Genomic DNA, 57,671 nt, shown 5'->3' with positions numbered 1-57,671 from the left:
CGCCTTCCGCCTGGCTGAAATGGTTACCATAAGCGATTTGGCTGCTTACATGGGCTTTGCGGGCAGCAGATAAAAAACCTTGTTCGCGCTCACGTGAAATACCTAACTCCGGCATTGCACCAATCAAACCCAACGATCTTGCGCCAGTATCCGTTAATTTTTTTGTTAGGGTGAATGCCCCGTCCAAATCTTCACTGACCACACTGGCAAAGTATTCATCATTTAACGCCCGGTCAATGGCGATCACCGGTGTTCCAGATTGTTGAATGACGGGATAGAAATCATTATCAGCTGGCAGGGCAGAGGCAACAATCAGCGCATCTATTTTTCGGCCGACCAAGGTGTGTACAACCTGTTTTTCAGTTTCTGGGTTATCGTCAGAGCAACTGATGATAAGTTGATAACCTACCTGACGGGCATCACGCTCTAACAATTTAGCGATTTTTGCATAACTGGTGTTTTCAAGATCCGGGATCACCAAGCCAAACGAACGGCTTGTCCCTGCGCGCAATGCACTGGCTGCATGGTCAGGACGGTAGTTATATTTCTCGACGATCGCCATCACCTTCTGTTGTGTGCGTTCGCTGATCCGGTATTTGGCGGACTTACCATTAATCACATAGCTGGCAGTGGTCCGTGATACGCCAGCAAGACGGGCTATTTCATCCAGTTTCATTTTTTGCCATTACCCATATTTGTGCGCGTGATCATAAAAAGCGCAAAGGATTTTCTCGATTTTTTGCATTATAAGCTGAATGGATTCAGCATTAACAGCTGAAAGGTTTCAGCTATCGCTAAAATTGTGCGTTAAATCTGTTTTTTTGATGTAAAGCTGAAACGATTCAGTTTCATTGTTGCTGACTTCAGCAAAGTAACTTGATACCTAGCGAGAATTAGGTGTTGGAGTGTGTACGATCTTTTATGCGCTAAAGTCAAAAGTCAGTAAGTTTGAATTGTCCGCAGTCAACGAGACGAAAGGCGGGGATGAGTGGGTTAAGCCCACTGAATTTCGAGGTAATCACTATGTTGGAACTCACGCAACACGACATTCATCTTGGTAAGCAAGCCACAGACAAGCAAGAAGCTATTCAACATATAGCTAACGATTTGGTACAGAAAGGCTTGGTATCTGATGGTTATGCTTCCGGGATGTTGGAGCGAGAACAACAAAACTCGACCTATTTAGGTAACGGCATTGCCATTCCCCATGGCACAACAGATACCCGGGATTTGGTAAGAAAAACCGGGGTGCAGATCCACCATTTCCCGGCAGGTGTAAACTGGGGAGATGGCAATACTGTGTATTTAGCGATTGGTATTGCGGCGAAGTCTGATGAGCACCTTGGGATCTTAAAACAATTGACACATGTGCTCTCGGCTGACGGGGTAGAGGACGCCTTGAAGTCGGCAACGTCTGCGGAAGATGTACTTGGCGTGCTAACAGGAAAAAACCAGAAGGGCCTGTTGTTTGATGCCAGTGTCATTACCTTGCATTTCCCGGCAACAGATTTGATCTCATTAGCTGCAGTTTGCGCAGGAAAACTGAAAAATGCCGGTGCGGTGGAGCCGCCATTTGTTGCTGATATTGTCTCAAAAACACCCGTGCATCTGGGGCAGGGCTTGTGGGTGAATGCCTCTTCGGTTGCTGTGAACCAGACTGCTATCGCGTTTATTACGTCAGACTCCCCATTTGAGAGTGAGGGCCAACCCGTGAAGGGCTTGCTGACGGTGGCGGCCGCCAGTGGTGAATATGCTGACATCCTCAAAACTGTCAGCGGGCTGGTTTTCGACGGCAAGGTAAATGAGTTATTTGGCGGTTCAGAAGAAGCGGTGATTAGCACACTGACGAGCGTACGTCAGGCAGGTTTGACCAAGGTATTCAAAATCAAAAACGCACATGGTCTACATGCCCGCCCCGGCGCAATGTTAGTCAATACTGCGAAGAAGTTCGACGCCCAAATTTGGGTGTCAAACATCAGTGCTGGCGGAAAGCCCGTCAATGCCAAGAGCTTGATGAAGGTGATTGCCCTTGGTGTAAAGCAAGGCCATGAACTTGAGTTCACGGCAGATGGTGTGGATGCACAAGCGGCTCTCGATGCCATCGGTGAGGCTATTGATGCGGGTTTGGGTGAGGGCTGAGCCATGACGAACAAAGGTGTTGTCACTGTTACATTGAATCCGGCGTTGGATATGACAGGCACAATGGATGAGCTGCAGGCTGGGTCGGTAAACCTTATTCAATCATCGAATCTCAACCCCGGAGGAAAGGGGATAAACGTTGCGAAAGTTCTGGCGGAACTGGGAGCGAAAGTGACGGTTACTGGATTTCTTGGTGAGGAAAATCAGGAGCTGTTTGAGCATCTGTTTGAATCGAAAGGGATAATGGATAGGTTTATCCGTGTATCCGGCGCGTCGCGAATCAACGTGAAGTTGGTGGAAGGAAGTGGTCGTGTGACAGATCTCAATTTCCCAGGTGTTACGGTGAGTGCGGAAAATATCGCTGCAATGGAAGACACACTGATGGCCCTGGCTGAATCGAACGATGTGTTTGTGATTGCTGGCAGCCTGCCCAAAGGTATTTCCCCGCAAACGCTGGCTTCATGGATTCAGCGCCTAAAAGAGAAAGGAAAAAAAGTGGCTTTTGACAGCAGTAATGCCGCATTGGCTGAAGGGCTGAAAGCATCGCCTTGGTTGGTTAAGCCCAATGATGAAGAGCTATCACTCTGGGCTGGTGAACCACTAAATACTGAGCAAGCCCTTCGTAAAGCAGGGGAGAAACTGGCAGCAACCGGCATTGAAAACGTGGTGATTTCCCGCGGTGCTGACGGTGTGCTCTGGCTGAGAGAAGGAAAATGGTACGCCAGCCAACCGCCCCAAATGCAGGTTGTCAGTACAGTAGGTGCCGGGGATACCCTTGTTGCTGGCATGTGCTGGTCCGAGTTGAACAACTGGGATCGAGAGCGTGCCCTAACGTTTTCGACAGCGCTTTCTGCACTTGCGGTGACACAGGTGAATGTCGGTGTTGAGAATATCGCCCACGTGGAATCGCTCCAAGCTGAAATTAACGTGACACAACTTAACGAAAAATAAAGGAACAGGGGTAGAGAGATGAAAGCTATCATCGTGACATCGTGCCCAAGTGGTATCGCGAACACTATTATCGCCGCAGGCCTGCTTGAAAAAGCATCTGCAGCACTTCAATGGACAGTGACGGTTGAGTGTCAGACCACCGTTAAGGCAACAGAGAAACTGACGCAATCTGCCATTGAGGCGGCGGAACTGATTATTGCGGTTGGCCCTGTTTCAGACATGGCCCGTTTCACCGGTAAAAAGGTTTATCAGGCTGAACTGTCAGCGTGTTACAGCGATGCAAAGCAGTTGCTGGAACACGCTGCAATGAACGCCTCAGTCTATACCCATCAAGAGAAAAGCGGTGCAACGGACAGGCAAACGGTTGGCGAGCCCAAACGTATTGTTGGAATCACGGCCTGCCCAACCGGCGTGGCCCATACCTTTATGGCTGCGGAAGCGATTGAAGAAGAAGCAAAAGCGCAAGGTATGTGGGTGAAAATTGAAACCCGCGGCTCTGTTGGTGCGAAAAACCAACTGACAGACGAGGAAATTGCGGCAGCGGATCTGGTGTTTATCGGAGCGGATATTGAAGTGGATATGTCCCGCTTTGATGGCAAACGCGTTTACCGTACCAGCACAGGTGCCGCGCTTAAGAAAACCAAAGAAGAGCTGGCCAAAGCGTTCGATCAGGCAGACATCTACAAGCATGGTGGTGCCAAATCTGACAATGCTGCTACCGCGAAAAAAGAGCGTACAGGTGCATACAAACACTTGATGACCGGTGTATCACACATGCTCCCCTTGGTGGTTGCCGGTGGCCTTTGTATCGCTTTATCTTTTGTTTTCGGTATTGAAGCTTTCAAAGAAGAGGGCACGCTGGCTGCTGCACTGATGGAAATTGGTGGTGGGAGTGCTTTTGCCTTGATGGTGCCTGTTCTTGCCGGTTTTATTGCTTTTTCGATTGCAGATCGTCCTGGCTTGGCGCCGGGTCTTATCGGCGGTATGTTGGCCAGTTCAACGGGAGCAGGGTTTCTGGGTGGGATTGTTGCCGGTTTCCTGGCTGGGTACAGTGCAAAACTGATCGCGGATAACGTTAAGCTGCCAGATTCTATGGCTGCACTTAAACCCATCCTTATTATCCCACTGCTTGCAAGCCTGGTGACTGGTTTGGTCATGATCTTTGTTGTGGGTGGTCCAGTCGCTGGCATCATGAGTAGCCTGACGGCGTTCCTGAATAGCATGGGTTCAACTAACGCAGTGTTGTTAGGTGTGGTGCTGGGAGCCATGATGTGTTTTGACTTGGGCGGACCGGTAAACAAAGCAGCGTATACATTTGGTGTCGGTCTATTGGCGTCACAAACTTATACGCCAATGGCGGCGGTTATGGCTGCAGGTATGGTGCCTGCAATGGGGATGGGGCTGGCGACATTATTGGCACGTAGAAAATTCAATCCACAGGAGCGCGAAGCCGGTAAAGCTTCTTTTGTTCTTGGTCTGTGTTTTATCTCCGAAGGTGCGATTCCATTCGCAGCACGTGACCCAATGCGAGTTATTCCGTCATGTATGGTAGGCGGTGCGTTGACCGGTGCACTGTCTATGCTGATCGGCGCGAAACTGATGGCACCACACGGCGGTATCTTTGTACTCTTTATCCCGAATGCGATTACGCCTGTGTTGTTGTATTTGGGGGCGATTAGTGCAGGTACGTTGGTGACGGGTTTTGTGTATGCAGCATTGAAGCAGTCTGAGGGTGTACAAGCCGTTTCCCAGCAGGCGTAATAGATTAAACAGTGTTCAGCAAGCCAGCCTTCGCGCTGGCTTGTTTGCATAGGGCCCCATTAAAGACGCGATACGTGATGTTGATACAGGTTTAGGTCGCTTTGTTCTTGCATAAAGGCGATGTGTAATTCGACTTCCAAGAGAATCGGGGGGGATTGGTTGAATCGAGGCGGTTGGTTACCAGCCGCCATGGTAAGTTAAATCCCCAAGTCGTCCATCAGGGAGTCCGCTTCAGTCGCTTTTGGGTGCTTGCTTTTTCTGCCGTCTTTGGGCTCTTCCAGGTTTTTGGCTATTGCGGCTTCAAGAATGTCATCAGGGTTTAGGTCATCGCCTTCTTCGAATTCTTCCAGTTGGATAAATTCAGTCCGTTCCATGGAAAGTTCGAGGTAGAAGATATGGTTGTCTTCGGTACTGAAGCTGACACGCCGCGCCTGTGGGCGTTCGATGTTGCTGTCTACGGTGACGTTGATGTTCTTATTGATAGCCATCATTTTGGGTTGGTTCTGAGTGATATTGGTTTGTAACGAACGCTTCACTTTACCGGTGAAATCGCCGACGATTTGGTTCATCAACTCACCCAATACATCTGACACTTCATCGGATGTGTGCAAGGTTGCCAGCTCTTCCTTGGGGATCCCCATGTGCGACATGTACTTTTGGTAGACTTCCATTGCTGCTTTCGCTTCAAAGTTAATGACGACAAGGCCAGAGAAACCACCATCAAATAATACGAAACACCCAATATCTGGCTTCAGACTGGTTTTCGAGATCTTTTGCACCATTGCTGAGTGGTGGACCTGCGAATCTGTCGCTTTAGTAAGAACGGCAGTAACTGACTGGCATAGTTTCAAAAGAATATCTTCAGAAGTGACGATTTTTGTTTTTCTCATGATGGATACACTCGTGCTGATGTTGAATTAATCTTTACAAGTGTGGCACTAAAAACCGCACTCTGCTGAATTCTCGTCATGCTTTACTTGTCAGTGGAGCCCGTGCCAAGTGATTGTAATAAATCAGTATGCTTACGATGCACTGCGGCAAGTGTTGCCTGAAGTAAAGGGCCTAACTCATCGATAAGAGCCAGTGTGTTTTCATTCTTGTTGGCGGCACATTGTTCTATCTGCATGCAAAGATCGGAGAGTTCACGTGCGCCTATGCTCCGTGAGGAGGTCTTAAGTTTATGGGATAGCGTTTTAACGTCGTTGAATTCAAAAGGGGCTTTGATGGCGGCCAGACTTTTCAATTCGGGTTCACAATGTTTGATAAACTCGCCCAGTATTTCAGCATAGGTTTCTGTGTCATCCCAAAACAGCTTCTTCAACACATCAGGGTCCAGTTCAACAGACGGGGAGGGGGTTTGTTCTGTATTCAGAATTGCCTTATTGTCTCTGGGAGAGGGCTCTTGGGATGGTGGGTTTTGCTCAAACCTGGGTTCGCAATAAGGCTTGCTTTGCGAGCACCATTTGGACAGCATTTTCTGGATAACATCAATCTCTACGGGTTTGGCGATAAAGTCGTTCATGCCGATTTCTATACACCGCTCCGCCTCGCCAACAAGGGCATTGGCGGTTAATGCCACAATTGGCACGAACTCAGAGCGCTCCTTTTGCACTTCCCGTATTGCCCGGGTCAGTTCATAGCCATCCATATTGGGCATGTGGCAGTCAGTAATAACCAGAGTGAAAGGTTGCTTGCGATACGCTCTGAGAGCATCTAATCCGTCGGCAGTCATTACGACGTTGTAGCCAAGATAGGTGAGCTGCTTTTCAATTACCGCTTGATTGGTGATATTGTCTTCCGCCACCAGAATGACCCCTTGGTTTTCACCAACGCGCTCGATGAATGCGTCCTTCGCGCGGGTATCCAGCGCTGGGTAGTCGGGGCTTTCAAGTCCTACACATATCCTGAGGCCACTCAACAGGCTTGATAGCTTGAGTGGCGAAGAGAAAACCGCGAAAACATCAATGCCGCCGTAACGGCGCACAGGCAAGCTCATGTCTAATTCAAGGAAGCGGATATCTGCGGAGCGGGGAAGAACGGCGGGCATCAGCTGCTTGGCTTGGTGGTAGCTACGGCAAAGGATCACATATTTGATATCGTCCCGTTCAAATGCAAATCGATGAAGCGTATCAATCGCAACGCTTTCTGAGGCGATATTCATCGCTTGCAGATAGTTGTTGATACTGACTTTTAATGCTCCATTTTCCAGGGTATTCAAGCAGATGATGTGGCGCAAGGTGTTGGCAGATTGGCGTAGTAGATCGATATTACATGCGTCCGGGGCACTATTTTCTTCAGGCACCCGCAAGTGAAGGTTGACTGTAAAGGTTGAACCTATACCTTCTTCACTGTTTGCTGTAATGGTGCCACCCATCAGTGACGCAATATTACGACTGATGGCAAGGCCGAGACCGGAGCCTCCATAACGTCGGGTCGTTGAGTATTCAGCTTGCATAAATGGTCTGAAAATTGATTCCAGTTTGTCTTGGCTAATGCCAATACCATTATCCCGGATCTCGATTGAAATTTTTGCGTTGCCGTCTTTTGCGATATCAGCAGTGATCCATACTTGCACCTCACCGCGATGCGACTGGCCGCCTGAAAACTTAATGCCGTTACCGATAATATTGAAGAGGATTTGTTTAATTCGCGTTGGATCACCGCAAAGTGAGCTGGGGACATCAGGTGACACAAACAGTGTCAACGAGACATTTTTCTCCACCGCTTCCGTTGCCAGGTTATCCATCACCTGCTCTGCAATCTGTCGAAGAGAGAGTGTGACGTTATCGATGCGCATTTTACCAGCCTCAATACGGGAAAAATCGAGTATGTCATTAATAATAGACAGTAAAGACAACGCAGATTCTCTAACCGTGTTGGCGATGCTCATTTGAGACATATCGAGTTTGGAGCGCAAAAGAATATCAATCATGCCGATCACACCGTTCATTGGCGTGCGGATTTCATGGCTCATCGCTGCCAGAAACTGGGCCTTGGCTTTCGATGCTGACTCGGCCAGTTCTTTTTGGTAAAGCAATTGCTCTCTCGCTTGGTTACGGGAAATGATATGGTCTCGAAATGAGCTCAGTGCATGAGAAATTTGGCCGACTTCATCAGTACGATCTTTATACAGAATAGGGATTTCTGGGTTACCGTCTGCAAGATTTCTCATGGCCTCTGCAAGACGGGCAATAGGCTGGGTAACTCGTTTGTTGATATAAACGGTAACGATAACACTGACCAAGGCCATCATCGCGAACAAAGAAAAGAACGAAATCTGATTGTTTTTCAGAACGTGGCGTAGATTGGTCATGGAATTCGCCGCGCTAAAGCTGGTCTCACGGGAAAATTCTGTCAATGCGGTATCAAGGGCTTTATATTCATTAATGTTTATCGACTTAAGCGATGTAATGGCATCCAGCTTTCTGCGTGGGTCATATTGGTTAAACACCTGTTTGATGCGTTCAAACATGACAGTGCCAAGGTGTTCAATTGTATCGAGTTGGCGAATGAGGGTTGGATTATCAGTATTTTTACGCAAGTAGTCGATGTGTTGCCTAAAGAACGTTTTGTTGGCCTCGAAACGCTTACGCTGCATCAATTCGCCGCTAAGATAAAAAAACAATGCAGACGTGATGTCATCAACTTCATCCTTTATCAGCCAGACGTAATGCTGGAAGTCTTGTGATGAGAGCCTTCCTGAGTCATTGTCGCTGGCGTCGAGCCAAGCGATGGCAGCGTATAGTTCGCCCAACATAGAGGATGAAATAATGCGTTTCTCATTTAATGCCCACTTTTCGCTGCCAGGGTCATATCTGCCAATCACATTGTTTTCGATCTTGCCTGAAAAGTCCTGATAGATGCCTGTGATGTTTTTGAGATGAAGGGCGTTTTCCCCATGAATTTTTTTAAGTTCGTTCAGGGATATTTCAAACTGTTTTTTGTTTCTGTAATAGCTTTCCAGCGATGTACTTTCTCCCAGTGCATAGCTAAGCATACTGCGGTTCATTTCCCCGGCATAACGGAGCATTGAAACAGACAGCAGGGCGCTGGGAATTTCAAGGCGACTGGTATTTTGGGTATCTGTGTTAGCGGTATCGTGCATCACGTAAGTGGATACTGCCAGGATCATGGCACACAGTGTCATCATTGCCATGATCAACCCAACGTTACCCACGATACTTTTAGAAAACGGGAACGGGTGAGTGCTTTGGTTCCGTTCGTCTGACATCAATCTTCCTTTATATAAATCTGTGCACATGATAAGCCCTGGTTGTGCACGACCGCTTCACGCTTCTCCTGGAAGCGCTGCAAATCTTTTTGAAACAGATGGTTAAAATTAACGGGCAACAATGAAAATAAACAGGTATGCCTCGAATTGGGCTACCATAAACAAGAGAAATTATACTGTAGCCTTTCATATCTCAATTAAGAGACATAATGATCAAATAAGTGACATTATTCGTAATAATTGAGATTTTATCGCAATAATATTGCAATTGTGGGGTAAAGCACTGGAGGTGCAAATGGTCGTTGACTCAGATGGATATGCGGCGCTGATTGAGTACTTTATTGATAATCTTGAGCAGTTTTCAGAGCCTGGAGAAAAGGTGGGATCCGAAACCATTGACGATCTGGTACATGAATTGGTTTCCAGTGAGATAATGGCAATTTGCGATCAAAATAAGAAAATGCCACAGGCTCTGCGTTTTGAGGTGATGCGTGAAGCGGACAAAATTGTCGCGGATCTTGGAGAGATCCTGAGCTCCGTTTGGCGCCAAAAGCCGACATATGCGCAAATTGGTATTCTGGAAGAGTTTATTGGACTGGTTAAAAACCTGTTTGATGCCGTGATGTCTGAAGATGCCTAGGCTGCCTGATACTCCAACAAACAGTTGCGCCAGGTAACCCCAAGATTACAATGCGCCTGATCGTTTTCAGTTCACATTAAGGCGCATTGCATGAAGTCTCATTCTGTTCACCATCTCTATGATGAACGCTTAGCACGTTCTACACGTCCGTTTCTGGCCCGTGGGGCGAAAGTTGATCGTTGTGCGCGTTGTATGGTTGTCAAACGTCTTTGTATTTGTAATGAAAAGAAAACATTGTCTACAAATGCTGCTTTCCTATTAGTGATGTATGACGATGAAGTATTAAAACCCAGTAACACAGGACGCTTGATTGCCGATTGCGTTGAAGATACCTACGCATACATCTGGTCCCGGACAGAGCCCAATGAAGAAATGCTGTCGTTAGTCAATGACCCTCAATGGCAACCTTTTATTGTTTTTCCAGAACAGTATGCGATACCTGAAAGGGTCAGGTTTTTCCCAGAAGTGACTGAAGGGAAAAGGCCGTTGTTTATTTTGATAGACGGTACCTGGCAAGAGGCAAAGAAAATTTTCCGTAAAAGTCCCTGGATGGACTCAATCCCCGTACTTAGCATAAAAACCAGTGAACGTTCACGTTATCACGTCCGCGAAGCGGCAGGAGAAAGTCAGCTTGCAACGGCGGAAGTTGCGGCGAAAGTATTAGCCCTGAACGGTGAGCAATTTGCCAGCAAATGTTTGGATGCATGGTTTGATGTCTTCCGTGAGCACTACCTTGCTGGCAAAAAACAGCGTCAATTACCTGTGCCTGGCGCCCTTGAGCATTATAGGACTTTGATAAATCAATCAAAGTTGTGATGAGCATTGCAGAAATGGTTGGGAGCAGTAAAGCGTGGAAAAGTTATTTGGGTTCTAATCACATCCGAAATTTGCTGAAACGGGGATAATGTTATCTATTTGGCGAATTAAAGACAGGTTATGGAGTAAAGAATGTATTACGGCTTCGATGTGGGTGGAACAAAAATCGAGTTTGGTGCTTTTGACAATAAGCTGACACGTTTGGCAACTGAACGTGTGCCTACACCAGGTGACGATTATGAACAGTTGATTGATACCCTCGCTGCGCTAGTGATGAAGTATGACCAACAGTTTGGTTGTGAAGGTACAGTCGGCATCGGTATTCCAGGTATTGAAAAAGCTGAAGATGGAACGGTATTGACGGTGAATGTACCGGCTGCGAAAGGCCGTAAATTACGAGAGGATTTGCAGGCAAAGATTGGCCGAACCGTTGCGCTGAATAATGATGCAAACTGCTTTGCGCTCTCCGAGGCATGGGACGAAGAATTGCAGGGTGAGAAAATGGTGCTCGGCCTTATTCTGGGGACGGGGTTTGGGGGCGGTCTGATTGTTGATGGCAAAGTGTTGTCAGGCAAAAACAACGTAGCCGGTGAATTGGGTCATATGCGTATGCCAATCGATGCATGGCTATATCTGGGAGAGAATGCGCCGATTTTTGATTGTGGCTGTGATAAGAAAGGGTGCATTGATAATTATCTCTCTGGCCGTGGTTTTGAGATGCTTTACACTCACTTCTATGGTGAAGAGAAAAAAGCCATCGATATTATTCATGCGTTTAATGCGGGTGAGTCCAAGGCGTCCGAGTTCGTCGATAAATACATAGAAATGCTGGCTATGGTTTTTGCTGGCTTGTTCACCGGTATTGATCCGGATGTTGTTGTTTTAGGCGGCGGGCTATCTAACTTTGACTATATTTACGATGAAATGCCAAAACGTGTGCCGAAATATCTTCTGTCAGTAGCGAACGTGCCTAAAATCATTAAAGCTAAACACGGTGATTCAGGTGGTGTCCGTGGTGCGGCTTTCCTGAACATTCATCGATAGGTTCATTGAAATGATGCAAAAAAGAAGCAGCGGATTGGCTGCTTCTTTCGTCTGGGGCATGGATTATCTCTCTGCGTGGGATTGACAAAGCGCGATAGCATCTTCCAATAAACCAAGGGCATGGGTTTTCGGTTCAGGGAGGGAAGCATCAGAGGTACTGATTGGCGTTACCCGTTTTCCCCAGCGCAGCAGACCCGCTCCCCAAGTTAAACCAGCGCCGAAAGCGGCCATTAATAATGTGCTGTTTGGTGCAACCCTGCCTTCCTCCACAGCTTCACAAAGTGCAATTGGGATTGTTGCTGCCGAGGTGTTGCCGTATTTATGAATATTGATAAATGCTTTATCCAGCGGAATTTTGGCATGCTCACACAGTGCTTCAATAATACGTTTGTTCGCTTGATGGGGAATCACGAGGTTGATGTCTTCTGCCGTCATCTCGGCACGTGAAAGTACGGTGCCTGCGGCAGATCCCATGCCTTTTACTGCGCGTTTAAAGATTTCGCGGCCAACAAAGTTAAAGTCAAAGTAACCATTGTCCTGCTCAAATCGTGACATCGCTGTACCAAACGCCGGAATGGCGAGCACATCACGTCCCTCAGCATCACAGCCCAGTTGCGCGTCCAGTAAGCCGACTTCTTGTTCGGTTCTGCTGAGGATAACCGCGCCGGCACCGTCTCCAAACAGCACCGCCGTATCACGTTTACTCCAGTCGAGATACCAGGTCAAACGCTCAGCACCAATCACCAGAGCGTGCTGGTAATTGCCCGCCTGAATCATGCGGGTTGCGGTTTCCAACGCGTAAAGAAAACCGGTACAGGCGGCATTAAGGTCGAATGCCGCTGCTTTCTTGGCACCGAGGTCTAACTTAACCTTAGAGGCGATGTTTGGGATAAGGGTATCTGGTGAACAGGTCGCAACGATAATCAGATCTAAATCTTTACCTTCAATACCTGCTGTAGCAAGCGCGTGCTTGCCGGCAACAATGGCCATGTCTGATGTATTGACATGGCTGATACGACGGCTGCTGATCCCGGTGCGGGTTGAAATCCACTCATCTGAGGTGTCGATAAAAGTGCTGAGGTCGTTGTTGGTCAATTCGGCCTGAGGTAAACATTTTCCCCAGCCGGTAATTTCTGCAAATGGCATGATTTTCTCTTTTATTTTTAACCGTCACAGCAGTTTACCCCTGTATAGGTGTTCAAACAAACCGTGCAGGTTGGGGAGTGACATACAACAAAAAGTGGCCCGCTGGCCACTTTATCATTGCTCGGAGAGGTTGATGTGTTGGCTTTGTTACCAGAACAACCAGGCAAAGATCGACAGGACGATAACCGAAATCACGTTCAGGTAACTACCTGCCCGCATCATTTCAGATTGTTTGATATGACCTGAGCCGAAAACGATAGCGTTAGGCGGTGTTGCGACAGGCAACATAAATGCACAGGATGCAGCAACAGCAATCAGTGCAGACAGAACTACCGGTGAAATGCCTAATGCTTCAGCAACAGTTGCAAATACGGGTACCAGTAGCGCAGCACTTGCAGTGTTACTTGCAAATTCGGTCAGGAAGACAACGAAAGTGACAATGGCGATGAGGGTAAAGAAAGCGCCAGTACTGGATAAAAAGCCGCTCAATGATTCTGCCAGGAAAACACTGGTACCGGTTGCTTTCAGTACATTGCTGAGCGTCAAGCCACCACCGAACAACAGCAATACACCCCAGTCAGTGGTTTTTTCAATATCTTTCCACTTCACAACGCGGGTGATGCCAAGCAATACGATCGCCGTCAGGGCGACCAGAGAATCAAATTTACTTAATCCTCCCAGCATTTGGTTGATGGGTTTACTGAAGATCCAGCATGTGGCTGTGAACAGGAAAATCGCCAGAGTCAGACGACGGCCGTGAGTCCACTCGATAGGTTGGTGGTTAAGCTCAAACGTATGGTTCAGGTTGGGTTTGGTCAGTAGGTAAAGCAGGCCGATAGTGATTGGTAACAGGGTCAGGGTAATTGGTAGACCAAGCTTCATCCATTCAACGAAGTTCAGATTAACTTCTGCGGCTGCGATGGCGTTTGGTGGGCTACCAACAATCGTGGCGATACCACCGATACTTGCGCAATAAGCGATACCCAATAGAACGAACACAAACGTACCGTGCTCAGATTTGGCATTTACTTTACTTAATACACCTAAAACCAATGGCAACATCATTGCGGTGGTTGCTGTGTTTGAAATCCACATTGAAAGCGCGGCGGTCACACCGAACAACATAAGCACGGCGACGCTCATGCGTCCCTTAGCCAATACCAGCACTTTATCTGCAATGGCTTGGTCTAGTTTTTGGACATGTAATGCGGCCGCGAGTGCAAAGCCTCCCAAAAACAGGAAAATGATGGGGTTGGCGAAGTTGGCCATCGCTTCAGGGGTTTTGAATACACCTAAACCCACGGCCATCAAAGGTACCATAATGGCTGTGACACTAACGTGCAATGCTTCGGTCAGCCATAGCACAGCGATAAACACCAGCATGCTGAGGCCAATCACCACGTTTTCGTCAAACGGTAAGACATTCATCAAAATGAAAAAGAGAGCAACGTCTGCCAGGAGAATAATGCTGTTTCTATTTAACAGCCAATCTTTGAAAGCAAGGGTTAATGCCGTCATTTAAGCTTCCTTCTTTATTATTTTATAGGGCAATTTTTATTTCCAGGTTGGAACGATTTTGTCTCGTTCTCATTATCGAGCGAACTATGCTCTGTGCTGCGCATTATCGCCCAAAGGAAAAGTGTGAAGGAGAGGCCAATGCCACAGGTTTTACAAGATGCTGTACGGATGTTTAAAACTGAGAGGCAATGTTTTGGGAATGGGTAGGATTCCACCCATCCATTCATCGGTCACAGGAAAAGTGAGTGGGGCAGTTTATTTGCCTGAGAGTGTTTCTGTGGGAATGCTCTCTTTGGGGCCGAGGAACTTGGGTTGTTCTTTAAGCACATAAATGTCTAACACGGCTTTGACACGGGCGAGTGCCTCCCGGGCACGGATCTTGACACCGGCCATTCCTCCGGGGCTGGGAACGGCAAGACATATCGCATCAATGTCGTAAAAATCTGCAATGAACAGTGCGCGTTCGCAATGAAAAGCCTGGGTGACCAGAGTAAACTCATCCGCATCAAACACCTTTTTGGCGCGGATGATGGAATCTAGGGTTCTGAACCCAGCATAATCAAGAAAAATCTTTTCATCAGGAATACCCGCTTTAAGCATGTCACGCTTCATTGTCCATGGCTCGTTGTAGGAGCGGTGGGCATTATCCCCACTTAACAGCAGCACATCGACCTTCTTGTTTAGATAAAGATCCTGGGCAGCATCAATTCTGTGGGTGTAGTAGGGATTGAGGGTTTTACCGATATATTTGCTGGTGCCAAGAACCAGGCCAATATGCCGGGTGGGCGTGTCATCGACACGGGTGAAAATGCGGTCTTTGGCTTGGAAACTGACCCAGACATCCATGGCTGCTACCACAATGAAGGAAGCAACAACAAAAGTCATGATAACAAAAAATGCTTTACGCAATGACATCACTATAGGTGGAAACTAATACCAAGGGGAGAAACAGCAGGTTAAACCATAACAGGGGAAATAACAAAAACAACCTCCGCAATATAGCAATACACCCAAACGGCCTGTATTTTCAGGCTGTTTGGGTGTGGCAAAGGGTGTTTCAGGGAATCAAATTAGAAGGATGTGCGCTTGTATTGGCGATATTTCGGTTGCCAGAATGTCGCATCAATACGCTCTTGCAGGGCATCTTCTGCCAGTTCGAGTGCGACGCCTTGCTCAATCGCTTTCTTGGCAACAGCCAGTGCAATGTGGCGAGATACAGTGTGAATCTCTTCAAGCGCCGGCAGCAGTGGGCCGCGACCATATTTCGCCAGTGGTGAACACTCAGACAGTGCACGGCTGGATTCCATCAGCATTTCATCGGTGACGCGCTTGGCTTCTACTGCAAGTACACCCAAGCCAATCCCCGGGAAGATATAGCTGTTGTTACACTGGGCGATAGGGAAGGTTCGGCCTTCATCCAGTACAACTGGATCAAATGGGCTACCGGTTGCAACCAATGCTTCACCGTTTGTCCAACGCAGGATATCTGATGGCGTCGCTTCGACACGGCTGGTTGGGTTTGACAGTGGGAAGACGATTGGACGCTTGCAGTTTGCATGCATTGCTTTAATCACTTCTTCGCTAAACAGGCCCGGTGCACCGGAAACGCCAATCAATACGGTTGGTTTCGCGTTTTTCACAACGTCTAACAAGGAGACGTTGTGGTCTTGAAGTTCCCATTTCTTGATAGCAGATGACTTCTGAACCAGTTTTTGTTGGAAATCGAGCAGGTTTGGCATGGAATCAAGTAACAGGCCCCAGCGGTCAACCATGAAGACGCGCTCACGCGCCTGCTTGTCAGAAATGCCTTCAGAGACCATCTGGGCAATAATGGCTTCTGCAATACCACAACCCGCTGAGCCTGCACCCAGGAAGGTAATACGCTGCTCAGAAAGCTTGGTGCCTGCCGCTTTACATGCAGCAATCAGGGAGCCAACGGTGACAGCTGCGGTGCCCTGGATGTCATCATTGAAGCAGCATACGCGGTTTTTGTAGCGCTCAAGAATCGGCATTGCGTTTTTCTGTGCAAAGTCTTCAAACTGGATCAGTGCATCTGGCCAGCGGCGCTGTACGGCCTGAATGAACTCTTCGATAAAGTCATCGTATTCTTGTCCCGTAATGCGGGTATGGCGCCAGCCCATGTACATTGGGTCTGACAGGCGTTGTGGGTTGTTGGTACCTACATCCAGAACGATTGGCAGGGTATAGGCCGGGCTGATACCGCCACACGCGGTGTACAGAGCCAGTTTACCAATGGGAATACCCATGCCGCCGATACCTTGGTCACCAAGACCCAGAATGCGTTCGCCATCGGTAACCACGATCACTTTGACATTGTGACGGGAGGCATTGTTCAGCATATCGTCGATACGGTAGCGGTTTGGATAAGAGATGAACAAACCACGGCCACGACGGTAAATTTCAGAAAAGTTTTCACATGCCGCACCCACAGTAGGGGTATAGATAATAGGCATCATCTCTGTGATGTGGTTAGTCACAAGGCGGTAGAAGAGAGTCTCGTTAGTATCTTGGATGTTGCGCAGATAGATATGTTTATCCATATCATTTTCAAAGCGCTGATACTGTTTGTAGGCACGTTCTGCCTGTTCTTCAATCGATTCAATCGCTTCAGGAAGCAGACCCTCTAAATTAAAAAACATACGTTCTTCAACGGAAAATGCGCTGCCTTTATTCAGAAGAGGTGTTTCAAGCAATGCAGGGCCAGCGTAAGGGATATAGAGAGGACGTTTTTGATTATTCATGGAGAGATAACTCTATTCTTTCAGAATATAAATAGTACTAAAGTAGTAGGTGATGAAGTGTAGTGTCCTTATCCCGCGGTTTTCAAGTGGATTTTCTTATAAACGAGTCGCCAAGCATGAAACGGTGAACTATCGCAAATCCCAAGGGTAGAAATCGACACATTCACTCCACACATCCATGAAATAGGGTAGAATCCTACGATTTGGCAAAAATAAAAGAATTCTATTGCGCACATGGTCAATCCTCTGACACTTTCCCTTCCTATTGACACCCTCCAGCACGATGTTGAGCGTATTCTGGGTCATTCCAACCTGATTGTTCAGTCAGATACCGGTACGGGGAAGTCGACCCGTTTGCCCGTATGGGCGTCAACGTATGGGCGAGTGTTGGTGGTTGAACCCCGCCGTGTGGCATGTACATCACTCGCAGGGTTTGTCGCAGAGACGCTGGGCACGGACATCGGGGATCAAGTGGGGTATGCCATTAAGTTTGATTACCGGTTTTCTGAGGACTCCCGCATCGTCTTTGCTACGCCGGGCGTGGTGCTTCGCTGGTTCAGTGAAGACAAACTTGCCCAGTTTGATGTGGTGATGATAGATGAGTTCCACGAGCGTCGCGCAGAGACTGATCTGCTGGCTGCACTGCTTTTAAAGCATGATGCACACCGGTTAATCATCACGTCGGCGACGCTGGATAGCCGAAAGCTCGCGGACTATTTTATGGCTGAAATCCTGTCTGCTGACGCTAAGACTTACGGTGTCACTATCAGTCATCATGCACTTGATAGCCAGCATATGCCTTCTGGTAAAGGCTTGGAATCCCGTATCAAACCCTTGGTGGCAAAGGCGCTTGAACGTGGAGGGGATGTATTGGTGTTTCTGCCGGGCAAAAAAGAAATCAGCCAGTGCCAAGCGGTGTTGAAATGCCTGGATGCAGACGTTATCCCACTTCATGCCTCTGTATCGGACACGGATCGCCACCGTGCATTGTGCCCATCTGACAACCCGCGCATTGTCCTTGCTACCAACGTGGCGGAAACATCGTTGACCATTCCCGGCATTGTGACTGTGATTGACAGTGGCATGGAGCGCCGCACTCACCAACGTAATGGCCGTACAGCACTGGCCTTGCATGCCATTTCCAAAGCCAGCGCTAAACAACGAGCTGGCCGGGCAGGTCGTATCGCTGCCGGTTTCTGTGAAAGGTTGTATGGGGAACATGCGCCGCTGGAAACCTTTACTCCGCCAGAATTAGAGCGGGAAGATTTGACCGAGACTATGTTGGCGGCGGCTTGCTGTGGTTTCAGGCTTGACGCGCTGAGTTTCCTGTCTGCATTACCGGAAAAGTCATTGCAGGTGGCGACAACACGTTTGGTGGCGATGGGCGCGATAGATGGTGATGGTCAGGTCACCGACCACGGAAAGCGCCTTTATCCGCTACCGATAGACAGTTTGTTTGCCCACCTGATATCGGACATGGAAAAGAAAGCGGACAAAGAAGCGATGGTGGATTTGGCCGCCGTGCTGCAAACCCCGATGACGGTATGGAGACGCAGAAGCGGCGAGCTAACTCTTGATGATTATAAAGCCTGGAATCCAGCTTTGTGTGACGTTGTCACCTCTATTGCGGTACTTCGTGGTGAGCAGCCAGCAGATATTATTGATGTTGACCCCATTGCATTGGAAGAGGCCCGGCGTTTGTCTGCATCCATCAGGGAAGCACTGTCGTTGCCTCAATGGGAGGTTGCAAGCCGCTTCAACAGAGAGACTTTACTAAAAAATGTGCTGGTTGTTGCACCGGAACTGGCGTACGTCAGGCGGGAAAAGCGCCAGCAAGCCTTTGGGAATGGTGTCAGTGAAGTGATGCTCAGCCGTGACAGTGATTTTCCCGCAGAGCCACAGGCTGCTATTGTGTTTGACCAATTTCATTTAGCAGGGCGTGGCGTAAAACAAACAACCTCTTATGCGACCTGTATGGCGCCTGTGCCTTTCGATTGGCTGGCAGAGGCCGGGGTCGGCGAAGAGATTGTCGCAGAGTCTGTCGATATCAATGGACAGGTGCTTGATCGGGTTCAGCGTATATATGCAGGCAGAGTGATCAGTGAAACACATCAGGCGGCACAAGGTGAAAGCCTGATACGGGCGCTGGCCAGCCAGATACTGGATGGCGTTTGGCTGGAAGGGTGCGGTGAGCGCCTGAAAAGAGACATCGCGTTCTGGAACCTTTATCAGTATCTTGAGGCGCCGGAGCCTGAACCGCCTGTTGAGCCGCAGCGTTGGGTTGAGCAAAAATTATTGGCGCTCGGCGTGGAGTCAGCGGACGATCTTGCATTGATTGACCGTGATGATCTGAACTTTGAGGGCATTCCGTCCTGGGAATTTGATGATTTTGCCGGTAAATATCCATTAGAACTCCAACTGCCTGAATTACAGCTTGCTGTTGAATACCTAAAAGGGAAGCGTATTGTGGTTTTGCATCATACTGGGGGCAAGCGGAAAGAAGGGCCTAAACGCTGGGAGTTGCCAGTCTGGCGTGGTTGGAAAGTGCAATATAGAAAAGCGAGCAGGGTTGTCGATATCCGTTAACGAAAAGCCAGTGAGTCAATCACTGGCTTTTTACGTCATAGTGCGTGAAGGCTGGGTTTAATCGCGGAAATTGTCGAACTGGAAAGGTTGCCCCAGATCTGCTTCACGTACCAGTTGCATGGTTGCCTGCAGGTCATCACGCTTTTTGCCGGTAACACGCAGTTTGTCACCTTGAATTTGCGCCTGAACCTTAATCTTGGCCTCTTTTATCATTTTCACCAGTTTCTTGGCAACGTCGGCTTCAATGCCGTTTTTGAAGTGAACGTCGCTGAAAAAGGTTTTCCCCGAGTGAACAATATCTTTGGGTTCCATGGCGCGGGCGTCTACGCCGCGTTTTGCCAGATTACCACGAAGGATGTCCATCATCTGGTTAACCTGAAAATCTGACTCAGCAGACACCTTAACCACTTCTTTGTTGAGTTCGAAGCTTGCTTCGACGTTTCGGAAGTCAAAACGGGTGGAAAGCTCGCGCTTGGCGTTATCCACCGCGTTTTTCAGCTCAACAGTATCAATCTCCGAGACGATATCAAAAGAAGGCATAAGTCATTTCCTGATGTTTAACTGATAAATAGCCCGGGCAAACGATGCTTTGCCGCTTGGGCGAGAGCATATCACAGCTTGTTAAGCGAAAGTGCGATTACGTTTTGCTACTGCGTCAGACAGCATTTGCAGCATGACAGCAGTATCATCCCAACCAAGGCAAGGGTCCGTGATCGACTTACCGTAAGTCAGGGCGTGAATGTTTTCTTTGTCGACCGGTTGATTGCCTTCCTCTATGAAGCTTTCCGCCATAATACCGGCAATAAACACATCACCTTCAACAAGCTGGTTACAGACGTCAGCTGCGATATCCAACTGACGCTTGTGTTGTTTTTGACAGTTTGCGTGGCTGAAATCAACCAGCAACCGTGGTGTCAGATTGAACGCTGACAAATTTGCCGCTGCAGCAGCTACATCTGCTTTTGAATAGTTTGGTTGGTGGCCACCACGTAAAATAACGTGTCCGTAGGGGTTTCCGCTGGTGCGGTAAATGGTCATCACGCCATGTTTGTCTGGACTGCAGAACAGGTGCGAGGTCTGGCTGGAGCGAATTGCATCAATGGCGATTTTGATGTTGCCATCAGTGCCGTTTTTGAAACCGACCGGACAGGAAAGGGCTGACGCCATTTCGCGGTGAATCTGGGATTCTGTTGTGCGGGCGCCGATCGCCCCCCAGGTCACCAGATCAGCAATGTACTGACCGGTAACCATGTCGAGAAACTCTGTTGCTGTCGGCATGCCGAGTGTGTTGACATCAACCAGGAATTTGCGTGCTTTGAACAGGCCCTCACGGAGGTTGCAACTGCCGTCTAGGTCTGGGTCGTTAATCATGCCTTTCCAGCCAACAACCGTACGTGGCTTTTCAAAATAAGTACGCATAACAATCAAGAGATTGTCTTTGTGTTTGTCAGCCAATGCCTTCAGGCGGGTAGCATAATCAAGGCCTGCTACAGGATCATGGATGGAGCAAGGACCAACAACAACAAGAAGCCGGTTGTCCCGTCCGGTAAGGATGTCTTCGACGCGTTTACGGGCATCGGCGATATGTTGTGCAACACTGTCTGTAAGTGGGGAGTCAGCTTCTACTTCCGCCGGTGTCGGCAAAGTGTCAATCGGTTGTGTTCTAAGTTCGTCAGTTTTAATCGGCATGGTGCTGCCTTCCTTACGTCAGTGCTGTTGCGAAGGCAGTAAGATAGCAAAATTTCAGTGACAGAAAAGCAGGGATCTGTCCTTTCAGTCATTTATTCTATTTATTGCCGTTGTTTTAACCGGAAAGATCTACAAACACCGAGCAGATTTCAGGTTTGCCGGGATAAAACACGAGGATGAATTTCGCTTGTATCCGTGAAGCTCACTGGGTATGTTTCCCGTCGGATGAAAGGAAATCAATTGGTTGCAAAATGACGCGGCCGTTATTCCATTCAAATAACTGCAAACATCGTGGTATAAATCCCGTATACTGCGCCTTGGTTAAAACGAAAGAGCAATACATCCATGATAAAAATCGGTCAGTTGAATCACCTCACTGTAGTAAAAGACGTTGAATTTGGCGTGTTTGTGGACGGAGGGCGTGAATACGGCAACATTTTGCTGCCAAAGCGCTATGTCCCTAAAGGCACGCTGGTTGGTGATGAAATTGAGGTGTTCATCTACTTTGATTCAGAAGATGATGTGATTGCAACCACGGAAAAGCCACTCGCACAGGTAGGGCAGTTTGCCAAGCTAAAGTGCATCAGCACAACGCGCGTTGGCGCTTTTCTGAATTGGGGGTTGCCGAAAGACTTGTTGGTGCCATTCAGTGAGCAGCGCGTGAAGATGCAGGAAGGGAAAGAGTACTTGGTTTACCTGTATGTTGACAATGCATCAGGCCGTATTGTGGGCACGACCAAGTTCAATAAGTTCCTTGATAAAACCCCCGCGCGTTATAAGAAAGGCGAGCAGGTGCATGTCACTGTGCTGGAAGAAACCGAACTGGGTTACAAATGTGCGGTAAACGATGCCCATTCCGGCTTGTTGTTCAAGTCAGAAGTGTTCGGCAAACTGTTTATTGGCAAACACCTCAAAGCCTATATCAAACAAGTGCGCGAAGATGGCAAGATTGATCTGTCCCTGCAAAAGCTGGGCAAAGGGAAAGTTGACGATTTGGCTGAAAAAGTGATTCGTACCCTTGAGCGCAAAGGCGGTTTTCTGCCTGTCAGCGACAAGAGTAGCCCGGATCAGATTTTTGAGTTGTTCCGTACCAGTAAAGCGACGTTTAAGAAGACAATCGGCGGCTTGTACAAGGAGCGCCGGATCCGCATTGAAAAAGACGGAATCTATCTCATTAAATAATTTCCGGTCGGCAAAATTGGAAAGGTCGCGTAAGCGGCCTTTTTTGTGACTGCAGGGTTGGTGATGCCGTCAGATAAAAAGAGCCCGGAACGATTCCTGTTCCGGGCTTAGGGGAATGGCTCGTAAGAGCCTTGCGCTAACTGGTTTAAATGGAGATTTGTAACTCTTTAAATCTAGTTGGGGCGAGGCTCAGGCGACGTTTCATCATTGAGAATTTCATTAATGCCTACTCAATGAAAAGATTGACGTCCCTAACTAACTCTCTTGGAAGGCCATTTTTGATTCTGTTTCCTACCCATTTTCCAATACCGATAGGTTGCTTGCGATAGCAGACAATGACTTCTCCTGTACCCGACAGGTTTTGTGGCCGAATATCCCGTCCCATATACCACTCTTTAGCGTCATCAACTGTCAGCTCAACACACTTAGGCTCATTGCCTTTAGCCAGCGCCATAATGGTTTCATGTTGCCAGCGATACCCTTTTTTATGGGTTTCCGCGAGCTTGAGGCCAATACGGTCGAATTTGATCTCAGGGAGTAAAGAATCGACTGCTGACGGAAATATCCAGACTTCTTTATCGCGCAGCCAGACATTGGACGACGCTGGCACGTGAAGGCCAAGCGTTTCATCCAGTGCTTTATACACGGCCTGTGAATCCTTACCTGATGCTTTTTGGAAAGGGAATTTACGTGGGCGCTTTTTCACCATTTCTGAACCGACACTCGCTGTCTTGCGAAGTTTGGCCACAAAGAAGCCTTCACTGTCGAAGATTTGCGGGAAGACATGGAGGAATCCTTCGTCAGTACACGCAGCCTCAGCTCCCTCAAACAAATTGTTTAACGGCTCGAACTCAACAGCATCACCAAAGGTTTCTTTGATGTAATGGCAGATATGCTGGTTTTCATCATGGTTTAGCGTACAAGTTGAATACACCATTACCCCGCCAGGTTTCAGGGCGTGAAATGCACTGGTGATAAGATCCCTTTGGGTTTGTGCGATTTCCTGAACCGATTCCAGACTCCAGTTACTGAATGCATCCGCATCTTTGCGAATGGTGCCTTCGCCTGAACAAGGGGCATCCAGTAACACGGCATCAAACATTTCAGGCAGCCAGCCACCAAATACCCGACCATCGTAGTTAGTCAGCGCTGTATTCAGCACGCCACATCGCAACAGGTTTGCGTGCAACACTTTTACCCGGCTTGCAGAATACTCGTTGGCGACCAGTACACCGTTGTTATTGAGTGCCGCGGCGATTTGCGTGGTTTTGGACCCCGGAGCGGCGGCCATGTCCAGCACGTACTCCAGCTCAGTAGTGTTCTGGAGGAGGGCAGTGACAGGGAGCATGGAGCTTGCTTCTTGTATATAGAAAAGCCCTGCCATGTGTTCAGCCGTATTCCCTAGTGGCACGGTATCTTCGTCATAGTCATCCAGCCAGAAACCGGTGTCACACCAGGGTACCGGAGAAAGTTTCCAGCCTTTTTCATTGGCCCGCTCAAGAAAATCCGCCACGGAGATTTTTAAGGTGTTCACGCGAAGGCTGCGTCGCAATGGACGTTTACAAGCCTCGATAAAATCATTCATGGAAAGATGGGGAGGCAGGATCTGTTCTATCTGGTTTAAGAACGATGCCGGGATCTTAATGTTTGGGTGCACCTGAAAGGTCTCTTGATGGTGTTGAAGTAATGCCGAAGTGTAAAAAAAATAACGACGGGAAACCAGCGGGAACGGAGGTAGATAAAGAAAAAGCGCGGGATAGAACCCGCGCTTTCGACGTCAGGAAAGCTGACGCTAGAAATAAGGGATGGCGGTTCGCCACGACGTCCACTCTTCCTGAGGGGCTTTATGCAACAGGAAATGTTGGTCTGAACGGGCCGGTTTAGCCAATGCATCACCCGGTGGGGTGGCAAAGGCAATGCCGCCTTTCAATATGCTATCCAGTGTTCCGCTGCGAATGTTTGCGCCGGTAATACCAATGGATACATCGACCCCGGACTGGTTCCAGAACACGGTATTGTTGCGAACTAAATGTTTGTAGTCATCACTGATCTTCACTTCGATCAATACCCGGTCAGCAAAACGTCCCAGCCGCACGCCTGTGACAGAACCCACCTCAAAATCCCTGAACAGGATAGGGGTACCAACGGTCACTGAACCACGGCTTTCGCTCTCCAGCACTAGTGACAGACCACCTGCATATTCTGCGGATTTATGCAGCTCAAAAGATTGACGTTTGTTGCCTTTACCCGGTACCACAGAAATATAAGAACCGAACAGGGAATCAAGGTTTTCTGTTTTTGTCAGGCTAAGCGATGGCTTCGCTACCCAGAAATAACTGGTCGCGCGGGCCAGTTGATCTGCAAATTCAGGGTAAATCATTGCACTGATGGTCACGCCATCGGTCTGGAAAGCAGGAGAAAGCCCCGTTACTTCACCGACATTGACGCCTTGATACTTGATTTTGCTGCCTGTTGTCAGGCCACTGGCGTCTTCGGCATCAAACGTCAGTTTCAGTCCATAGTTTTGCGCGTCAGTAAAGCTGTCATAGAGTTTCCAGTCTGATCCTGCACGGTTTTCGATGCCTTTAATATCACCAAAGGAAATACCACCAGAAACGATGGACTTCAGTGAGCCTGTGTCAATCTTAACGCCACTGAGGCCCGCTTCAATATCAACACCTGAATGATTCCAGAACACGGTGTTTCCGGTGATCAAATGGCGATAACGGTTTTCAACCTGAACAGTGACTTTCACACGGGTTTTATCCAGTTCAAAGCTTTCCACTTTACCGACAGTGAAATTCTTGTACATCACAGGGCTGCCTTCTGACACGGAAGGCAGTTTGTCGGCAATCAAGGTGAAGCGTTGGTAACCTTTGATGGCATCTTTGGCGTTTCTCGCCTGAATGTCAGACTTGAACAAAGAGTATTCCGCAAGTGGTTTGTCGGTACCGGTGCTGGTAAAGCTGATAGCGGGCTCTACCATTTGCGCGACGGCAGGAATGCTGAACTCGACACCGTCTGCATTGATCTGCCCTGTGGCGCCTCCCAGAATAAAGAAACGTGAACCCCCTTTAACCAGGTGTTTGTGGTCGGGGTGGATAACAAGTTGCATTTTTACATCTTCATCACTGAGCGTGATGTTTTTTACAAAACCGACCTGAACACCGCGATAAAGGACGTTGGTACCTTCTTTTAATCCCCAGCTGCTTTCAGACGACACCGTCACCACCAGTGAACGCGGATCTTGTTCAATCAACGCGTTGTGTGTCACGGCAGTAAAGGTTGTCGCATCGTCACCTTTTCCGGGTTTGATCGAAAGCGTATTACCGATAATAAGGTTAGAAAGGCGTTTTACACCACTTAATGATATTTCCGGCTTCTCAATCAGGAATTCACTGTCTGATTTGAGCAGCCAGGCCATGGATGGATTGATATTCGCCGTTGCCTCAGTGCCACTGAAATCGTTGTTGAAGTGAATGCCATTCAGTCTGCCTACTTCTAATCCTTGGTAAAGGATAGGGGATTCTGGGTTGGTAATACCGTGATCTTCCGGCAATTTAATGGTGATTGGCAGACCACGCTCTGTATCGTTGATAGATGTGTAGAGCGTAAACATGTCCAGCGGTTGCGCAGCTTCGCCGCCTTCCGGGGAATCAAAAGCAATACCACCGGCAATCACCGACGCAAGGTTTTCGATATTTACATCGACACCACTTAAACCAATGTCGGCTTTAATGCCACTCACATTCCAGAATCTGCTTTGTTTGGTGACCAATTTGGCATATTCACTTTTGATGTTAAGTGACAGTGTCACGTTTTGGCTGTCGGGCGTTAAGCGATAACCTATCACTTCGCCGACGCGGATCTTTTTAAAGTAGACCCCAGAGCCAACACTGATTGAACCAAGATCAGGTGCTTGAAGTTGGATACGCAGACCATCGTCGCCAAATGCGTCAACCGGTGGTTCTTCAGCGGCAACAAACGTCGTTTTTTCATCGCCGGTACCGGGTTGGACTGCAATGTAATTACCCGTCACCAGTGCATCAAGACCACTAATGCCAGTGATAGAGGCTCGGGGACGGACCACCCAGAAAACCGTATTCTCACGAAGGATTTTCTTCGCTTCTGGGTAGATTTCAGCTTCGGCAGAAATGCTTTTCAGATCATCAGAAAGTGTCACTTTGCGGATGATACCGACTTCAAGACCTTGATAACGGATGGTAGTTCGGCCCGCTTCAATACCTTGTGCGTCGGTAAAAAAGATTTCAATTCGCTCACCGGCTTCATTAACGGATTTATAGAGAAGCCAACCTGCAAGGACGAAAGCCAGTAGGGTGAAAATCCAAAGTGGCGAAATGCTCTTGTCTTTTTTAATGACAGGATCGTTGACTCGAGAGTCTTCAACATTACTCATACTTATCCCAAATAAGTCGTGAATCCAGGCTTTCAGCAGCAATCATAGTGAGTACCACAACGAGCCCAAAAGCGATGGCACCAGGTCCTGGTGTAAAATCGAGAAGGTTGCCACGGTCAATCAGTGACACCATGATGGCGATAACACAAAGGTCCATCATTGACCATTTTCCAATCCATTTAACAAACCGGTACAGCTTCATGCGCAACTTCCTGCCAGATTCAACCTTAAAGTGAATACAAAGCAGGATGTACGCCAGACATATAATTTTAACCACTGGCACAATAATACTCGCCGTAAAGATAATGATGGCAATGCCGTACATACCTTGTTTAATCAAAGAGGCGACACCGGAAAAAATGGTGTCCTCCAGCCTTTTACCGTTTGTCAGCAATATCGAAATCGGATAGAGGTTGGCGGGGAAAATAAACACGACGGCGGCGAGCAATGACGCCCAGGTTTTTTGAATACTTTGGAATACCCGGTGCTCTAATCTCTTGCCGCAACGGGTGCAATGTTGATGGTGAGCCGACTGCGTAAGTCCACAAAGACTACATCCAATCAGGGCCTCAGAGGCCAGAGGGGCTTCCTCATTCTCATCCTGTTGGTTTTGGCTCTCGCCCATTGCGTCCCAATACCGTTTAGGCGAAACCCTTGACAGTAACACGGCTGTTAACACCTGTAGCAACACAAAGCTCAGCAAGCCTGCATCAACGCTGATGTCCGCAAAATCCTGAACCTTAAAACACCCAACGGCTAGGCTGACCAGAAAAACATCAACCATCACCCAGTGGCGGATGACCTTTAAAACTGATGAGCTGTAGTACAGAACCCGGGCATTCCTGAATGAGACTGAAATATTGGATACAAGAATAGTGAGCAAGTACAGCAGGGGGGCAACAGCGACGCAAAAAATGACCAATGCACCAACAAAAGGAAAACTTTCCAACAGGATAACACTGCCACTTGTTACCGTCGTCGATAATGGCACACCAAGCAACTCAATCGAGACCAGCGCGTAAAACTGGGCAGGAAAAAACAGAACCAAAGCAGCTAACGCGAGCGCCCGTTCACCAGACAGGCTGATCGAAGAGTTCTTGATAACACGGGTGCCACAGGATGGACAGCGCGCACAGAAACCTCTTGCGACAGGTACGACATGTACCAACAGATCGCATGACGTACATTTCAGCACATGCATAGCAGATCTTTCCCCTTTCTTTATATCAGTACGGTGGTTTGGTATACATCCAATCCGTAGGAGCCTACAACTTTTTCTCGTGCAGAGAGGACGGGAAGAAGCCTGAGTGAGTCACTTCAACAAATAGGCATCTTAATCAATCCATTAGTGTAGGGCACGTGATTTTTATTCCTGACCGCCACCAAAAGGGGAGGAAACGGTCAACGCCATGATTGAATAGGTCGCCCATTTTGCCTATCGTAGGGAGTCAGAAAATTTAGGACGTCGTATAAATATGGAAAACAAAGCGGATTTTTATTCTCTTTTCACCCGCCAGGCGGTTTCTCTCATCCAGGATGAACCCAATCTTATCGCAAACCTGTCAAACATCAGTGCGCTTTTGTTTCAGTCGGTTGACGACATCAACTGGGCGGGATTTTATCTTGATGATGGCAGCGAACTCGTTTTGGGGCCCTTCCAGGGGAAACCTGCTTGTGTGAGGATACCTTATGGGCGCGGGGTATGCGGACGTGCTTTTTCTAACCGTAGGATTGAACGTGTCGAAGACGTTCATCTTTTCGATGACCATATCGTATGTGATGCAGCGAGCAACTCAGAAATTGTTTTACCCTTGTACCAAGGCGAAAAATGCATTGGTGTGTTGGATATAGATTCGCCAAAAAAAGCAAGATTTGATCAAGAGGATGAAACCGGACTCACTTTATTGGTCAATGAATTGCAAAAACACCTCTAAATTGAAGCTTCTCTGTGGTTTTTCAAGCACAGGTATCTATAATACGCAGCACTTAATTTGTTAACTTGTACACACTCTCTATTGCCATAATTGAGCAATGAGACAGGAAGAAAAATGGAAAACACTGAAAAACTGGCCAACAGCAAACAAGTCATTGCCTATATCGCTGAACGTTTCCCACTATGTTTTACCCTTGAGGGGGAAGCTCGCCCTCTGAAAATTGGCATTTTCCAAGACTTGGCAGAGCGTCTTGCTGATGACCCGAAAGTAAGTAAAACTCAACTCCGAGCTGCGTTGCGTCAATATACCTCTTCCTGGCGTTACCTATACGGCGTGAAAGCAGGCGCTGTTCGTGTCGATCTGGATGGGAATGATTGTGGCGAACTTGAGCAAGAGCATATCGACCATGCACAAACAGCCTTGGCAGAAAGCAAAGCACGCGCAGCAGAACGCCGTAAAGAGCAAGCGGCGAAAAGTGGTGATAAAAAAGGTGATGCAAAAGCCAGAAAATCACCAAAATCAAATAAATCAACAGCTAACCCATCAAAACCTCGACCAGCAAATTCAAAAAATACTAAGCTAGAGAAGAAGCCTGCGGCACCGCGTCGCGAACTCAAGGCTGAAGACATTGTCGTAGGTAAAGATGTCAATGTTAATATGGGCAATGGCAATATGGCTGCCACCATTGTAGAACTCAACAAGGACGAGGTCCGTGTCCGTTTAAGTAATGGCCTGACCATGCTGGTAAAAGCGGAGCACCTCAGTTCGTAAAGGAGATCCCTCGACGCATGATTTGTCGATTTCGCTTTTCCGCGATTGCTGCCAGCTTTTTGCTGGCGGCATCCGCCCATGCCCTTGAGGCCAATTACAATGCTGCTGAGTTGCCTACTTTGGTTTCTGAACCCCAGCATGAAACTGCCAGCAAGCGTATTACCCGTCGTTTTGAGAAGTCACATTACAAACAATTCCAACTGGATGATGAATTCTCCGCCGCCGTATTTGACCGCTATCTCGAAACACTCGACTTTAACCGTCTTTTCCTGACCCAGAAAGAGGTGGATGCGTTATCTAAATGGCGATTGAGTTTAGATGAACAACTGCGCTCAGGTGATACGTCTGCGGCCTACGATATCTTCAATGTGTCTCTTCGCAGTCGGTTTGATCGTTATAAATACGCACTGACGTTATTGGACAACGAGATCACGTTCGATGAAAACGAAGAGATGGTGATTGATCGCAGCGAACTCCCTTGGGCAAAGGACGATGCTGAACTCAATGAACTTTGGCGCCAACGCGTTAAAAACGACGCACTGAACTTGAAATTGGCAGGAAAAACCTGGCCAGAAATTCAGGAAACGTTGTCAAAGCGTTATAACAGTGCACTGAAGCGTCTAACACAAACCAAAAGTGAGGACGTTTTCCAGATTTACCTGAACGCATTTGCCAGAGAAGTAGATCCACACACCAGTTATCTTTCTCCACGCAATGCTGAGCAATTTCAGTCGGAAATGAACCTTTCACTGGAAGGTATCGGTGCCGTGCTTCAGGCTGAAGATGACTTTACTGTGATTCGCTCACTGGTTGCCGGTGGTCCTGCATCAAAATCTAAAAAGCTTTCTCCAGGTGACCGCATCATTGGTGTGGGCCAGGATAAAGAAAAAGTCGTTGATGTGATTGGGTGGCGTCTTGATGACGTTGTTCAGCTGATCAAAGGACCAAAAGGCAGTAAAGTATTGCTTCAGATCCTGCCTGACGGGGCGAATGCCAAGAGTTACACTGTCACACTTGTGCGTGATAAAATTCGCTTGGAAGATCGTGCCGTGAAATCCGAGGTGATTCAACAAGGTAAAGACAAAGTCGGTGTCATTTCTGTGCCGAGTTTCTATGTCGGTCTCGCAGAAGATACCAAAAAAGAAATCGCCAAACTCAAAGCGGAAAACGTTGCCGGTATTGTTATGGACCTCCGCAATAATGGCGGTGGCGCATTGAGTGAAGCGTCTGCACTGACGGGACTGTTTATTGAAAATGGCCCGGTGGTGCAGGTACGTGACAGTTATGGTCGGGTAAAAGTTAACAGCGACAGCGACAATGCGGTCTCTTACAAGGGCCCATTAACGGTACTGATTAACCGATACTCAGCATCAGCATCAGAAATTTTTGCGGCAGCGCTTCAAGATTACGGTCGTGCCGTCATTCTTGGTGAACAGTCGTTTGGTAAAGGGACAGTGCAGCAACATCGTTCTCTCAACCATATCTACGATTTGTTTGATAAACCGTTGGGTCATGTTCAATACACGATTCAAAAGTTCTATCGGATAGATGGTGGTAGTACACAGCACCTTGGCGTGGTGCCAGACATTGCTTTCCCAACAGCGGTCGATCCGTCAGAAACAGGGGAGAGTGTTGAAGATAATGCACTGCCTTGGGATAGCATCAGCCCTGCCGCTTATCAATCCAGCGACACGTTAAGGAAAATTGTGCCTGCACTGGATCAAAACCATCAGCAACGCATTAAGAATGATGCGGAGTTTGGTTTTATCTTGAGTGATATTGCTGAATATAAGGCTGAGAAAGACAAGAATGTTATCTCCCTGAGTGAGAAAATACGTATTTCTGAGCAACAAGATGCGGATAAAAAACGCTTGGCCAGATTGAATGACCGCCAGAAAATGCTGGGTAAGAAGCTGTTCAAATCATTGGAAGACGTTCCCAATGATTATGAAGAGCCAGATGCTTATCTTGATGAAGCAGCGGCGATCACTTTAGATTTGGCGAAAAAGCTAAACAGCTAATTCCAGATCGGAGGATATACGAAGCGGGCAGATGCCCGCTTTTTTTACTATTAAAAAGTGAAAAACTGACTTCAGGAACAAAAACCGAAACACACCCCGGGCGTTATTGTGATATGTGTCTAAAATTATAAGAACAGACCGAAGGGGGATGCCTATGAAGAAATGGATAAGCCTGTTAACCCTGTTTTTCTCTTTGTCTTTGCCTGTTAAGGCAACAGATCTGACTCAATTCGACTTTCCTCTATTGCTTGGTGATTGGTATTGGTTTAGCCCTGACCAGCAAGATGCAGAAGGCGCTGACAATCAATATAAAGCCATTACGATTTCTTTTGATTCGGCATATCGTTTTAATGTGAAACTTTTGAAGCGTGATGGTTCAGTCGAGGAGGCGAGAGGCCTCTATGATTTGGATGACAGGACTCTGATGCTCAATGATGATCAAGGTGAGACCCAACACCACGAATACAAATTGAATCACAACCAACTTATGCTTCGAGGTGCAAGCTTTACAAAAATCTTACCTAACAGCCTTTCAGGTGCTTGGTATAGCGATGTGATTCAAGGGCTTGATGTTGATGAAAATGTGAGTAAATTGGCATTGATGCTTCGCCCTGATTTTCTGTTTTCAGTAAGGGTATCTGGCACAGAGGGGCAATCCGTGACGCATCGTGGAGTCTACTTTCTTGAAGATGATCACTTGGTTTTGATTTACCGGGGTGGTCAACAAGATTCCCAGTATCAACTCGATACAGACACACTGACACTCACGAATAGCCAGTTTGGTATGGAAGCAGTATTAAGGCGACAGAAAGCGCCATAACTGTCAGTAATAAATAGAAAAAATAAATAAAGAAGGGCGCTTTGGCGCCCTTTGTCTTTTCAATTCAGCATCATATAAACCGGATGAATGGTTGAGGATTCAGCTGTCTGGCATCAAATGTTGAAGGCTTTTTTCAGCGCATCAAGGTAAGAAGCGTCCCGGCATATTGATTTACCTGGTTCGTCAGAGATCTTAGCAACAGGTTTGCCATTACAGGTGACCAGTTTAATCACAATATTGAGTGTCTCTACGCCAGGGAGGTGGCAGGTTAACTGGGTGCCAATACCAAACGACGTGTTGATACGTCCAGTAAAATGGCTATAAATCGCCAGTGCTTTTTCCAGTGTTAAACCGTCTGAGAAAATCAGTGTTTTCTCGAGCGGATCGATAGCAAGGCTCTCATAGTGGCGAATTGCTTTTTCACCCCATTCAATAGGATCACCGCTATCATGACGAAGGCCGGTAAATTTCTGACTCAGGTTAAGGTTAAAGTCCTTGAGGAAAGCATCCATATTAATGCAGTCAGTGAGGGCTATGCCCAGCCTGTCTGGGTACTCCTGTAACCAACGGTTCAGGGCGAGCTGTTGCGAATCGGCTAGATCGCCGGCCAACTGCTGGTGTGCCTGAAACCACTCATGTGCCTGTGTGCCGACAGCGGGAATGTTATGTTTTCTGGCCAGAAACAGGTTTGATGTTCCCGAAAAGTGTGAACAGTGGTTTGCCAAGTGCTCCACAATCGCATAGTGAACATCTTTAGAGAAGCGGCGGCGTGTGCCGAAATCTACAAACTGGAAGTCTTCATTCACACTGTCCAATGTCAAAAGTTTCTTCTTAAGTAATTCAACGGCTTGTTCAGGTGTTGAATTAGGGTATTTTGCGTGGCAGCGTAACTCACAGATGATGGATAAAAGAGGCACTTCCCATAGGATGATATCAATCCAGCGTCCGTCGATATGAATTGCCAGTTGGTTGTCCAGAATGGAAACAGAGACGTGATCCGCGTTTAGTGAGAAAGTACGCAGAAATGCCAGGTAGTCATCTTGATAGTGACCAAGACTACGCAGGTAAGCCAGTTCTTCTTTGGTGAAACGTAATTTCGCCAAAGCTTGGATTTCAAATGCTAAACGTTCTTTAAGCGCAACAAGGCTTTCATCGCTTCTGCAATGAAATTCAGCCGAAACTTTCACATCAGGGTAGTGATGGAAAATTGCTTGCTGCATATTCAGTTTGTAGGCATCCGTGTCTAATAATGACGAAATGATTGGAGTAAGCATGCCTGATAAATAACCTTTTGAGTCGGGTTTTGTTTGAACGTTCATTGCTTTCCCAAGCGACAGTGCACTGATTTGGGATCAAGGGAGCAAATTTAACGTCAAATGGCGTTGTTGAGTCAACCTGATTGAGGCTTTTCAGGTGTTATTGTGCGTGAAACCGGCACTTTACAGCCATTGCCTTATGGCTTTGCCGCTTTTAGTGTGACCTAACGTAATGTAAACAGTGCGCACAGGGAGCCCATCTTTGACGTTGACGGTAGGTTTTCTCTGATTAATCGTTGTTGGGTAGAGTGATTGATTATTATTTAAACAATCGTCATATGGCAAAGCGAGTATGAAGCGAGTATCTTAGATGATTATTCTATTTTTATAACAGATGGCGAGTTCGGTTTTGCCCCAACCGTCTGATTACGCTATGCAATACAAGGAATCTGACATGACGCAACAACCTCAGGCCAAATACCGTAAAGATTATAAGGCTCCTGAATTTACGATAACCCATATCGACCTGGATTTTGATTTACATGAGTCTCAGACGCGTGTAATCGCAAAAAGCCGGGTGTCTCAGCGGGTTGCCGGTGCAGATTCTATGGTGTTAGACGGTGAAGGGCTGATACTGAAACGCATAGAAATCAATGGTGAAAGCTGGTCACATTATGAAGAGAGCAAAGAAGGGCTTTTGCTTTCGAAACTGCCAGCAACCTTTGAGCTGCTGATCGAGACAGAGATTGATCCTTCAGCAAACACATCACTTGAAGGCCTTTACCTCTCAGACGGTGCATATTGTACCCAGTGTGAGGCAGAGGGTTTCCGGCGTATTACGTATTATCTGGATCGCCCTGACGTACTGGCAACATTTACCACCAAGATTACTGCTGATAAGTCTGCATTCCCGTTTTTGCTGAGCAACGGTAACAAAATCGGGCAGGGCGAGTTGGAAAATGGCCGCCATTGGGTGCAATGGGAAGATCCTTTCGCCAAGCCAAGTTACCTGTTTGCATTGGTGGCGGGTGATTTTGATCTGCTTGAAGACACTTTTATCACCCGAAGTGGCCGAAAGGTAGCACTGGAAATCTTCGTTGATAAAGGCAACCTGGATCGTGCAAGCCATGCTATGGCATCCCTAAAAAACGCCATGAAGTGGGATGAGGATCGTTTTGATCTTGAGTACGACCTCGATATTTACATGATCGTGGCAGTCGACTTCTTCAATATGGGAGCCATGGAAAACAAAGGTCTGAACATCTTTAACTCCAAATATGTTCTGGCCAACTCTGAAACCGCGACGGATACCGATTACTTAGGTATCGAATCTGTTATTGGTCACGAGTATTTCCACAACTGGACCGGTAACCGCGTCACCTGTCGTGACTGGTTCCAGCTCAGTCTTAAAGAAGGCCTGACCGTGTTCCGTGATCAAGAGTTTTCCTCAGACCTTGGTTCACGTGCGGTTAACCGCATCAATAACGTCCGCGTTATGCGTGGCCCACAATTTGCTGAAGACTGCAGCCCAATGGCGCATCCTATCCGCCCAGAAAAAGTGATCGAAATGAATAACTTCTACACCTTGACCGTTTACGAAAAAGGCAGCGAAGTGATTCGAATGATGCATACCTTGTTGGGTGAAGCCAACTTCCAGAAAGGCATGAAACTTTATTTTGAACGCCATGACGGTACCGCAGCGACCTGCGAAGATTTCGTGAAAGCGATGGAAGATGCGTCGGGCATCGATTTGGGCCAGTTCCGTTTGTGGTACAGCCAGTCCGGCACGCCAGTTTTGGATGTCTCCAGTGAATACAATGAAAGCGAAAAGACCTTCTCACTGACAGTGAAGCAGCACACCCCACCAACGGCAGACCAGAAAGAGAAACAGCCTCTTTTGATTCCTTTTGATATCGAACTGTACGATGCGAAAGGTGAAGTTATCGAGTTACGCCGTAACGGAGAGATAGCTGATAATGTCCTGCATGTCACTGACGCTGAACAAACATTCGTGTTTGACAATGTGCCGGAGAAGCCCGTTGTTTCTATGTTGCGTGAATTTTCAGCCCCAGTGAAACTCAACGTTGATTACAGTGATGAAGAGTTGGCATTCCTGATGGTTTATGCGCGAAATGAGTTTGCTCGTTGGGATGCAGGGCAGATGTTACTGGCGAAACACATCAAAGCGAATGTGGCACGCGTGCAACAGGGTAAAGACGTTACGCTTCCTGACGATGTCGTTGATGCGTTCCGTGGTGTGTTGTTGAACAAAGACTTAGATGCTTCCCTGATTGCCGAAGTGCTGACACTGCCAAGTGAAAACGAAATTGGTGGTTGGTTCGACATCGTCGATGTGGATGCCATCAATAAAGTGCGTAGCGCCATCAAGCAACACCTGGCAACGGCGTTGGCGGATGAGTTCAGTGCGTTGTACCACACCCTGAAACAAGACGGTTACAGTATCGAACATGCCGCTATCGGTAAACGTGCTTTGCGCAATGTCTGCTTGGGTTACCTGGCCTTGCTTAATGATGGAGAAGCGCTGGTGTCTGCGCATTTTGCGGAATCAAACAATATGACAGACACTGCAGCGGCACTTGCAGCCGCGAACCATGCAGAGCTGCCAAACCGCGACAGTCTGATGAAACAGTTCAGTGACAAGTGGCAGCATGATGGCTTGGTGATGGACAAATGGTTCGCACTGCAAGGCTGCAACCCGGCGTCCAATGCATTGGAAAACCTGAAAGTTCAGATGTCTCACCCAGCATTCAGCTTGAAAAACCCAAACCGCACACGTTCGCTGGTGGGGTCATTTTGCAATAACAACCCTGTACATTTTCATGCGAAAGATGGTTCTGGTTATGCTTTCCTGACAGAGATACTGTTAACGCTGAACGAATCGAACCCGCAAGTTGCTTCCCGGTTAATCGATCCATTGCTGAAATTTAAACGCTTTGATCAAGATCGCCAGAAACTCATGCGTGATCAACTTGAGCATTTAGCGTCGCTGGATAATCTTGCGAAAGATCTTTTCGAGAAAATCAACAAAGCGCTGGAAGCATAAACAGCATGCTTGCGAAATAATGCCGATTAGGTAATTTAAAAGCCGTCTAAAAGGAGACGGCTTTTTTATGAAAATGCGTGTCTATTTATTTTCTGTGGATATTGATTACCATCTCTTTCTGCAACACTACAGTGGTGCGGCGTCGACGGTCATTGTAAGAACGGACAATGGGTTAACCCTACAACTGCCTGCATCCAGACTGCGTCCATTCCTCAGTCAACTGGGTGTTAAAGGACGATTTCGCCTGATGGTTGATGAAAATAATCGGTTTAAATCCCTTGAAAAAATAGGTTAAACCGTACGGCAATCACATAACTAAAAAATCGAATCAAATTAACGAATTTTGATGTAACTAATTTATAAAGGACACCATAAACTACTCCATGAGTCGCAAAGACTAATTAACCTCTATACTCATAGCGATTACATAAAAAATATATGGAGTAAACCATGACCGCGCGTGACCCTATTGTGCCGGTGTTACTTGAGAAGGTTTATCATCTTATTGCTGAAAAACTGGACAAAACACAACAACCGCTTGTAGAAACTTTGGCAAAAAGGATTTTGGGTCCCATTTCAGATGATGATTTACAGGAACGGAATGAATCCGACCTCTATGGTGCTGTCATCAGCCTATGGCATCATCTCAATACGTTCGAGCAAGACAAGATTTTCGTTAAGGTTTTCAACCCGACATTGAGCGGCGACGGATGGCAATCCACCCACACTATTGTTGAAATCCTGACCCCAGATGCGCCATTCCTTGTTGATTCTGTACGAATGGCACTTAACCGTCTGGACATCGCTTCCCACCTAATGCTTAACGGGCCGTTATCTGTCGAGAAAGATGCGAAGGGCAATGTCACGTCAATTGGTGATAAAAAAGGGGTAATGCAGAGCGTTTTCCACCTTGAAATTGACCGGATGTGTTCGAAAAAGGAAATGTTGGCACTGGAAAAAGAGCTGACAGAAACCTTAAATGACGTTGCATTGATTGTTAACGACTGGCAACCGATGCAGGATAAAATGACATCGGTGATTGAGTCAATTAAGAAAGATAAACTGCCAGTCGACAAGTCACTCCAACAAGAAGCGTTGGATTTTCTGGGGTGGATAGCTTCCCACAATTTCACCTTCATGGCGTACAAATACTATGAGCTCAATGCCATTGAAGGTGACTATGAATTGAAAGCCTCAACACAGGAAGGGCTAGGGTTAGCGAAAAAGCTCGATCCAAAACGTCCGGGTTTGAGGTTATCAGAAATGCCGGAATCTGCGCGTGCGACGGCATTGCGTAAAGACCTGTTGGTGATCAACAAAGCAAGCAGCCAATCCCGTGTTCACCGTCCTGCGTATATGGACTACATCGGCATCAAATGCTTTGATAAAAAGGGCAATGTGGTGGGTGAGCACCGCTTCCATGGCCTTTATGCCTCTTCAGCCTATAACCAAGCAACCTCGAACATTCCTGTCCTCAAGAATAAAGTTCGCCGGATCCTTGAGACCAGTGGGTATTACGAGGGCTCGCATTCATGGAAAGCGTTGGCCAACATCATTGAAAACTTCCCACGTGATGAACTGTTCCAGGCCAGTGAGGCCGAAATGCTCGATATCGGTATGGGCATTGTACAAGTGCAGGATCGGGATCTGCTGAGAGTATTTGTCCGACGAGACCCGTTTGGCCGTTTTTTATCCTGCATGGTGTATGTAGCGCGTGAGCGATATAACACCGCATTGCGCCGAACCACCCAACGCATTTTACAGAACTATTTTGGCTCCGACCAAGACGTTGAATTCAACACGTTCTTTTCTGAGAGCCCGTTGGCGAGAACCCATTACATTGTGCGTGTAGAGAACAACAACTTTGACATTGACGTGAAGAAATTGGAGCAAAATCTGACTGAAGCAGCATCAACCTGGGATGATCGCCTGAAAGAAGCGGTGATCACGACGTTTGGCGAAAATCAGGGAACCCCCATCGCCAAACGCTACCTCGGAGCGTTTCCCCGTTCTTATAAAGAAGCTATGTTGCCAGGCTCGGCCGTTGCTGATATTGAGCGTCTTGAAAGCCTAAATGAAGAGAAAAAGCTGGATATGCTTTTTTATCGTCCCCAGGAAGAGCCCAAGGATTCACGTTCCGTTCGTCTGAAATTGTTCCAGAAAGATGAGGCGATTCATCTATCTGACGTGATGCCGATGTTGGAAAACCTTGGTCTGCGTGTGATCGGCGAAGCCCCTTATAAAGTGGAGACAAAGTCTGGTGATACATACTGGATCCTCGATTTTTCAATGCTCCATAATGCACACAGCGGCTTTGTACTCTCTGATGTGCGTGAGCGTTTTCAGGATGCTTTTGCCGGGATCTGGCATGGTAAACTAGAAAATGATGGTTTTAACAGACTGGTTCTGAATGCCGGTCTAAATGGACGGGAAGTCACGATTCTCCGCGCTTACCAGCGTTACATGCGTCAGGTCGCTTTCCCGTTCAGTCAGACTTACATCGAAGACACGCTGGCCTGTCATTCAAGCTTAGCCCGGTTGCTGGTGGAACTGTTCAGCAGACGTTTCAATCCGAAGAAGAACAGCGAAAAAGAACAGAAGCTCATCATCCAGAAAATTGAAGACGCGCTTGAGCAGGTTGAAAGTCTGGATGATGACCGTATCATCCGCCGCTATATGGAGATGATCCTGGCAACGCTTCGTACCAACTTCTATCAAAAAGACAAAGAGACTGGGGAGTGGAAAGAGTATCTCTCCTTGAAACTGCAACCGTCGAAGATCCCAGAAATTCCAAAGCCGGTACCTTTCTTTGAAATCTTTGTCTACTCACCCGATGTTGAAGGTGTTCACCTGCGTGGTGGTAAAGTGGCCCGTGGTGGCCTGCGTTGGTCTGACCGACAGGAAGATTTCCGCACTGAAGTGCTGGGTTTGGTGAAAGCACAACAGGTCAAGAACACCGTTATTGTGCCAGTCGGCGCCAAGGGCGGTTTTGTTTGTAAGAAACAGCACTCACTGAGCAACCGCGACGAGATTTTCGCTGAAGGCCAACGTTGTTACCGTATCTTTATCCGCGGCTTGTTGGATATCACGGATAACATTGTGGAAGGAGAACTGACGCCGCCGCTGAATGTGGTTCGCCATGACGAAGATGATCCGTATCTGGTAGTTGCTGCAGACAAAGGTACTGCAACATTTTCGGATCTCGCAAACTCCGTATCTGAAGAATATAACTTCTGGTTAGGCGATGCGTTTGCATCCGGTGGCTCTAACGGTTATGACCACAAGGCCATGGGAATTACGGCGAAAGGTGGCTGGGAATCAGTGAAACGCCATTTCCGCGAAATTGGCATCAACTGTCAGGAAACCGATTTCACTTGTGTGGCAATCGGTGACATGGCGGGGGATGTGTTTGGCAATGGTATGCTGCTGTCAAAACACATCAGGTTGCTGGCAGCCTTTAACCATATGCATATCTTCATCGATCCTAATCCGGATTCTGCCACATCCTGGGTAGAACGAGATCGTTTGTTCAAGATGCCACGTTCAAGCTGGGAAGATTACGATCCTACGTTGATCTCGAAAGGTGGTGGTGTCTTCTCGCGTAAAGCGAAGTCGATTGGACTGAGCCCGGAAATCCAGAAAATGTTGGGTGTTCGTAAGCAATCCATGACGCCGAATGAGCTGATCAAACAGATCCTGAAGACCAAAGTCGATCTGCTCTGGAACGGTGGTATCGGTACTTACGTGAAGGCCGAAACAGAAAGCCATGCAGAAGTCGGCGATCGCGCCAACGATGCTGTGCGCGTTAATGGCAATGAACTCGGTGCCCGCATTGTCGGCGAGGGTGGTAACCTTGGGATGACCCAACTTGCCCGTATTGAGTACGCGATGAACGGGGGACGTGTTAATACCGACTTTATCGATAACGTGGGTGGTGTTGATTGCTCTGATAACGAGGTAAACATCAAAATCCTTCTTAACGGTTTGGTAGCCGCAGGGGACCTGACCTACAAACAGCGCAACGAGCTGCTTGAGCGCATGGAAGATGAAGTCTCTGAGATTGTACTTGATGATGCGTATTGCCAGAGCGAATCTATCTCCGTGACCTGCGAACAGCAAGTCGCCTTGTTGAAAGAGCAGATCCGCTTTATCCACTACTTGGAAAAAGAAGGAAAGCTGGATCGTGCGCTGGAATATCTGCCGGATGATGAAACACTGGCAGAACGGCAACTGCGTGGGATTGGTCTGACTCGTCCTGAAGTTGCAGTGCTGGTAGCCTATGGCAAGATGGTGTTGAAAGAGCAACTGGTGATTGAGCAAATTACCCAAGATCCACACTTCGGTAAGCTATTGCCGGCTTATTTTCCTAAAGAGTTACAACGTAACTATCGGGAAGCAATGGAAACACACCCACTGCGTAGTGAAATTATTGCTACCAGCCTAGCAAACCAGATGTCTAATGACATGGGTTTCAATTTTATTACCCGCATGCAGGATGAAACCGGTGCGAGTGTCGGGGACATTGCTGCCGCTTATGCGATTGCACGTGAAGTGTTTGATTTTGAAAAGACCTTCGACGAAATCCGTGAGCTGGACAACCAACTACCAGCTCAAGTGCAGTATGCACTGATGTTTCGTTGTCGACGTATGATGCGTCGTACTACACGCTGGATTCTACGCAATCCAATGAAAGACAAAGGGATTGAGGAGCAGGTGGCGTTCTACAAACCTGCGGTTAAGAACCTGGCAGACAATCTGGACGTATATCTTGTTCCGTCGGAAATCGAAGAGCATCAAGAACAGGCCGAGGAGTACATTACACAAGGTGTACCGAAGCCGATTGCTGATAAAATTGTCCGTTTGACCAGCTTATATGCTGGCCTGGATCTGGCTCAGGTTTCCGAGCAAATGGAGAAACCATTCGATGTTGTTGCAAGGCTTTACTTTGTGTTAGGCGATACATTGTCATTGCACTGGTTCCTCAAGCAAATCACCAACCAACCAGTAGAAAACCACTGGCAGGCGTTGGCCCGGGCATCGTTCCGTGAAGATCTGGACTGGCAGCAACGTATGCTGACAGCCCACATCCTCGAAGGTATGAATAACGGTGAGTCTGCAGAATTGGGATTGGAATCCTGGATGGTAGAGCATGCCGTGAGTTTGGGGCGTTGGGAGAGTATCGTAGCGGAATTTAAAGTGGGTACTGTCCACGAATTTGCGAAATTCTCTGTGGCGTTGCGGGAACTTACGCTTTTAAATTTGAATTAAGACTGCAAAGCGTTAATAATACAGCCCCGTTTATTCGGGGCTTTTTTTGGAGGTTACATGATGTACCGCCTCGCCAGATCGGCGCTTTTTCAATTGGACCCAGAGCATGCTCATGATCTGGCAATGAAAAACTTTTCTCGTTTCACCGGCACTCCTCTCGATATTTTTTATCGTCAACATCTTCCTCCCCGTCCTGTTCAAGTCATGGGACTCCATTTCAAAAACCCAGTTGGCCTTGCGGCTGGTCTTGATAAAAATGGCGAATGTATTGATGCATTTGGTGCAATGGGGTTTGGTTTCGTTGAAGTAGGAACGGTGACACCACGCCCTCAGGACGGGAATGACAAACCACGTCTGTTCCGTGTTCTGCCTGCCGAAGGCATCATAAATCGCATGGGATTTAATAACCATGGCGTGGATGCGCTGGTAGAAAATGTAAAGAAAGCCAAATACGAAGGTGTTATTGGTATCAACATCGGTAAAAATAAAGACACACCTATCGAGCAGGGTAAAGATGATTACCTGATCTGTATGGATAAGGTCTATGACCATGCTGGTTATATTGCGGTAAACATCTCTTCACCAAACACACCGGGACTGCGTTCTTTGCAATACGGTGAAGCATTGGATGATCTGCTTTCTTCCCTTAAAGCCCGACAGAAACAATTGACTGAAGAACGCGGTAAATATGTCCCTCTGGCACTGAAGATTGCACCAGACATGGGGGAGGAAGAATTGATACAAGTTGCCGATGCACTGGTTCGTCATGGTATTGATGGTGTAATTGCAACCAATACTACGCTAGACCGTTCACTGGTTGAGGGGATGCCACATGCCCATGAAACGGGTGGGTTGAGTGGCCGTCCGGTTCAAAACAAGAGTACCGAGGTGATTCGCCGCCTACACCAGGAACTGAATGGCAAGCTGCCGATCATTGGGGTGGGAGGGATTGATTCCGTAATAGCTGCCAAAGAGAAAATGATGGCAGGCGCAGAACTGGTACAGGTCTACACGGGGTTTATTTATCACGGCCCACGTTTGGTAAAAGATATTGTTCGAAATATTTAGCCTGAAAAATTAAGTATATAGAAAGGGAGGGGGAATTTGTTTCCCCTTTTTTTTTATCCTCACCCAATTAAACTTCCATATACAGCACTTTTTATTATCAATGGTCGCGGACCCAGTCTCGAGTTATCGCAGGAGCGAAAACGATGTTGAAGCCAAGCAATGTGTGGAAGTGGTACTTCGATGACGAAGCTCAAACGCTGATGCTGGATTTGGGTCAAGAGATGGTTTTTCGTGTGGCCATTGATAAGAAACATCTCATCCCCGATGCGTTTATCGACACCCCATTTTCAGTCGATGACGCATCACTTTTTCAAACGTACTCAGATGCAGTAAGTGCGTTACCTCTTACCAGCCCCCGAAAGGCTGAACTTGTTTTGAACGCAGTGGCAGCAAAGCGCTTCCATAAACCGCTTCTACCTAAAAGTTGGTTTTTTCAGGCTCAGGCAGGGAATATCTCTCCGGATATAGGTGCCATTGTTGAGCTGAAAACCGAATACGGCAGCGAAGCCTTCCTGGTGATTGAAAATGCAGGCACAGCATCACTGTGTATGCATGCCAGCGAAACCCCGCTTATGCTGAACGATACTAAAAATATGCGGTTTTGCGAAGCCATAAAAGTAATGAATGATCGGTTATCAACATACCAACAGCAATATGATGACGGCAGTGGTCATTATGCGTTAGTAGGCTGATAGAGCAGTTGTATCAGCCTATTTTTTCTTTTGAACTATAGCATTGTTAACACCTCCTATCCCTTCCTGTACCAAACCTAATACCCCGAATGCACGCCACCGGTTTCAACCCTTAACCCTCATGATTTATGACAGAACAGGGTGTATTGATAACACCATCAAAGGCAAGCATTCGTACCTGTAAACGCCGGTTTCGCCTGTGCCTGTAACAGCGAAAAGGAAGCATTGCGTCTTTTTGCTTTCCTATTGGGTGCACTCAGAATAAGAGCTAAAACCAGCAAATGAACACAAAGAAATGCCACAAAATATGACCGGAAAGGGAAAAACAGCGTTCTTTCTTAAGATAGAGTAGTGATCAAGATCACGAAATTTAAATCTATTTGACTGCTATTTGAACATTATTTCCTGACGTAATCGTCCACTTTTCTATCCAAATAGTAAACATGGCAAGGATGTTCTTCCTCATTTTAAGCACGTTTCCTTGCTTTTATGTTTACTGGTATATACCAGATTTTTCGTTTTCATATCATTCCTAATAAGAAAGTGTGTTCAAGTCCCTAATACATATGTATCCCTAAAAAAGGTACTCTGTGGATAAGTGTGTGCTCACTTTTTGTTCTGATGAGTTTTGGGTGTGACACATAAAACACGGAAATCAGCGATGGTAGGTGCTACTTTTTCATGTTTCCTGATGGAAACAGTTAAAGGGGTGTGGATAACCTGATTTTTAATTCGCTAGAAAGAGAGATAGGCTTAAAACAAATCTAAGCCGGCATGACTTTTGATTGTTTGATTAGACGTTTGGAAGGAAAATCATTTGCGGCAATGATGCTAAGAACGGCATTGTCCGTAAGGCTTGCTGCTATCACGTGTGAATTCGTTTATAATCGCGCGCAACATTCCTCATAATCCATATCCATGAATCAATATTTAGCTATAACCTCCCGCGGTCTCGAAAACCTACTTGCAGAAGAACTTGAAAAACTGGGTGCCAGCAACGTTAAAGCTGTCAGCGCCGGTGTTCGGTTCCGCGCGGATGAGAAAACCTTGTACACGTGCTGTTTATGGAGCCGCACAGCGTCGCGTTTCATTCTGGTACTGAGTGAGTTCACTGTTCGCGACGACATGGACCTGTATTTAGGCGCATCGGCCATCAACTGGCCGCAATACTTCAGTGAAAATAAACGCATTGCTGTTGACTTTAATGGGACCAACCGTGAGATCCGCAACAGCCAGTACGGCGCACTGAAAGTCAAGGATGCGATCGTGGATCGCTTTGTAAAAGCCGATTTGGCACGTCCGAGCATTGACCGTGAGCAGCCTGATTTGCGTATTCATATGCGCCTGTCGAAAGATAAGGGGTTGTTGGGCATTGATATGGTCGGTAGCGGCCTTCACCAACGCGGATACCGTACCGAAGCGGGCGCGGCACCTCTGCGTGAAACCAATGCGGCAGCCTTGGTGATGAAAAGTGGATGGACCTTTGACAAGCCACTGATGGACCCAATGTGCGGTTCCGGCACGTTGTTGATTGAAGCGGCGATGATGGCAGCCCAAATTGCGCCTGGCCTGAAGCGTAAGCGCTGGGGGTTTGAATCTTTGAAGTCATTCAACCGTGAAATATGGATGGAAGTGCACGCAGATGTGACGTTCAAATCGAAAAAAGGCCCAGCGAAATGCCAGACCCGCTTCTTTGGCTTTGATAACGACCGCCGTGTGCTTGAAACGGCAAAAGCTAACGCACGTCGCGCAGGTGTAGCAGAGCTTATCCAGTTTGATCTGCATGACGCTGCTGAACTTAAGCGCCCGGAAGGGTTTGAAGAGGGTCACATCATTTGTAACCCGCCATACGGGGAGCGTTTAGGGACGACTCCGGGGCTGATTGCGTTATATACCCAACTGGGTGTGCGCTTGAAGAGCGAATTTAAAGGCTCGGTTGCCTCTATTTATTCTGGCTCTGACGAACTGCTGAGTTGTTTATGTATGCGTGCAGAGAGTAGTTACAAGCTCCGTAATGGTGCGCTTGATTGCGTCATGAAAACGTACCAAATCACTGCACGCGGAGAAGTGACGGCGTCACAAGATGGCGCTGTGGCGGCCGCTGATGTTGCCCCTGAGTTTTCAAACCGCTTGCGCAAAAACATCAAAAAACTCAGTAAATGGGCCAAACAGCAGGGGATAGCGTGTTATCGTCTCTACGACTCTGATTTACCTGACTATAACGCCGCAATTGACCGCTATAACGATCACATCGTCATTCAGGAATATGCGCCGCCAAAGAGTATCTCTGAAGACAAAGCGCGTCGACGTTTATTGGATATGGTGCGTGCAACCATTGCTGTTACTGGTGTCAATGCCAATAATGTGGTGCTGAAAACCCGCGAAAAGAAAAAAGGCACCAGCCAGTATGAGAAACTGGGTGAAGCCAAGCGTTTCATGACAGTCCAAGAATATGGCGTCACGCTGGAAGTGAACCTCTATGACTATTTGGATACTGGCTTGTTCCTGGATCACCGCTACACGCGCAAAATGCTGGGTGAGAAAGCCAAAGGGAAAGATTTCCTGAACTTGTTTGCTTACACCGGTACAGCAACGGTCCATGCGGCTGTTGGCGGCGCAAAGTCCACGACCACGGTTGATATGTCTAAAACCTATCTGGCATGGGCAGAACGTAACATGAAGCTGAATGGTAAGTTAGGTCGCCAGCATGTGTTCAACCAAGCAGACTGCCTGAAATGGCTTTCGACGGCGAAGGGGCAATATGATCTGATATTCATTGACCCGCCGACGTTTTCCAACTCTAAGCGTATGTTGGATACCTTTGATGTACAACGTGACCATATTAAGCTGATGACAGGGCTTAAACGTCTGTTGCGTCAGGATGGCGAAATTGTGTTCTCAAACAACAAGCGTAACTTTAAGATGGATACCGAGGCGCTGGAGGCGCTGGGGTTAAAAGCGCAAAACATCACGTCCCGCTCAATTCCGATGGATTTTGAACGCAATCAACACATTCATAACTGCTGGATTATCACTCACAAGGAAGGGTAATGGCCTTAATCCTCTACAGCACAGAAGGGTGCCACTTATGTGAAGAGGCATTGGCGTTATATCAGGCAGCGGGAAAGACCGCTGCCTTACGCGTTGTAGACATCGCGTTTGAAGATGCCTTATTTTCTCGTTACGGTGTCACAATTCCAGTGCTTTCTCTCCAAAATAATGACGGCACAGTGGTTGACGAACTGGGCTGGCCTTTCGATTCCTCAGCTTTAAACACTTGGTTAGTAAAACATGGCATTAATTAACATCACTAACGCGCAACTGGCTTATGGTGATAATCCGTTGCTGGATCACGCAGAATTTATCCTTCAACCCGGGGAGCGTGTCTGTCTGGTTGGGCGTAATGGCGCGGGTAAATCGACGTTGATGAAAGTGATCCACGGTACGGTCCAGTTGGATGATGGCAGCATTAACCGTCAGGCTGATCTGAAAGTCTCTCGTCTTGAGCAGGATCCCCCAAGAGACGCAGAAGGTACAGTTGTGGACTATGTTGCGGAAGGGTTGGCTGAGGTTGGTGCTCAACTTAAGGAATATCATGACCTACTGGCCCTGATTGAGCATGATCCCAGTGAACGAAATATCAACCGTCTGGCCCGTGTTCAGGAACAATTGGAGCACTCCGGAGCCTGGCGCTTTGAGAACCAGCTCACCATGGTGCTTGGTGCGCTGAAACTGGATGGCGCTAAGAAACTCTCTGAATTATCGGGTGGCTGGCAACGTAAAGCAGCATTGGCTCGTGCATTGGTCTGTGATCCTGACGTTCTGCTTCTTGATGAGCCGACCAACCACTTAGATGTGGCAACCATTATCTGGTTGGAGACCTTCCTGAAGGACTTTAAAGGCGCGATTGTCTTTATTTCACATGACCGCGCATTTATTCGCTCCATGGCGACCCGCATTGTCGATTTGGATCGAGGCCGGTTAACCTCTTGGCCGGGTGACTATGAAAAATACCTCGAAGGTAAAGAAGAGATGCTTCGCGTCGAAGCAGAGCAGAATGCCGAGTTCGATAAGAAGCTTGCTCAGGAAGAAGCCTGGATCCGGCAGGGCATTAAAGCGCGCCGGACGCGCAATGAAGGCCGGGTGCGTGCACTGAAACAATTGCGCCGTGAACGTGCAGAGCGTATTGACGTGCAGGGGAATGCCAATATCCATCTCGATGAAGCCGTGCGCTCTGGCAAAATTGTGTTTGAGGCCTGTGACATTAATTACCACTGGGATGGTAAGAAGATAATCAGCGACTTTAGCTTCAATGTGATGCGGGGTGATCGAATTGCACTTATCGGCCCGAACGGTTGCGGTAAGAGTACGTTGCTGAAGTTAATGTTGGAGAAAATTGCACCTGATTCAGGCAAATTCCATGTGGGTACCAAGCTAGAAGTGGCTTACTTTGATCAATATCGTGAAAAACTGGATCCGGAAAAAACAGTTATCGATAACCTGGCCGAAGGTAAAATGGAAGTCGACGTTGGGGGGCGTAAACGCCATGTGCTGGGCTACTTGCAAGATTTTCTGTTTCATCCACGTCGGGCAAGGACACCAGTAAAAGCCCTTTCCGGTGGTGAGAAGAACCGTCTGTTATTGGCCCGGATTTTCCTGAAACCCTGTAACTTGTTGGTACTTGATGAACCTACGAACGATTTAGACATCGAAACGCTGGAACTTTTAGAAGAATTGCTTGCCAATTATCAGGGTACCTTACTGTTAGTGAGCCACGATCGCCAGTTTGTTGATAACACGGTCACCCATAGCTGGATTTTCGAGGGGGAGGGTGTCATCAGAAAATTTGTTGGTGGTTATCACGATGCCATGCAGCAGCGTGATAACTACCTCAAGACGATAGAAGCTGAAAAGCCAAAAGCGAAGGAAGCGACAACAAAAGAAGAGATCGCCAAAAAACAAACAACTAACAATAAGCCGACGAAAAAACTGTCTTACAAGTTACAAAGAGAACTTGAAGCCCTTCCTCAGCTTATTGAAAACCTAGAGAATGAAATCGCGCAAATTCAGGAATCGGTAAACGATCCAGCGTTCTTCCAGAAAAGCACGGACGAAACTCAACCTGTGTTGCAACGGTTAAGCGATGCAGAGGCAGAATTGGAAGCCGCTTTTGAACGATGGGAAGAGCTTGAAGGAATGCAAAAGGAATCGTAATGCAATTTAATAAATTCAAACTATCGGCTATCGCACTTGCGGTAGCGGGTATTCCAACGCTAGCAAATGCCGCTCTGTACAACGTCGAAAGGGTAGATAATGCAAGTTCTACCCAGTCTGCTGTTGCGACCGCTATTTCTCCGAATTCCACCCAGATAGCAACTCAAGTGCTTTCAGGCCCTGTTGGTCTGAATTACTCCGAGGAGTTGCCTTTTATGATGGATGTGGAACATTTCATCAACAGTGAAGATGACTTGTTCCTGTACTGCCGTGACAACCTTGGTTACAACACCTGTGAGGCGTGGGCAGAAGAACGCTGGTTTGGTATTAAAGACAGTGGCGAAATCTGTGACAGTGGTGACAGTGAGCAAGTTTGCTCCGGTGGCCTAAAAAAAGAAATTGATGCCTGGAACAAAGGTTTCACCAGCAATAGTGTGGCAAGCGTCAATGGGACCATCCAAAATCCATTTGGATCGGGTGTAGACGGTGACGCACCAACAGGCACCGCAAATTCAGACTCTACTAATGTTGTTATCAACGCAGTGACTGATTCAGGAGATGCGGTTGGTGTATCAAGTAGCCCGTATTACAAATCTGGCTCTCGTTATGCGCGTGCATTCCAGCGCCGGGGCTTTTATGGTGATGCTGAATTAAAGCCACCAACAGACGCTAAAGGTGTCGCTGCCACTTTGGGGCAGACAAATGCTAACGGTGTTATTGAGGTTGCCGGACGGACTATCGTATTTGGGTCTGCGTCTGTGGCCAATATGGCAGATCCTACCAACGGGAATAAAGCACCAGAAGGATCAGGGCTTTCCAACTTGAACGACTGTTCCTCGTCTGTCGATTTCAACAAGCGTGCTTGTCAGTATTTCCAGTTTGCAAACCAAGCTTCTGTTTGGTTGCCATCTGATACGACAACTGCAGTCAGTGCACTCAAAGTTGCAGACTTTCAAACACCTAATAAATCACCTACCGGAAACACCGATGACACGGCGCAAGCGAGCGTTAATGCAGCGGCATTGGTATCAGGAGCCACCGCACCCACTATGGTCGGTTTCAGTACTTACAACGATAATGACTTCTATGCCAGAGCGGTCAAATTTATGCCTGTTACGGATTTTGCAACGTGCCTGACTGAATTAGAAACAAATGCTTCAAAACGTTGCTGGACTATGTCTCCAATACCCGGTATCGATATCCGACAAGGTGGAGATATCATCTACAGCTACACAGAAGCAACTGATATCAATGACCAGGGACTGGTTGTTGGGATAGCGAAAAATGCCCGTTTGAATAATGGTGCATACGCAGAAAAGATTTTTATCAACAAAGGTAATTCGACAACCTTGTTAGGACGCTCTCAAAGTGCATTGTTCTTTGATGGTTACAATGGAACAGCTGCAGCCATCAACAACAACGATGAACTAGTCGGTAAAGTGGATGTTGAAAACGTTCGTGACCGTTCGCGTCGCCAACGTGGTTATATCTATGCTCACGGTACGTTAAGTGCAGATTTTGATGGTACCCGTGGCTGGTTGCTTGATGATTTGACCAATGGTGCACCTGATGCCAATGCGTTCCGTATCGCCGAGGCGTTTGATATTAATGATAATGGTGACATCGCCGCTTCAGCGTTTTATTGTGCTGGTGGTTACAGCTCAACCGCCCATGATGCACGTTGCAATGGGGAAGAAGAGCTGGTGGCCGTAAAGCTTACCCGTCAAAACGGAGGAGAGATTACTCCGCGTTCATACGAAGAAAATAACATTACGCGTAGCGGTGGCGGAATGGGTGTACTGAGCCTTGGTTTGCTTGCCTTTGGCTGTTTTTTACGCCGTAAAAAGTAATTTCATATTCTGGCTCATCTTCACAAATTTGGCGCGGATAAGCCTTTTGATGCTTGATTATTTATTGACCATGCGTGAATCTTAATTGGGTGGGTTTCATTAAAAGCAAAAGCTCGGCTTGAATGAAACCTCACTGAAAAGATACAACCATCTTAGGATAAGAGGGCGAATATATGAAAAGACAGAAGCGAGATCGTTTAGAGCGAGCACAGGCGAAAGGCTATCAAGCTGGTGTAAACGGTCGATCCTCTGAAGCATGTCCCTATCAGGCCATGGACGCGCGCAGCCAATGGCTAGGAGGTTGGCGCGAAGGTCGAGATACCAAAGTATCGATGTTGAAGTAACTTTTTAACTTACCCAAAAACAGACTCAAGCCCCGTAATAGGGGCTTTTGTAAACCTTCCTAATGCACTATAACTTTATTCATTGGTTATAATAGAAGCATATTTTTCAACATAAACAGTCTGTCTCCCTGATCGCGCAAGTGAGAGTGAACCAGTGAGCAACAGCAAGCTTAATAGAAGACATAAATGAGGCGGAAGTAAAACCGCCCATGAGGGCGGTTTAGGATTTGGCGTGCCGTTAGTGATTAGAAAGAAGACGTGTCTTGGAAAAGGCCTACTTTCAAATCTTTCGCAACGTATATTTCCCGGCCATCAACCAGTACACGGCCATCAGCGAGGCCCATAACCAGTTTACGGTTAATGACACGTTTCATCTGGATCTCATAGGTTACCTTCTTGGCGGTAGGCAGAATTTGGCCAGTAAATTTCACTTCGCCGACACCCAGTGCACGACCTTTTCCTTTACCACCAGACCATCCAAGGAAGAAACCGACTAACTGCCACATTGCATCAAGGCCAAGGCAACCAGGCATTACTGGGTCACCGGGGAAGTGGCAGTCAAAAAACCATAGGTCTGGGGTAATATCTAATTCTGCAATAATAAACCCTTTGCCAAAATCACCACCTTCATCCGTGATGTTTGAGATGCGATCCATCATCAGCATGTTTGGCGCTGGAAGTTGTGGACGACCTGGGCCGAAAAGCTCTCCCTGGCTAGAGGCTAGGAGGTCATCTCTGTCATAAGAGTGGCGTTTCATTAGCATTTAATTGCTCCTGCAAAAAGTTAGGAGCACTTTAGCGTACACGTGTAAGCTAAACAACTCGGATCAGTGGTGGTTTAACCAGTGTTTCAGCTTATTAATTAAGGATGTGTGACGCTGCTCACCATGGTGGAAAACATCGATTCGGTGGGCGATTTTGCCAAGAAGCGTTTCAGTTTCATCCTGTTGTTTTTCATCACCGCTAAACGGCAAACCAGTGATCAGTGGGAAAGCGTCTTCAACATGTTCTACTGCCCAAATATGGAAATTGCCGGCTTTAATCGCCTCAGTCACGTCTTTGCTCAGGCAAAGTGCGTTAAGGTTTGTTTTGGGCAAGATCACGCCTTGGGAGCCTGTGAGACCACGGTGCTCACAGATATGATAAAAGCCTTCTATTTTCTCATTGATGCCGCCAACCGCTTGTACACGGCCAAACTGATCCACTGCACCGGTGATCGCAATGCTCTGGTTGATAGGTGTTTGGGATAGGGCGCTGACAAAAGCGCACAGTTCAGCAAGCGAGGCGCTGTCACCGTCTACTTCACAATAAGATTGTTCAAACACGATGGAGGCTGAATAAGGTAAGGGTTCATCTAAATCCAGCGCGGCACTGATAAATGCCTGCATGATCATCATTCCCTTGGCGTGGATATTACCGCCAAGCTCTGCTTTGCGTTCAACGTCAGCAATGTCACCATCGCCGAAGTGGACCACACAAGAGATACGAGCAGGCTCACCATAAGCCATCGGGTGGCCAGGCATTTCAATCACCGTCAGGCCATTAACCTGACCAATATGTTCACCACGGGTATCAATAAATACCTGACCTTTGTGGATGTCATCCACAGCACGGAGTGGCAGGTAAGATTCACGGAAGTATTTCGCTTCAATTGCCTGCTCAACATGGTCAGCGGTGATGGTGTCACTCTGGCTTTGGTAATCCGCTTCCCGAAGAAGTGTTTGTGCCCATAGCGGGCAAAGAGGTAGTCGATCTTGATCTTCGGTATAACGTGCGCCAGCCTGCATGACACGTAAAACAGCTTCCGGCTCCAGTGGTTTGACACCAAAAGACTCTTGATACCCTTTAAGCACTGATAGGTAAGTACCGATGTTTTCCTCAGTCAGGTACATATCCTGTTCAAACTCGGTATAGCTTGCCAGACTATAAAGCTCTGGTTCACCGGCTTCAAAATCAGACATCAAGGCGCGATCGCCAACCACAATCACACGCACAGAAATATCCGACGCAGGTGGAAGGTCGCAATAGACGTCTGGCTTTGCATTTTTCCAATGTAATTTGTTGGTGGAGAGCAGGGACTTCAGCCGAGCCCAGATACTTGGCTGTGAAAGGATGCAGCCAAGAGAGATGAGAAGCACACCGTTATTCGCCTCATGGATCAAGCCAGTAACAGTTCGTGACGTTGTAACATCAGAAGGGTTCGGATATACTGCGCCAAACAATTGAACTTCATCAATATTTTCCGCAATCACAACCGGATTTTCTGGATTTTGCAGGGCATTTTTCGCCATATTTGCAAGCAATTTCAGGTAGTCATAAACATCTGGCGCTGTGACAAGTAGCAGGCGTGGGAAATGGTTCTCGTGCACAAGACGGGCAATACTGCTTTCCAATCTTGATTGAAGTGCACAAGGAAACGCCGCAGTTACTGCGGGATATTGAAGAATGTGCTGCTTAACGTGGGAAAACTGCGGTACGACGGACTGCCAGGAAACTTCTTGCATGCGTTTTAGTATCAACTTTTGTCGGTGTATTAATGACTGAGAGTATAAATGAATACGCACGCTCAAAGTAGCAAAGATAACGGCTTGCCAGCATTACAAAAACAAGGGTGGGATGACAGAGGCGGAAAAGATTAAAAGGATAGCGCACAATATTTGACCAAAAAGTAATCCACTGTTACGCTGTAACTGTATTTCAACCTTACTTTCGCTCTCAACGATAAAAATTCGAATTATGAAATATCAACAACTTGAAAACCTCGAGGCTGGATGGAAATGGAGTTATCTGGTCAAGAAATACAAAGAGGGGGTTAACGTTACCCGTTACGTTGACACCAGTGAGGTTGATGCAGCCGTGAAGTCGCTGATGGCGCTCGAACATGAGCCAACCAAAGTGATTGACTGGATCAGCGAACATATGTCCTCTGAGCTCGATAACAAATTGAAACAGGCGATCCGTGCCAAACGTAAACGCCATTTCAATGCCGAGCAAGAACATACCCGGAAGAAATCAATCGATCTGGATTTCAGGGTGTGGGAGAAATTGTCGTTGAAAGCGCAAGAGCTGGACGCCACCTTGTCAGACACCATTGAATACCTGATTAGCGAGGCAAACCGCTCCCAAAACGCCAACAAGAAAGTGGATGCGTTGAAGAAAGATCTCAGCAGCCTGCTAGACATGTGAGGTGAGTCAATGGAATATTTTCTCGCGGGCAGCTTTATTGCCTTATTTGCTTATCTATTTATTGACCGTCCTATTCTCCTGATCAAGTTCAAGGATGGACGGCTTTTGAAAAAGAAAGGCAAGATCCCACACGGTTTCCTTCACGACTGCGAGGAAATCAACAAGCGTACGCCCGTCAATGGCACTATCAAGGTTTACCGTAACCGCTTTACACCCGCCAAACTTGTGCTGTCGAAGGGGATTGACCACAAAGTGCAGCAACGTATTCGAAATGTTTTCCCTTATAAATCGTTTAAGTAACCATTATTCCAGCAGCCACCATGCCTACTATTGAACCTATTGTTTTTCGCCTTTCCCGAGGAGCAGACCTCAAACAATCCATCATGCATGCCGTTAAAGAACATCATATTCAGGCCGGTTGCGTTGTATCGCTGGTAGGGTGTCTATCTAGCCTGACAATCCGCCTTGCGGATGGAACGTCCACACTGCAAAAATCCGAAGCATTTGAAATTATCTCTGTCACTGGAACATTAACCCCTGAACATGTGCACCTGCACCTTTCTGTTGCCGACAATAAAGGGCAGATACTCGGAGGGCATATGATGGAAGGCTGTATTGTCAGTCACACGGCAGAAGTCTGCTTGTTGCGCTTTGATGGATACACATTCAGCAGAAAACCTGATGCAGACACTGGATACACTGAACTGGTGGTGAAAAAACCTTAAATAATTGTGGGTTCACATTTTGAGCTTATTGCTTTGGGGCCACAATCAAACTGCGCATTATGTATATTATGTTAAATAGCATCATGCGCTACGCAATAAATATCTGACCCCGTAGGCTTGTTACTAACCCACAACCCGCTTTCTTCATAGACTTCGTCGTATTGAACGTAATTATCTATTTACCATAAAATAGATAATTACCAATTCTCTAAGAGACTCAGTTGGATCATATTGTTCCAACTGAGTTCTTCTAGCGTTGGTGAATTATCTAATAAGAAGCAAGCTTGAGTGGTTGCCGGCCGCTTCTAACGGGATTTATCTTTGTCATCATCTTGACCCGATTCCAAGTGGAAGCTTAAGCGTAAACCGCGCGCCACCTTGTGGCATATTTTCTGCCAACAAGTCGCCATGGTGCTCCATCACTAACCGATAGCTGATAGCAAGACCGAGTCCAGTACCCTTGCCGACATCTTTGGTGGTAAAAAATGGGTCGAATATCTTACCAATATCAGCAGCGTTAATTCCTTTTCCGTTGTCAGTGATACTTAACCAGGCTTTGGGCGCGTCAATGCCGGATTCAACTGTGATCTTTGGATATTTGTGGTGTTTACACGCATCAAATGCGTTGTTAAGCAGGTTTACAACAACCTGAACTAACTGGCCTTTGTGCCCGATAACCACAATGTTTTGGCTCGGCGTCAATTGAATCACTTGCTCTAATGCTTTGTTTGCAGAAACCCATTTAGTCGCAAGTGCCACCACATCATTTAATACCACCTCCGACTTTTCTGCCTGTAAAACGCAAGAATGGTTCAAGTCTTCAACAATACCGCTCACACGCCCTGCTGCTTCCAGTATATCGCTGACCATGGGCTCCAAATCCTGGGTAATATCGTCAATGCGCAGCGTTTCCCGAAGCGTGGCAATTTCCGGTTGTGGGTCTGCGTGAACCATCTCCAGATATTGCCTGAGTCTTTCCGCACGCTTTATCAGGGAATGCCCATTACCGACAATGAAACTGATGGGGTTGTTAATTTCATGGGCTACCCCTGCGGTTAACTGTCCAAGAGACGCCAGTTTGTCGGCCTGAACCAGCTGTTGTTGAGCGGCTTTTAACTGGTTTAAGGTTTCTGCCAGCTCGTCGTTTCGTGCCTCCAATGCTTGCTGGTAATGACGCAGAGAAAGATGTGTTTTGATCCGGGCTTTGACTTCAGCAAAGTGAATGGGCTTGGTAACATAATCCAGAGCGCCATAATCAAACGCTTTAAGCTTGTCATCCAACTTATTGTAACTACTGATAAAAAGCACTGGTATATCTACCAGAGATTGATTTTCTTTAAGCCGGGCACAAACCTCAAATCCATCTATGTCAGGCATATCAATATCAAGCAACACTAAATCTGGTACGTTTGCTTTGATCCCTTCAAGTGCTTCTGCACCGGAAAAATATGCCTGCGTTTGATAGCCTTCATCATTTAGCAGCTCGCAAAGCATTTCACATAACGTGACCGAATCATCCACCACAGCAATGACGGGCGCTTTATCATCAGTATTCCGCAATGATGTCATTGGCCGTTCCCTTGATTTTGTTCCTGTGACATGTAGCTTTCCAGCACATTAATAAGTTGGTTGAACTCATCCAATAGGTGCTGATAGGTGCGGCTATCGAGGGCTTTTTTGTCCCTGCACGCCCACTCAAGTTGCTCACAGATCTCGCAAAGCTTTTCTGCCCCCAAAGCAGCTGTGATCCCTTTTAACTCATGGAAGACATGTTTTTGTGCCGGTTTATCCTGTGTCTGGTAGACACGTTCCAGCTCATTTAACCGAAGTTCACACTCGGAGAGGAACTTCTCAAGCATTCTGAGATAAACCTTTTTGTTTGATCCTAACCTTACCAATGCCGTTTCCGGATGAAAGACTGGCGCTTCTGCGACCAAACCAGCCCCCTCTTGCTGGCTTGCAGCGAGATGATTGGCGATGATCTGAATTAGGCGCCGAAAATCAATAGGTTTGGGAAGATAATCATTCATCCCTGCCTGAGTACAGGTTTCCGCCATGCTGGCAGAAGTATTGGCAGATAGCGCGATAACCGGAACATGGCTACCGTTAGGCAATTTCCGCAGCGCTTTTGTCGCTTCGATACCATCCATGCCTGCCATACGTAAATCCATCAAAATCAGGGAGAACGCCTGTTGTTTAACCGCTTCTATTGCCTCTTCCCCCGAGCTGACCTGACTGATCACCATACCGAGGGAAGAGAGAAGCTCGCGGATCATCTCCCGGTTGATGGTATTATCATCTACCACCAGAACCTGTTTTCCCTCCAGCTCACTGACCTGTGACAGGCTTAATTCCTCACTGGTTCCAACCACCGAATGGGTCAGGGCTGACTCATCAATCACGCCAAATTCAGCCGAAAACTCGCATTCAGTCCCCTGACCCAACGCGCTGTTAATATGAATGCGCCCTTTCATCAGGTTCACCAGTTTCTGGCTGATAGTCAGACCCAGCCCGGTACCACCAAAGCGGCGGGAGGTCGAAGGTTCAGCCTGATGGTATTTGCTGAACAGCTGGCT

42 protein-coding genes (2 of these 42 only partly in view) are annotated in these 57,671 nt (G+C 47.4%); 25 read left to right on the top strand and 17 right to left on the bottom strand.

Annotation, left to right across the window (positions count from 1 at the left end):
• Positions 1-676 carry the 5' portion of a catabolite repressor/activator gene (gene cra, locus VHA_RS14265; protein ID WP_005505488.1) on the bottom strand. It extends 302 nt beyond the left edge of the window, so only the first 676 of its 978 coding nucleotides appear in the window; the start codon lies at positions 674-676; its stop codon lies beyond the left edge, outside the window.
• Positions 677-1,023: 347 nt separating this feature from the next.
• Here cra and fruB point away from each other — a divergent pair, with 347 nt between their 5' ends.
• From fruB to fruA, 3 genes are read left to right on the top strand one after another with little or no spacing between them, the layout of a single operon-like run.
• The gene (fruB, locus tag VHA_RS14260; protein WP_005505486.1) at positions 1,024-2,139 is read left to right on the top strand and encodes a fused PTS fructose transporter subunit IIA/HPr protein; all 1,116 of its coding nucleotides are present in this window, start codon (positions 1,024-1,026) and stop codon (positions 2,137-2,139) included.
• Positions 2,140-2,142: 3 nt separating this feature from the next.
• Positions 2,143-3,090: a 1-phosphofructokinase gene (gene pfkB, locus VHA_RS14255; protein WP_005505484.1), complete on the top strand. Its 948-nt coding sequence runs from the start codon at positions 2,143-2,145 to the stop codon at positions 3,088-3,090.
• An 18-nt stretch (positions 3,091-3,108) separates the two neighbouring features.
• A complete protein-coding gene (gene fruA, locus VHA_RS14250; protein ID WP_005505482.1) occupies positions 3,109-4,851 on the top strand; it encodes a PTS fructose transporter subunit IIBC in 1,743 nt (580 codons plus the stop codon).
• 197 nt (positions 4,852-5,048) lie between these two features.
• On the opposite strand, the gene VHA_RS14245 is transcribed toward fruA, so the two are convergent.
• Entirely contained in the window at positions 5,049-5,741 is a 693-nt protein-coding gene (locus VHA_RS14245) for a DUF3334 family protein (RefSeq protein WP_040529045.1), read from the bottom strand.
• 83 nt (positions 5,742-5,824) lie between these two features.
• Positions 5,825-9,082, bottom strand: coding sequence for a hybrid sensor histidine kinase/response regulator (locus tag VHA_RS14240; RefSeq protein ID WP_005505479.1), 3,258 nt, complete (start codon positions 9,080-9,082; stop codon positions 5,825-5,827).
• 295 nt (positions 9,083-9,377) lie between these two features.
• Here VHA_RS14240 and VHA_RS14235 point away from each other — a divergent pair, with 295 nt between their 5' ends.
• From VHA_RS14235 to nagK, 3 genes are all read left to right on the top strand, one after another.
• Positions 9,378-9,722 (top strand): DUF3802 family protein, encoded by a 345-nt coding sequence (locus tag VHA_RS14235; protein WP_005505478.1) that lies wholly within the window; start codon positions 9,378-9,380, stop codon positions 9,720-9,722.
• Positions 9,723-9,812: 90 nt separating this feature from the next.
• Entirely contained in the window at positions 9,813-10,538 is a 726-nt protein-coding gene (locus tag VHA_RS14230; protein ID WP_005505477.1) for a tRNA-uridine aminocarboxypropyltransferase, read from the top strand.
• Between the two features lie 132 nt (positions 10,539-10,670).
• Positions 10,671-11,582: an N-acetylglucosamine kinase gene (gene nagK / locus VHA_RS14225; protein WP_005505476.1), complete on the top strand. Its 912-nt coding sequence runs from the start codon at positions 10,671-10,673 to the stop codon at positions 11,580-11,582.
• Positions 11,583-11,645: 63 nt separating this feature from the next.
• Here the strand turns inward: nagK and VHA_RS14220 are convergent, their stop codons facing one another.
• From VHA_RS14220 to VHA_RS14205, 4 genes are all read right to left on the bottom strand, one after another.
• Positions 11,646-12,728, bottom strand: coding sequence for a ketoacyl-ACP synthase III (locus VHA_RS14220; protein ID WP_005505475.1), 1,083 nt, complete (start codon positions 12,726-12,728; stop codon positions 11,646-11,648).
• A gap of 147 nt (positions 12,729-12,875) precedes the next feature.
• A complete protein-coding gene (locus VHA_RS14215) occupies positions 12,876-14,246 on the bottom strand; it encodes an SLC13 family permease (protein ID WP_005505474.1) in 1,371 nt (456 codons plus the stop codon).
• A gap of 255 nt (positions 14,247-14,501) precedes the next feature.
• A complete protein-coding gene (locus tag VHA_RS14210) occupies positions 14,502-15,161 on the bottom strand; it encodes a SanA/YdcF family protein (protein WP_005505473.1) in 660 nt (219 codons plus the stop codon).
• Between the two features lie 155 nt (positions 15,162-15,316).
• The gene (locus VHA_RS14205; protein WP_005505471.1) at positions 15,317-17,008 is read right to left on the bottom strand and encodes an NAD-dependent malic enzyme; all 1,692 of its coding nucleotides are present in this window, start codon (positions 17,006-17,008) and stop codon (positions 15,317-15,319) included.
• 234 nt (positions 17,009-17,242) lie between these two features.
• Between VHA_RS14205 and VHA_RS14200 the strand changes: the two genes are divergently transcribed.
• Positions 17,243-19,594, top strand: coding sequence for a helicase-related protein (locus VHA_RS14200; RefSeq protein WP_005505469.1), 2,352 nt, complete (start codon positions 17,243-17,245; stop codon positions 19,592-19,594).
• A 57-nt stretch (positions 19,595-19,651) separates the two neighbouring features.
• Here the strand turns inward: VHA_RS14200 and VHA_RS14195 are convergent, their stop codons facing one another.
• Positions 19,652-20,134, bottom strand: a complete 483-nt coding sequence (locus VHA_RS14195) for a YajQ family cyclic di-GMP-binding protein (protein WP_005505467.1) — start codon at positions 20,132-20,134, stop codon at positions 19,652-19,654.
• A gap of 81 nt (positions 20,135-20,215) precedes the next feature.
• Positions 20,216-21,283 carry a 3-deoxy-7-phosphoheptulonate synthase gene (locus tag VHA_RS14190; protein WP_005505466.1) on the bottom strand — a complete coding sequence of 356 codons (1,068 nt, stop codon included), beginning with the start codon at positions 21,281-21,283 and terminating at the stop codon, positions 20,216-20,218.
• 345 nt (positions 21,284-21,628) lie between these two features.
• Between VHA_RS14190 and VHA_RS14185 the strand changes: the two genes are divergently transcribed.
• Complete coding sequence (locus tag VHA_RS14185) at positions 21,629-22,465, top strand: CvfB family protein (RefSeq protein ID WP_005505465.1); 837 nt, start codon at positions 21,629-21,631, stop codon at positions 22,463-22,465.
• A gap of 226 nt (positions 22,466-22,691) precedes the next feature.
• On the opposite strand, the gene rsmF is transcribed toward VHA_RS14185, so the two are convergent.
• From rsmF to VHA_RS14170, 3 genes are all read right to left on the bottom strand, one after another.
• On the bottom strand, positions 22,692-24,122 hold the full coding sequence (gene rsmF / locus VHA_RS14180; protein ID WP_005505464.1) for a 16S rRNA (cytosine(1407)-C(5))-methyltransferase RsmF: 1,431 nt from the start codon (positions 24,120-24,122) through the stop codon (positions 22,692-22,694).
• A 135-nt stretch (positions 24,123-24,257) separates the two neighbouring features.
• Positions 24,258-26,882: an MlaD family protein gene (locus tag VHA_RS14175; RefSeq protein WP_005505463.1), complete on the bottom strand. Its 2,625-nt coding sequence runs from the start codon at positions 26,880-26,882 to the stop codon at positions 24,258-24,260.
• On the bottom strand, positions 26,875-28,083 hold the full coding sequence (locus VHA_RS14170) for a paraquat-inducible protein A (RefSeq protein WP_005505462.1): 1,209 nt from the start codon (positions 28,081-28,083) through the stop codon (positions 26,875-26,877). The genes VHA_RS14175 and VHA_RS14170 overlap by 8 nt, the downstream gene beginning before the upstream one ends.
• A gap of 274 nt (positions 28,084-28,357) precedes the next feature.
• Here VHA_RS14170 and VHA_RS14165 point away from each other — a divergent pair, with 274 nt between their 5' ends.
• The 4 genes from VHA_RS14165 (at position 28,358) to VHA_RS14150 (ending at position 32,428) form a co-directional block, all read left to right on the top strand.
• The gene (locus tag VHA_RS14165) at positions 28,358-28,816 is read left to right on the top strand and encodes a GAF domain-containing protein (RefSeq protein ID WP_005505461.1); all 459 of its coding nucleotides are present in this window, start codon (positions 28,358-28,360) and stop codon (positions 28,814-28,816) included.
• A gap of 114 nt (positions 28,817-28,930) precedes the next feature.
• The gene (gene proQ / locus VHA_RS14160; RefSeq protein ID WP_005505458.1) at positions 28,931-29,587 is read left to right on the top strand and encodes an RNA chaperone ProQ; all 657 of its coding nucleotides are present in this window, start codon (positions 28,931-28,933) and stop codon (positions 29,585-29,587) included.
• Between the two features lie 17 nt (positions 29,588-29,604).
• Entirely contained in the window at positions 29,605-31,608 is a 2,004-nt protein-coding gene (prc, locus tag VHA_RS14155; protein WP_005505443.1) for a carboxy terminal-processing peptidase, read from the top strand.
• Positions 31,609-31,762: 154 nt separating this feature from the next.
• Positions 31,763-32,428 (top strand): hypothetical protein, encoded by a 666-nt coding sequence (locus tag VHA_RS14150; protein ID WP_005505441.1) that lies wholly within the window; start codon positions 31,763-31,765, stop codon positions 32,426-32,428.
• A 113-nt stretch (positions 32,429-32,541) separates the two neighbouring features.
• Here the strand turns inward: VHA_RS14150 and pncB are convergent, their stop codons facing one another.
• On the bottom strand, positions 32,542-33,702 hold the full coding sequence (gene pncB, locus VHA_RS14145; protein WP_040529264.1) for a nicotinate phosphoribosyltransferase: 1,161 nt from the start codon (positions 33,700-33,702) through the stop codon (positions 32,542-32,544).
• A gap of 436 nt (positions 33,703-34,138) precedes the next feature.
• On the opposite strand from pncB, the gene pepN reads away from it, so the two are divergent.
• The 10 genes from pepN to rmf all read left to right on the top strand — a co-directional run bounded on the left by pepN (position 34,139) and on the right by rmf (position 51,184).
• Positions 34,139-36,748 carry an aminopeptidase N gene (gene pepN, locus VHA_RS14140; protein WP_005505439.1) on the top strand — a complete coding sequence of 870 codons (2,610 nt, stop codon included), beginning with the start codon at positions 34,139-34,141 and terminating at the stop codon, positions 36,746-36,748.
• A gap of 67 nt (positions 36,749-36,815) precedes the next feature.
• Positions 36,816-37,043, top strand: a complete 228-nt coding sequence (locus tag VHA_RS14135; protein ID WP_005505438.1) for a DUF2835 domain-containing protein — start codon at positions 36,816-36,818, stop codon at positions 37,041-37,043.
• Positions 37,044-37,198: 155 nt separating this feature from the next.
• On the top strand, positions 37,199-42,016 hold the full coding sequence (locus tag VHA_RS14130) for an NAD-glutamate dehydrogenase (protein ID WP_005505437.1): 4,818 nt from the start codon (positions 37,199-37,201) through the stop codon (positions 42,014-42,016).
• A 57-nt stretch (positions 42,017-42,073) separates the two neighbouring features.
• A complete protein-coding gene (pyrD, locus tag VHA_RS14125; protein ID WP_005505436.1) occupies positions 42,074-43,084 on the top strand; it encodes a quinone-dependent dihydroorotate dehydrogenase in 1,011 nt (336 codons plus the stop codon).
• Between the two features lie 143 nt (positions 43,085-43,227).
• On the top strand, positions 43,228-43,776 hold the full coding sequence (locus VHA_RS14120; protein ID WP_005505435.1) for a cell division protein ZapC: 549 nt from the start codon (positions 43,228-43,230) through the stop codon (positions 43,774-43,776).
• A 918-nt stretch (positions 43,777-44,694) separates the two neighbouring features.
• Positions 44,695-46,827, top strand: a complete 2,133-nt coding sequence (gene rlmKL / locus VHA_RS14115) for a bifunctional 23S rRNA (guanine(2069)-N(7))-methyltransferase RlmK/23S rRNA (guanine(2445)-N(2))-methyltransferase RlmL (protein ID WP_005505433.1) — start codon at positions 44,695-44,697, stop codon at positions 46,825-46,827.
• Positions 46,827-47,081, top strand: coding sequence for a glutaredoxin family protein (locus VHA_RS14110; protein WP_005505431.1), 255 nt, complete (start codon positions 46,827-46,829; stop codon positions 47,079-47,081). Before rlmKL ends, VHA_RS14110 begins: the two co-directional genes overlap by 1 nt.
• Positions 47,068-48,990, top strand: coding sequence for an ATP-binding cassette ATPase Uup (gene uup / locus VHA_RS14105; protein WP_005505428.1), 1,923 nt, complete (start codon positions 47,068-47,070; stop codon positions 48,988-48,990). Before VHA_RS14110 ends, uup begins: the two co-directional genes overlap by 14 nt.
• Positions 48,990-50,840 (top strand): DUF3466 family protein, encoded by a 1,851-nt coding sequence (locus VHA_RS14100; RefSeq protein WP_040529042.1) that lies wholly within the window; start codon positions 48,990-48,992, stop codon positions 50,838-50,840. The genes uup and VHA_RS14100 overlap by 1 nt, the downstream gene beginning before the upstream one ends.
• Before the next feature lie 173 nt (positions 50,841-51,013).
• On the top strand, positions 51,014-51,184 hold the full coding sequence (gene rmf / locus VHA_RS18735; RefSeq protein ID WP_081456037.1) for a ribosome modulation factor: 171 nt from the start codon (positions 51,014-51,016) through the stop codon (positions 51,182-51,184).
• Positions 51,185-51,429: 245 nt separating this feature from the next.
• On the opposite strand, the gene fabA is transcribed toward rmf, so the two are convergent.
• The gene (fabA, locus tag VHA_RS14095) at positions 51,430-51,948 is read right to left on the bottom strand and encodes a bifunctional 3-hydroxydecanoyl-ACP dehydratase/trans-2-decenoyl-ACP isomerase (protein ID WP_040529040.1); all 519 of its coding nucleotides are present in this window, start codon (positions 51,946-51,948) and stop codon (positions 51,430-51,432) included.
• Positions 51,949-52,011: 63 nt separating this feature from the next.
• Positions 52,012-53,688: a Lon-insertion domain-containing protein gene (locus tag VHA_RS14090; RefSeq protein ID WP_040529039.1), complete on the bottom strand. Its 1,677-nt coding sequence runs from the start codon at positions 53,686-53,688 to the stop codon at positions 52,012-52,014.
• A 232-nt stretch (positions 53,689-53,920) separates the two neighbouring features.
• Here VHA_RS14090 and matP point away from each other — a divergent pair, with 232 nt between their 5' ends.
• Genes matP through VHA_RS14075 form a run of 3 tightly spaced genes read left to right on the top strand, consistent with a single transcriptional unit; the run spans position 53,921 to position 55,095 of the window.
• Positions 53,921-54,370: a macrodomain Ter protein MatP gene (matP, locus tag VHA_RS14085; RefSeq protein ID WP_005505421.1), complete on the top strand. Its 450-nt coding sequence runs from the start codon at positions 53,921-53,923 to the stop codon at positions 54,368-54,370.
• Between the two features lie 9 nt (positions 54,371-54,379).
• Positions 54,380-54,670 (top strand): DUF3634 family protein, encoded by a 291-nt coding sequence (locus tag VHA_RS14080; RefSeq protein WP_005505420.1) that lies wholly within the window; start codon positions 54,380-54,382, stop codon positions 54,668-54,670.
• Between the two features lie 20 nt (positions 54,671-54,690).
• Entirely contained in the window at positions 54,691-55,095 is a 405-nt protein-coding gene (locus tag VHA_RS14075) for a PPC domain-containing DNA-binding protein (RefSeq protein WP_040529037.1), read from the top strand.
• A gap of 327 nt (positions 55,096-55,422) precedes the next feature.
• Here VHA_RS14075 and VHA_RS14070 read toward each other — a convergent pair whose 3' ends face one another.
• Positions 55,423-56,664, bottom strand: coding sequence for a sensor histidine kinase (locus VHA_RS14070; RefSeq protein ID WP_005505418.1), 1,242 nt, complete (start codon positions 56,662-56,664; stop codon positions 55,423-55,425).
• Positions 56,661-57,671, bottom strand: partial view of a response regulator gene (locus tag VHA_RS18475; RefSeq protein ID WP_005505417.1) — the 3' portion only. It continues 1,182 nt past the right edge of the window; 1,011 of the gene's 2,193 nt are visible here — the last part of the coding sequence; its start codon lies off the right edge, out of view; it ends in the stop codon at positions 56,661-56,663. The genes VHA_RS14070 and VHA_RS18475 overlap by 4 nt, the downstream gene beginning before the upstream one ends.

The organism is Grimontia hollisae CIP 101886 (genome assembly GCF_000176515.1).
In the GTDB taxonomy this organism is placed as follows: Bacteria; Pseudomonadota; Gammaproteobacteria; order Enterobacterales; family Vibrionaceae; genus Enterovibrio; species Enterovibrio hollisae.
This window is presented reverse-complemented; position numbering and strand designations above follow the sequence as displayed.

Bases quoted from the DNA above. Each gene is read 5' to 3' on its own strand.
- VHA_RS14195 (WP_005505467.1), bottom strand. From the start codon at position 20,134: ATGCCTTCTTTTGATATCGTCTCGGAGATTGATACTGTTGAGCTGAAA.
- VHA_RS14215 (WP_005505474.1), bottom strand. From the start codon at position 14,246: ATGACGGCATTAACCCTTGCTTTCAAAGATTGGCTGTTAAATAGAAAC.
- proQ (WP_005505458.1), top strand. From the start codon at position 28,931: ATGGAAAACACTGAAAAACTGGCCAACAGCAAACAAGTCATTGCCTAT.
- VHA_RS14210 (WP_005505473.1), bottom strand. From the start codon at position 15,161: ATGTCATTGCGTAAAGCATTTTTTGTTATCATGACTTTTGTTGTTGCT.
- rlmKL (WP_005505433.1), top strand. From the start codon at position 44,695: ATGAATCAATATTTAGCTATAACCTCCCGCGGTCTCGAAAACCTACTT.
- VHA_RS14135 (WP_005505438.1), top strand. From the start codon at position 36,816: ATGAAAATGCGTGTCTATTTATTTTCTGTGGATATTGATTACCATCTC.
- fruB (WP_005505486.1), top strand. From the start codon at position 1,024: ATGTTGGAACTCACGCAACACGACATTCATCTTGGTAAGCAAGCCACA.
- VHA_RS14150 (WP_005505441.1), top strand. From the start codon at position 31,763: ATGAAGAAATGGATAAGCCTGTTAACCCTGTTTTTCTCTTTGTCTTTG.
- VHA_RS14100 (WP_040529042.1), top strand. From the start codon at position 48,990: ATGCAATTTAATAAATTCAAACTATCGGCTATCGCACTTGCGGTAGCG.
- prc (WP_005505443.1), top strand. From the start codon at position 29,605: ATGATTTGTCGATTTCGCTTTTCCGCGATTGCTGCCAGCTTTTTGCTG.
- VHA_RS14170 (WP_005505462.1), bottom strand. From the start codon at position 28,083: ATGCATGTGCTGAAATGTACGTCATGCGATCTGTTGGTACATGTCGTA.
- nagK (WP_005505476.1), top strand. From the start codon at position 10,671: ATGTATTACGGCTTCGATGTGGGTGGAACAAAAATCGAGTTTGGTGCT.
- VHA_RS14200 (WP_005505469.1), top strand. From the start codon at position 17,243: ATGGTCAATCCTCTGACACTTTCCCTTCCTATTGACACCCTCCAGCAC.
- VHA_RS14190 (WP_005505466.1), bottom strand. From the start codon at position 21,283: ATGCCGATTAAAACTGACGAACTTAGAACACAACCGATTGACACTTTG.
- VHA_RS14230 (WP_005505477.1), top strand. From the start codon at position 9,813: ATGAAGTCTCATTCTGTTCACCATCTCTATGATGAACGCTTAGCACGT.
- VHA_RS14240 (WP_005505479.1), bottom strand. From the start codon at position 9,082: ATGTCAGACGAACGGAACCAAAGCACTCACCCGTTCCCGTTTTCTAAA.
- pyrD (WP_005505436.1), top strand. From the start codon at position 42,074: ATGATGTACCGCCTCGCCAGATCGGCGCTTTTTCAATTGGACCCAGAG.
- pepN (WP_005505439.1), top strand. From the start codon at position 34,139: ATGACGCAACAACCTCAGGCCAAATACCGTAAAGATTATAAGGCTCCT.
- matP (WP_005505421.1), top strand. From the start codon at position 53,921: ATGAAATATCAACAACTTGAAAACCTCGAGGCTGGATGGAAATGGAGT.
- VHA_RS14120 (WP_005505435.1), top strand. From the start codon at position 43,228: ATGTTGAAGCCAAGCAATGTGTGGAAGTGGTACTTCGATGACGAAGCT.
- VHA_RS14080 (WP_005505420.1), top strand. From the start codon at position 54,380: ATGGAATATTTTCTCGCGGGCAGCTTTATTGCCTTATTTGCTTATCTA.
- fruA (WP_005505482.1), top strand. From the start codon at position 3,109: ATGAAAGCTATCATCGTGACATCGTGCCCAAGTGGTATCGCGAACACT.
- pfkB (WP_005505484.1), top strand. From the start codon at position 2,143: ATGACGAACAAAGGTGTTGTCACTGTTACATTGAATCCGGCGTTGGAT.
- pncB (WP_040529264.1), bottom strand. From the start codon at position 33,702: ATGCTTACTCCAATCATTTCGTCATTATTAGACACGGATGCCTACAAA.
- VHA_RS14075 (WP_040529037.1), top strand. From the start codon at position 54,691: ATGCCTACTATTGAACCTATTGTTTTTCGCCTTTCCCGAGGAGCAGAC.
- VHA_RS14235 (WP_005505478.1), top strand. From the start codon at position 9,378: ATGGTCGTTGACTCAGATGGATATGCGGCGCTGATTGAGTACTTTATT.
- fabA (WP_040529040.1), bottom strand. From the start codon at position 51,948: ATGCTAATGAAACGCCACTCTTATGACAGAGATGACCTCCTAGCCTCT.
- VHA_RS14070 (WP_005505418.1), bottom strand. From the start codon at position 56,664: ATGACATCATTGCGGAATACTGATGATAAAGCGCCCGTCATTGCTGTG.
- uup (WP_005505428.1), top strand. From the start codon at position 47,068: ATGGCATTAATTAACATCACTAACGCGCAACTGGCTTATGGTGATAAT.
- VHA_RS14220 (WP_005505475.1), bottom strand. From the start codon at position 12,728: ATGCCATTTGCAGAAATTACCGGCTGGGGAAAATGTTTACCTCAGGCC.
- VHA_RS14245 (WP_040529045.1), bottom strand. From the start codon at position 5,741: ATGAGAAAAACAAAAATCGTCACTTCTGAAGATATTCTTTTGAAACTA.
- rmf (WP_081456037.1), top strand. From the start codon at position 51,014: ATGAAAAGACAGAAGCGAGATCGTTTAGAGCGAGCACAGGCGAAAGGC.
- VHA_RS14185 (WP_005505465.1), top strand. From the start codon at position 21,629: ATGATAAAAATCGGTCAGTTGAATCACCTCACTGTAGTAAAAGACGTT.
- VHA_RS14205 (WP_005505471.1), bottom strand. From the start codon at position 17,008: ATGAATAATCAAAAACGTCCTCTCTATATCCCTTACGCTGGCCCTGCA.
- VHA_RS14165 (WP_005505461.1), top strand. From the start codon at position 28,358: ATGGAAAACAAAGCGGATTTTTATTCTCTTTTCACCCGCCAGGCGGTT.
- VHA_RS14130 (WP_005505437.1), top strand. From the start codon at position 37,199: ATGACCGCGCGTGACCCTATTGTGCCGGTGTTACTTGAGAAGGTTTAT.
- VHA_RS14175 (WP_005505463.1), bottom strand. From the start codon at position 26,882: ATGAGTAATGTTGAAGACTCTCGAGTCAACGATCCTGTCATTAAAAAA.
- VHA_RS14110 (WP_005505431.1), top strand. From the start codon at position 46,827: ATGGCCTTAATCCTCTACAGCACAGAAGGGTGCCACTTATGTGAAGAG.
- VHA_RS14090 (WP_040529039.1), bottom strand. From the start codon at position 53,688: ATGCAAGAAGTTTCCTGGCAGTCCGTCGTACCGCAGTTTTCCCACGTT.